The organism is Pseudomonas sp. LB3P58, from assembly GCF_054897895.1.
Window position 1 is genome coordinate 6,589,207 of record NZ_JBUBVE010000001.1, and the last position, 57,671, is coordinate 6,646,877.

Annotated in this window: 48 protein-coding genes and 2 tRNA genes (2 of these 50 only partly in view); 31 read left to right on the forward strand and 19 right to left on the reverse strand. The window is 59.5% G+C overall.

Translation table 11 applies throughout. The annotated features are described in order from the left end of the window. A protein-coding gene (locus tag ACYZTZ_RS30625; RefSeq protein WP_462000592.1) for a molecular chaperone crosses the window boundary here: on the reverse strand, window positions 1-1,748 show its 5' portion. It extends 40 nt beyond the left edge of the window; only the first 1,748 of its 1,788 coding nucleotides appear in the window; its start codon is at window positions 1,746-1,748; the stop codon falls past the left edge of the window. A 199-nt stretch (window positions 1,749-1,947) separates the two neighbouring features. On the opposite strand from ACYZTZ_RS30625, the gene ACYZTZ_RS30630 reads away from it, so the two are divergent. Further along, window positions 1,948-2,349, forward strand: a complete 402-nt coding sequence (locus ACYZTZ_RS30630; RefSeq protein WP_462000593.1) for a lectin OAA family protein — start codon at window positions 1,948-1,950, stop codon at window positions 2,347-2,349. 56 nt (window positions 2,350-2,405) lie between these two features. On the opposite strand, the gene asd is transcribed toward ACYZTZ_RS30630, so the two are convergent. Genes asd through ACYZTZ_RS30645 form a run of 3 tightly spaced genes read right to left on the reverse strand, consistent with a single transcriptional unit; the run spans window position 2,406 to window position 5,681 of the window. Beyond that, window positions 2,406-3,266 (reverse strand): archaetidylserine decarboxylase, encoded by an 861-nt coding sequence (gene asd, locus ACYZTZ_RS30635; protein WP_462000594.1) that lies wholly within the window; start codon window positions 3,264-3,266, stop codon window positions 2,406-2,408. 18 nt (window positions 3,267-3,284) lie between these two features. After that, window positions 3,285-4,100 (reverse strand): rhodanese-like domain-containing protein, encoded by an 816-nt coding sequence (locus ACYZTZ_RS30640; protein WP_462000595.1) that lies wholly within the window; start codon window positions 4,098-4,100, stop codon window positions 3,285-3,287. 42 nt (window positions 4,101-4,142) lie between these two features. Beyond that, entirely contained in the window at window positions 4,143-5,681 is a 1,539-nt protein-coding gene (locus tag ACYZTZ_RS30645) for an HDOD domain-containing protein (protein ID WP_462000596.1), read from the reverse strand. Between the two features lie 166 nt (window positions 5,682-5,847). Here ACYZTZ_RS30645 and motA point away from each other — a divergent pair, with 166 nt between their 5' ends. From motA to ACYZTZ_RS30660, 3 genes are all read left to right on the forward strand, one after another. Further along, window positions 5,848-6,699, forward strand: coding sequence for a flagellar motor stator protein MotA (motA, locus tag ACYZTZ_RS30650; RefSeq protein ID WP_123369056.1), 852 nt, complete (start codon window positions 5,848-5,850; stop codon window positions 6,697-6,699). A gap of 3 nt (window positions 6,700-6,702) precedes the next feature. Further along, the gene (gene motB / locus ACYZTZ_RS30655) at window positions 6,703-7,737 is read left to right on the forward strand and encodes a flagellar motor protein MotB (protein WP_462000597.1); all 1,035 of its coding nucleotides are present in this window, start codon (window positions 6,703-6,705) and stop codon (window positions 7,735-7,737) included. A 409-nt stretch (window positions 7,738-8,146) separates the two neighbouring features. Next, window positions 8,147-8,416, forward strand: coding sequence for a hypothetical protein (locus tag ACYZTZ_RS30660; RefSeq protein ID WP_462000598.1), 270 nt, complete (start codon window positions 8,147-8,149; stop codon window positions 8,414-8,416). Window positions 8,417-8,457: 41 nt separating this feature from the next. On the opposite strand, the gene ACYZTZ_RS30665 is transcribed toward ACYZTZ_RS30660, so the two are convergent. From ACYZTZ_RS30665 to rsgA, 4 genes are all read right to left on the reverse strand, one after another. Continuing rightward, window positions 8,458-8,943, reverse strand: a complete 486-nt coding sequence (locus tag ACYZTZ_RS30665) for a toll/interleukin-1 receptor domain-containing protein (protein ID WP_462000599.1) — start codon at window positions 8,941-8,943, stop codon at window positions 8,458-8,460. Beyond that, window positions 8,943-9,902 (reverse strand): caspase family protein, encoded by a 960-nt coding sequence (locus ACYZTZ_RS30670; protein WP_462000600.1) that lies wholly within the window; start codon window positions 9,900-9,902, stop codon window positions 8,943-8,945. Before ACYZTZ_RS30670 ends, ACYZTZ_RS30665 begins: the two co-directional genes overlap by 1 nt. A 3-nt stretch (window positions 9,903-9,905) precedes the next feature. Continuing rightward, the gene (locus tag ACYZTZ_RS30675) at window positions 9,906-10,313 is read right to left on the reverse strand and encodes a TIR domain-containing protein (protein ID WP_123369060.1); all 408 of its coding nucleotides are present in this window, start codon (window positions 10,311-10,313) and stop codon (window positions 9,906-9,908) included. 212 nt (window positions 10,314-10,525) lie between these two features. Further along, window positions 10,526-11,557: a small ribosomal subunit biogenesis GTPase RsgA gene (rsgA, locus tag ACYZTZ_RS30680; RefSeq protein ID WP_008153263.1), complete on the reverse strand. Its 1,032-nt coding sequence runs from the start codon at window positions 11,555-11,557 to the stop codon at window positions 10,526-10,528. A 107-nt stretch (window positions 11,558-11,664) separates the two neighbouring features. On the opposite strand from rsgA, the gene orn reads away from it, so the two are divergent. Together orn and ACYZTZ_RS30690 are read left to right on the forward strand one after the other, a co-directional pair. Continuing rightward, window positions 11,665-12,207 carry an oligoribonuclease gene (gene orn / locus ACYZTZ_RS30685; protein ID WP_056746367.1) on the forward strand — a complete coding sequence of 181 codons (543 nt, stop codon included), beginning with the start codon at window positions 11,665-11,667 and terminating at the stop codon, window positions 12,205-12,207. A 92-nt stretch (window positions 12,208-12,299) separates the two neighbouring features. Further along, on the forward strand, window positions 12,300-12,911 hold the full coding sequence (locus ACYZTZ_RS30690; RefSeq protein ID WP_008153267.1) for a trimeric intracellular cation channel family protein: 612 nt from the start codon (window positions 12,300-12,302) through the stop codon (window positions 12,909-12,911). 107 nt (window positions 12,912-13,018) lie between these two features. Here the strand turns inward: ACYZTZ_RS30690 and queG are convergent, their stop codons facing one another. Then, on the reverse strand, window positions 13,019-14,083 hold the full coding sequence (queG, locus tag ACYZTZ_RS30695; RefSeq protein ID WP_461961574.1) for a tRNA epoxyqueuosine(34) reductase QueG: 1,065 nt from the start codon (window positions 14,081-14,083) through the stop codon (window positions 13,019-13,021). A gap of 63 nt (window positions 14,084-14,146) precedes the next feature. On the opposite strand from queG, the gene ACYZTZ_RS30700 reads away from it, so the two are divergent. From ACYZTZ_RS30700 to ACYZTZ_RS30755, 12 genes are all read left to right on the forward strand, one after another. Next, window positions 14,147-15,646 carry an NAD(P)H-hydrate dehydratase gene (locus tag ACYZTZ_RS30700; protein ID WP_462000601.1) on the forward strand — a complete coding sequence of 500 codons (1,500 nt, stop codon included), beginning with the start codon at window positions 14,147-14,149 and terminating at the stop codon, window positions 15,644-15,646. After that, window positions 15,634-16,104: a tRNA (adenosine(37)-N6)-threonylcarbamoyltransferase complex ATPase subunit type 1 TsaE gene (gene tsaE, locus ACYZTZ_RS30705; protein ID WP_462000602.1), complete on the forward strand. Its 471-nt coding sequence runs from the start codon at window positions 15,634-15,636 to the stop codon at window positions 16,102-16,104. The genes ACYZTZ_RS30700 and tsaE overlap by 13 nt, the downstream gene beginning before the upstream one ends. After that, window positions 16,105-17,532, forward strand: coding sequence for an N-acetylmuramoyl-L-alanine amidase (locus tag ACYZTZ_RS30710; protein WP_462000603.1), 1,428 nt, complete (start codon window positions 16,105-16,107; stop codon window positions 17,530-17,532). Further along, entirely contained in the window at window positions 17,529-19,439 is a 1,911-nt protein-coding gene (mutL, locus tag ACYZTZ_RS30715) for a DNA mismatch repair endonuclease MutL (protein ID WP_056746359.1), read from the forward strand. The genes ACYZTZ_RS30710 and mutL overlap by 4 nt, the downstream gene beginning before the upstream one ends. Continuing rightward, window positions 19,439-20,410, forward strand: a complete 972-nt coding sequence (gene miaA / locus ACYZTZ_RS30720) for a tRNA (adenosine(37)-N6)-dimethylallyltransferase MiaA (RefSeq protein WP_056746357.1) — start codon at window positions 19,439-19,441, stop codon at window positions 20,408-20,410. The genes mutL and miaA overlap by 1 nt, the downstream gene beginning before the upstream one ends. 94 nt (window positions 20,411-20,504) lie before the next feature. Then, entirely contained in the window at window positions 20,505-20,765 is a 261-nt protein-coding gene (gene hfq, locus ACYZTZ_RS30725; RefSeq protein ID WP_007902656.1) for an RNA chaperone Hfq, read from the forward strand. 12 nt (window positions 20,766-20,777) lie between these two features. Then, the gene (gene hflX, locus ACYZTZ_RS30730; RefSeq protein WP_010464197.1) at window positions 20,778-22,079 is read left to right on the forward strand and encodes a ribosome rescue GTPase HflX; all 1,302 of its coding nucleotides are present in this window, start codon (window positions 20,778-20,780) and stop codon (window positions 22,077-22,079) included. Window positions 22,080-22,175: 96 nt separating this feature from the next. After that, window positions 22,176-23,345 carry an FtsH protease activity modulator HflK gene (gene hflK, locus ACYZTZ_RS30735; RefSeq protein ID WP_056746354.1) on the forward strand — a complete coding sequence of 390 codons (1,170 nt, stop codon included), beginning with the start codon at window positions 22,176-22,178 and terminating at the stop codon, window positions 23,343-23,345. Next, window positions 23,345-24,214 (forward strand): protease modulator HflC, encoded by an 870-nt coding sequence (gene hflC / locus ACYZTZ_RS30740; protein ID WP_056746351.1) that lies wholly within the window; start codon window positions 23,345-23,347, stop codon window positions 24,212-24,214. Before hflK ends, hflC begins: the two co-directional genes overlap by 1 nt. Before the next feature lie 318 nt (window positions 24,215-24,532). Beyond that, window positions 24,533-25,720, forward strand: coding sequence for an ATP phosphoribosyltransferase regulatory subunit (locus tag ACYZTZ_RS30745; RefSeq protein WP_007939588.1), 1,188 nt, complete (start codon window positions 24,533-24,535; stop codon window positions 25,718-25,720). A gap of 54 nt (window positions 25,721-25,774) precedes the next feature. Further along, window positions 25,775-27,067, forward strand: a complete 1,293-nt coding sequence (locus ACYZTZ_RS30750; protein ID WP_010464193.1) for an adenylosuccinate synthase — start codon at window positions 25,775-25,777, stop codon at window positions 27,065-27,067. Between the two features lie 150 nt (window positions 27,068-27,217). Further along, window positions 27,218-29,152, forward strand: coding sequence for a methyl-accepting chemotaxis protein (locus ACYZTZ_RS30755; RefSeq protein WP_462000604.1), 1,935 nt, complete (start codon window positions 27,218-27,220; stop codon window positions 29,150-29,152). A gap of 125 nt (window positions 29,153-29,277) precedes the next feature. On the opposite strand, the gene ACYZTZ_RS30760 is transcribed toward ACYZTZ_RS30755, so the two are convergent. Next, a complete protein-coding gene (locus tag ACYZTZ_RS30760) occupies window positions 29,278-30,843 on the reverse strand; it encodes an ABC transporter permease (RefSeq protein ID WP_462000606.1) in 1,566 nt (521 codons plus the stop codon). Then, window positions 30,843-31,853: an extracellular solute-binding protein gene (locus ACYZTZ_RS30765; protein WP_462000607.1), complete on the reverse strand. Its 1,011-nt coding sequence runs from the start codon at window positions 31,851-31,853 to the stop codon at window positions 30,843-30,845. The genes ACYZTZ_RS30760 and ACYZTZ_RS30765 overlap by 1 nt, the downstream gene beginning before the upstream one ends. 41 nt (window positions 31,854-31,894) lie before the next feature. On the opposite strand from ACYZTZ_RS30765, the gene ACYZTZ_RS30770 reads away from it, so the two are divergent. Then, on the forward strand, window positions 31,895-32,086 hold the full coding sequence (locus tag ACYZTZ_RS30770) for a hypothetical protein (protein ID WP_462000608.1): 192 nt from the start codon (window positions 31,895-31,897) through the stop codon (window positions 32,084-32,086). A gap of 29 nt (window positions 32,087-32,115) precedes the next feature. Here ACYZTZ_RS30770 and ACYZTZ_RS30775 read toward each other — a convergent pair. After that, a tRNA-Leu gene (locus ACYZTZ_RS30775) sits at window positions 32,116-32,202 on the reverse strand. Window positions 32,203-32,368: 166 nt separating this feature from the next. After that, window positions 32,369-32,455, reverse strand: a tRNA-Leu gene (locus ACYZTZ_RS30780). Window positions 32,456-32,681: 226 nt separating this feature from the next. Between ACYZTZ_RS30780 and rnr the strand changes: the two genes are divergently transcribed. The 7 genes from rnr (at window position 32,682) to dnaB (ending at window position 39,988) form a co-directional block, all read left to right on the forward strand. Continuing rightward, complete coding sequence (gene rnr, locus ACYZTZ_RS30785; protein WP_056746341.1) at window positions 32,682-35,312, forward strand: ribonuclease R; 2,631 nt, start codon at window positions 32,682-32,684, stop codon at window positions 35,310-35,312. Beyond that, entirely contained in the window at window positions 35,309-36,076 is a 768-nt protein-coding gene (gene rlmB, locus ACYZTZ_RS30790; RefSeq protein ID WP_462000609.1) for a 23S rRNA (guanosine(2251)-2'-O)-methyltransferase RlmB, read from the forward strand. Before rnr ends, rlmB begins: the two co-directional genes overlap by 4 nt. Before the next feature lie 317 nt (window positions 36,077-36,393). Continuing rightward, on the forward strand, window positions 36,394-36,816 hold the full coding sequence (gene rpsF, locus ACYZTZ_RS30795; RefSeq protein ID WP_003217491.1) for a 30S ribosomal protein S6: 423 nt from the start codon (window positions 36,394-36,396) through the stop codon (window positions 36,814-36,816). 28 nt (window positions 36,817-36,844) lie between these two features. Beyond that, window positions 36,845-37,075 carry a 30S ribosomal protein S18 gene (gene rpsR, locus ACYZTZ_RS30800; protein ID WP_002551829.1) on the forward strand — a complete coding sequence of 77 codons (231 nt, stop codon included), beginning with the start codon at window positions 36,845-36,847 and terminating at the stop codon, window positions 37,073-37,075. A 36-nt stretch (window positions 37,076-37,111) separates the two neighbouring features. Continuing rightward, window positions 37,112-38,005, forward strand: a complete 894-nt coding sequence (locus ACYZTZ_RS30805) for a hypothetical protein (protein WP_462000610.1) — start codon at window positions 37,112-37,114, stop codon at window positions 38,003-38,005. A gap of 19 nt (window positions 38,006-38,024) precedes the next feature. Next, a complete protein-coding gene (gene rplI / locus ACYZTZ_RS30810) occupies window positions 38,025-38,471 on the forward strand; it encodes a 50S ribosomal protein L9 (protein WP_003197251.1) in 447 nt (148 codons plus the stop codon). A gap of 122 nt (window positions 38,472-38,593) precedes the next feature. Continuing rightward, the gene (dnaB, locus tag ACYZTZ_RS30815; RefSeq protein ID WP_046044831.1) at window positions 38,594-39,988 is read left to right on the forward strand and encodes a replicative DNA helicase; all 1,395 of its coding nucleotides are present in this window, start codon (window positions 38,594-38,596) and stop codon (window positions 39,986-39,988) included. A gap of 31 nt (window positions 39,989-40,019) precedes the next feature. Here dnaB and ACYZTZ_RS30820 read toward each other — a convergent pair whose 3' ends face one another. Together ACYZTZ_RS30820 and ACYZTZ_RS30825 are read right to left on the reverse strand one after the other, a co-directional pair. Further along, the gene (locus tag ACYZTZ_RS30820; protein ID WP_462000611.1) at window positions 40,020-41,621 is read right to left on the reverse strand and encodes a hypothetical protein; all 1,602 of its coding nucleotides are present in this window, start codon (window positions 41,619-41,621) and stop codon (window positions 40,020-40,022) included. Next, entirely contained in the window at window positions 41,557-44,001 is a 2,445-nt protein-coding gene (locus tag ACYZTZ_RS30825; protein WP_462000612.1) for a dermonecrotic toxin domain-containing protein, read from the reverse strand. Before ACYZTZ_RS30825 ends, ACYZTZ_RS30820 begins: the two co-directional genes overlap by 65 nt. A gap of 225 nt (window positions 44,002-44,226) precedes the next feature. Between ACYZTZ_RS30825 and ACYZTZ_RS30830 the strand changes: the two genes are divergently transcribed. The 4 genes from ACYZTZ_RS30830 (at window position 44,227) to ACYZTZ_RS30845 (ending at window position 53,741) form a co-directional block, all read left to right on the forward strand. Beyond that, a complete protein-coding gene (locus ACYZTZ_RS30830; RefSeq protein ID WP_462000613.1) occupies window positions 44,227-46,530 on the forward strand; it encodes a YgiQ family radical SAM protein in 2,304 nt (767 codons plus the stop codon). A 470-nt stretch (window positions 46,531-47,000) separates the two neighbouring features. After that, window positions 47,001-50,276, forward strand: a complete 3,276-nt coding sequence (locus tag ACYZTZ_RS30835) for a transglutaminase family protein (protein WP_462000614.1) — start codon at window positions 47,001-47,003, stop codon at window positions 50,274-50,276. Window positions 50,277-50,364: 88 nt separating this feature from the next. Then, the gene (locus ACYZTZ_RS30840; RefSeq protein WP_462000615.1) at window positions 50,365-52,851 is read left to right on the forward strand and encodes a circularly permuted type 2 ATP-grasp protein; all 2,487 of its coding nucleotides are present in this window, start codon (window positions 50,365-50,367) and stop codon (window positions 52,849-52,851) included. After that, window positions 52,851-53,741, forward strand: coding sequence for a transglutaminase family protein (locus ACYZTZ_RS30845; protein WP_462000616.1), 891 nt, complete (start codon window positions 52,851-52,853; stop codon window positions 53,739-53,741). Before ACYZTZ_RS30840 ends, ACYZTZ_RS30845 begins: the two co-directional genes overlap by 1 nt. Window positions 53,742-53,963: 222 nt before the next feature. Here ACYZTZ_RS30845 and ACYZTZ_RS30850 read toward each other — a convergent pair whose 3' ends face one another. Next, the gene (locus ACYZTZ_RS30850) at window positions 53,964-54,155 is read right to left on the reverse strand and encodes a hypothetical protein (RefSeq protein ID WP_008157021.1); all 192 of its coding nucleotides are present in this window, start codon (window positions 54,153-54,155) and stop codon (window positions 53,964-53,966) included. Between the two features lie 68 nt (window positions 54,156-54,223). Further along, on the reverse strand, window positions 54,224-54,811 hold the full coding sequence (locus tag ACYZTZ_RS30855; protein WP_046044816.1) for an LOG family protein: 588 nt from the start codon (window positions 54,809-54,811) through the stop codon (window positions 54,224-54,226). 342 nt (window positions 54,812-55,153) lie between these two features. Between ACYZTZ_RS30855 and azu the strand changes: the two genes are divergently transcribed. Next, complete coding sequence (azu, locus tag ACYZTZ_RS30860; RefSeq protein WP_056746322.1) at window positions 55,154-55,600, forward strand: azurin; 447 nt, start codon at window positions 55,154-55,156, stop codon at window positions 55,598-55,600. 65 nt (window positions 55,601-55,665) lie between these two features. Here azu and nadE read toward each other — a convergent pair whose 3' ends face one another. Then, complete coding sequence (gene nadE / locus ACYZTZ_RS30865) at window positions 55,666-56,493, reverse strand: ammonia-dependent NAD(+) synthetase (RefSeq protein WP_462000617.1); 828 nt, start codon at window positions 56,491-56,493, stop codon at window positions 55,666-55,668. Between the two features lie 4 nt (window positions 56,494-56,497). Continuing rightward, on the reverse strand, window positions 56,498-57,671 hold the 3' portion of the coding sequence (gene pncB, locus ACYZTZ_RS30870) for a nicotinate phosphoribosyltransferase (protein ID WP_150656616.1). Its footprint extends 62 nt past the window's final position; 1,174 of the gene's 1,236 nt are visible here — the last part of the coding sequence; its start codon lies off the right edge, out of view; the stop codon is at window positions 56,498-56,500.

Genomic DNA, 57,671 nt, shown 5'->3' on the forward strand with positions numbered 1-57,671 from the left:
CTGACCACGCCGCTCACCGCGGCGTTGTCGTTTCTGGCGGTCTCCAGCGAGCGATAAGCAAACTGATTAAAGCTGTTGGTACTCGCCACTCGCCGATCCAGCCCGGCTCGGCGTTCCTGGCCGTTGGTGTTGATCAGCACTTTGCTGCCTTCCTGAAAGGGCAGGCGCGGGGCAAGCAGCGTGGCGGGCAGGTCGATGGCGCTGATCTCCGGTAGCAAAAGACCGCGTAAATATTGGCTGTGGTCATCACGGGTGCGCACCAGTTGCAGGCCGCAAGGCTCGGCGAAGGGCGCAACCTGCTCGACGCCCATCTGCGTGCCACCGCCGCGCACCTGGCGGATCCAGCGCACCACCGCGATGCTCCAGCCCTGCCCGGTAGAATCCTCGATACCGACCATCTCACCCGCCTGTAACTCGGCCGGCACAGCGCCGGGCCAGGCCAGGCAGTAACCGCCGGGGCTGTGATTGACCACTGACAGGACATGGGTCGGGAAGTGCTGATTGCGGTCGGATGCCTCGTGGCTGTCGTCATTCTGAAGCTGCGGGTATTCGATCTCTTCGTAGGGCAATAAAGCGTCTGCATTGCCTTGGGGAGCGGCGTCGAAGGCCTGGTGCCATTGGTCCTTTTCCCGGCCGGCCACTGACGTTACCGAAAACTGTGCAGGCCGGGCGCCGGGGTTTTTCAGGATGTCGCTGAATGAGCGTTGCCCACCTAGATAAAAGTGCAGTGCGCTCATGCCTATGCACAGGGTCAGCGTGCCTTGGCCGACGGTGCGCTGGAAACTGCGCTCGGCAGTCTGGCCCCAGGCGGCATGAAGGTGTTGCAACGTATCCAGGCTTAATTCTGCTGGCACGGGCAGCGGTGATGGACTGTCGTTTTTTTGCAAATGAGCTTCAATCGCCGCGACCAACGGCTGCGGATCGATCCCCAATAAGCGCTCTTGCTGCTCGGCCCGGAACTTGGTGCGGTAACGCGGTCCGGTGTCGAGGTCTGGCGCGACGGCAAACAGCCCGGTGGCCGGTTTGTCGGGTTGCAGCTTGATCCATTGGCTCCAGGGCTCCAGCACCTCGGCCACCCGGGCAATCTGGTGCTGGCGCAGTTGGTTGCAGCGTGAGGCGCCCAGCAGCAAGGCGACCACGTAAGTCTGTTCGATGCTCAGGTTTTGCGTCTGGCTGGCCAGCTCATCGCGCAGGCTCGTGTGCTGGAGCCGGTGCGCACAGGCGATCCGGTATAGCTCATGCAGCTCCAGCCACAGGCCCTCCGGCACCGGGCAATAGAGTTTGGTGGCGCGAATCAGCGGCCCGTTCAGGCAATGGATCGCCCGTTGCAGCGCCTGGGTCAGTAGCGGCGCATGGTCCTTGCTGAGCTTTGGTGTGATGTGCACGACGATCTGTTTATAGCCAACGGCCAAGTGACTTTGCAGTGCCTGGCAAAGGTTGGCGATCTTGCGCGAACGCTCGTCGAGCACAATCGACTGATGCAGGAAATGCTGCTCAAGGTGTTTGCAGACGTAATACACCTCGGGCCGCAGCAGTTCGAGCAATTGCAGGCGATTGTCGCTGGGCGTGAGCAGCTGGTTGAGTTCGCTCAGGCCTTGATACAGCTGGCGAGCGGTTTCGCCGATGTTGGCTTTGGGTAGATTGGCGATCCAGCGCTTGAGATCACGCGGGGTGGCTTCACAGAACGACAGGCGCAACTGCGTCGGGATCGGCGCGCGTAGCAGGAGGTGGGGGCTGGTCTCATCCATGCCGTGGAAAAACTCCAAGCGGTAAATGGGCAGTGAATGATCTGACTGTAGCAGCTATGGATTTATACCGTTTGTCTGTCAGTCGAGTGCCCTCCGGGCGTACTACTAATCTGACAGTCGTGCGACTGGATACGCACAGTCGTACGGCCTGCTGCCTACGCAGGGCAGGTCTCTTTGTAACTTCAAGGAGATGAAGTTTATGTCTAGATATGTAGTGGCAAATCAATGGGGCGGTAGTTCGGCACCCTGGCATCCGGGCGGAGACTGGACGCTAGGCGCGCGGGACAACCAGAACGTTGTCGCGATCGAGATCAAATCGGGCGATGGCGGGAAGAGTTTCACCGGCACCATGACGTATGCGGGTGAAGGTCCCATTGGCTTCAAGGCTCAGCGCACGGGCCAGAACCAGTACAACGTTGAAAATCAGTGGGGCGGCAACGATGCCCCGTGGCATCCGGGTGGCAAATGGGTCATCGGAGGCCGGGATAATCAGAACGTTGTGGCGTTGAGCGTGACCTCCGGCGATGGAGGGAAAAACCTCAGTGGCACCAATACCTACGCCAACGAAGGGCCGATCGGCTTCCGAGGACAGATAGAGTAACGGCACCACCGAAATGTCCGACCCCGCGAAGACGTTCGCGGGGTCGGATCAGGGGATCAGGCTTTTGCCAGACCCATGCCCTGGCCCATCTGCACCGGCGAACCGGCCGACAGCTCTTCAGCCCACTTCACTTGATCAGGCCCGAACAGCACGACAGCGGTCGAACCCAGTTTGAACCGACCCAGTTCTGCACCTTTCTCCAAATGGATCGGCGCACGGGCAGCTTCGTCGTAGCGGAAGGTTTTCAGCTCGCGTTTTGGCGGCGTGACCAGCCCGGCCCAAACGGTTTCGATCGACGCAACGATCATCGCGCCCACCAACACCACGGCCATCGGACCGCGCTCGGTGTCGAAAATGCATGCCACACGCTCATTGCGGGCGAACAGTTCCGGAACGTTTTCGGCAGTGGTCTGGTTGACCGAGAAGATCCGGCCCGGGATGTAGACCATCTCGCGCAGGGTGCCAGCCAGCGGCATGTGCACGCGGTGGTAGTCCTTCGGCGACAGATAAATCGTCGCGAAATCACCGCCCATGAACGGCGCTGCGTTGGCAGCGTCGCCGCCCAGCAATTCCAGCACGCTGAAGCTGTGGCCCTTGGCCTGGAACACGCGACCGTGTTCGATCGGGCCAAGTTGGCTGACCGCGCCGTCGGCCGGGCTGAGAATCGCGCCTGGCGTCTGGTCCAGCGGGCGAGCGCCGTCCTTCAAGGCGCGAGTGAAGAACGCATTGAAGTGCTCGTAGGCCGTCAGGTCTTCGACCAGTGCCTGCGACATGTCCACTTGATAACGCTTGGCGAACCAGGCGGTAAACGCGTTTTTGAACCAGCGCACGCGGCATTCGGCAATGCAGCCGGCCAGTCGCGACAGCAGGTGATGGGGCAGCAGGTATTGGCTGAGGATAAACAAACGCTTATTCATTAACTGTCCTTAAAAACCTTAAATCTCTACGGGGGTATCGGGGTGGTTGCCCCATTCGCCCCAGGAACCGGCGTAGCCTTTGACCCGCGGATAACCGAGGGATTTGGCCACCAGATAGGTGAAGCCAGAACGATGGTGAGTCTGGCAGTGGGTAATCACTTCTTTGTCTTTGCTGATCCCGAGCTTTTCCAGGATCTGCGGCATGTCGGTGCGGATGCGCAGGTTGCGCGTCTGATCCATGCCCGCGGTCCATTCGAAATTGACCGCGCCGGGAATGTGCCCGGCCTTGGCCGCCAGGACTTTCTCGCCGGAGTACTCCAGCGGCCCACGCGCGTCCCAGATTGCCAGGTCGGCGGCACCGAGACGGCTTTGCAGGTACTCGCGGGTGGCAGTGGGTTCGTCGTGCAAGGTCAACGCAACCGGGCCGCCGACCGGAGCCGGGATCTGGATCGACATGGGCAAGCCCTCTGCCAGCCAGGCCTTCAGGCCGCCGTCGACATAGTGGTACTTGCTGTGGCCGATGACATCCAGCAGCCAGATAAAGCGCCCGGCCCAACCGCCGCCTTCGTCGTCATAGACCACGTAGACCGCGTCCTTGTTGTGTCCCAGCTCACCGAACAACGCTTCGAGTGCCGCTTGCGGCGGCATCAGTCCCGGCGCAGGTGCCTGACCGAGTTGCGTGCGTTTCGGATCGACAAAACGCGCACCAGGGATATGCCCTTCGGCATAGCGGGCGCTGCTGGTCAGGTCCACCAGAATCAGTTCGCGGGAGTCGAGACGGGCGAGCAAGTCGCTCGGCTCGATGACCAGCGGCAAGCCAGAGAAGTCAGACATGTGAGGTCTCCAGAACACAAAGGGGAGGATTGTATAGCAGCGTCATTGGCCGCGGTGACTAAAGCTGTGCAGTGCCTTTTCGATGCACTGTCCGGTTTTGCCGAAGGCTTGCACGGTGATTTCCGAGAACGGCCCGCCGCCCTGATCCGCCACCACAATCATGATCACCCGACCATTATTGACCAGTGAGCGCAGCAGCAAGTGTTCGCCGCCGAACTGTGAGCGCAGGCTGGCCGGTAACAGGGCTGAGAATTGTGCGTTGTTGGCGGGTGTCAGGCGCACTTGGGCTTGTTGCGAGAGCAGACGTTGCAGCACGGTGCTCTGGCTGACGGCGAAGTTCAGACCGGCCACTTCTTTTGGCAGCCCGGCCGTCTGGTGCACTCGCAGATTGTCATGGGTGCGGTCGGCCATCAGGATCATCACCCGACGCATGCCGCACGCAACCAAAGCGTCCCGGGCAGACGTGGTCAAGTGCATGGCATTGGTGAAGCGACTCGGCTCGACCAGCAACTCGGCACACTGTTTGCGCCATTTCGCCAGGTCTTCGGCAGTCGGTGCCGGGGCCGGCAGCAAGCCTGCGTGAACGCGGTTCATGCCCCACGGCCAGATCAGCGACACGGCCGGGTGCCAAAGGTCTGGCATCGCATGATGGCGGGCGCTGTTGGCGGCCTGTTGGTGCAACTGCTGCTGCACGTCGTCCATCGGCATTTGCAGGTAAAGGCTGGTCAGGTACTGCCAGCGCTCACTGTGCGGACTGTCCCAGGCCTGTTGTGCCGACAGCGCCAGTCCGTTGGCCAGCAGCACCGTGTTGGCCGGCTGATTGAGCCAGCGGCGCAGGGTCGGATCGTCATCGAGGCGGTTCTGCTGGCGCAATGGATGATCGCTGTCGCGCGCGATGCGCAGCACTTTCACCAGCTCACGCTGCTCGTTGAGCAGCAGCCGATAACCCTGCTGCACCCAGATCGGCAGGCGCCAGATGTCCACGAGCGCCAGGCAGATATCCAGCAGGCGAGCGCCGAACAATTGCTTTTCAACTTTGCGCGCCGACTCGCCTTTATGGATGACCCGCAGCTCCCATTCTTCGAGCAGCTGCGGATGGGTCAACGCCATCGGCCAGAGCGGCGAGAGAAACAGCAGGCTGCCCCAGTGGATGTCCTGCCACAGCCGCGCCAGGCGACTGGCGAAAAAACCGTTGGCCTGTTGGGTCGCGTGCTGGCTGATCAGCTGCAGCTGACGCAGGCCAACCGGGATTTCGGATTGAGGTTCGGCAGGCAGGCGGGCAAGCAGTTCTTCGGTGCGCTTCAAACCGAGGCGATTGATCGCCACCTCAAGGTTTTCCGCAGGCTCGGTCATGCTGCCATGGGTGTGGCGATTGGCTTCGCGAATCACGCACAAGGCCAGCGCGGGGCTGTCCTGTATCAGTTCGGCGATATCGCGCAGGGAGCTGCGGCTGTTGGCGATGGCCTTGCAGACACGGTCATGACTGGCTTGCGGAACCGGCAGGCGCACGCCATCGAGAAGCTTGACCCAGCCTTCGAGAGTGGTTGGTTTTGGAGTTGGAACGTTCGTTTCGTTAGCCATGGTTGGACGCGATCATCGTCTGCATTACCTATGCCCGGAGCGGGCCAAATTGGCTTTTCGCCTGAACTGGCTATAGTCTGGCGCAGTTTTGCCGATAAGTAGAAGAAGAGATTTTTTAACTTCCGAATATGACCTTGAACCCGACTCAGTAAGTGCTCTCCTACCTATGGCTAAATTAATCGGCATCATCGTCGTATTCGCGAGCGTGCTCGGCGGATACGTGCTCTCCCACGGCAAAATTGCCGCCCTGATTCAGCCCTTCGAGGTGATGATTATTGGTGGTGCGGCACTCGGTGCATTTCTGCAGGCCAACCCCGGATACATGACCATGCACGTGCTCAAGAAATCCTTGGGCATGTTCAGTTCGCGTTTCAACCACACGTTCTATCTGGAAGTGCTGGGCCTGATCTACGAGATCCTCAACAAGAGCCGCCGCGAAGGCATGATGGCTATCGAAGGCGATATCGAAGATGCCGCTGCGAGCCCGATTTTCGCCAAGTACCCGGCTGTGCTCAAAGACGAACGCATGACCGCGTTCATCTGCGATTACCTGCGCATCATGTCCTCCGGCAACATGGCTCCCCATGAGCTTGAAGGCCTGTTCGACATGGAGCTTTACAGCCTCAAGGAAGACCTCGAGCATCCATCCCACGCGGTGAACGGTATTGCCGACGCCATGCCTGGTTTCGGTATCGTCGCGGCGGTACTCGGTATCGTGGTGACCATGGCTTCCCTGGGTGAAGGCGATCAGAAATCCATCGGCCTGCACGTCGGTGCGGCACTCGTCGGTACCTTTTTCGGTATTCTCGCGGCGTACGGTTTCTTCGGTCCGCTGGCCCATTCCCTGGCCCACGATGCCAAGGAAGAACTGAACGTCTACGAAGCCATCAAGGCCTCGCTGGTGGCTTCCGCTTCCGGCATGCCGCCATCGCTGGCGGTAGAGTTCGGTCGTAAGGTTCTGTACCCGGCGCACCGTCCTAGCTTCGCTGAGCTGGAACAAGCGGTTCGCGGTCGCTAAGTCATGGAAAATAACCAGCCGATAATCATCAAGCGCGTCAAGCGCATCGCCGGCGGGCATCACGGGGGCGCCTGGAAAATCGCCTTCGCGGACTTCGCGACGGCGATGATGGCGTTCTTCCTGGTGCTGTGGCTGCTGTCCACCGCAACGCCTGAACAGAAGATCGCCATCGCCGGTTACTTCAAGGACCCGGTCGGCTTTTCCGAAAGCGGCACGCCGTACATCATCGACCTGGGCGGCACGCCGACCCTGGCGCCGGAGAACACCCTCAACCCCGAGGTGAAATCCCAGCCGCAGCCAGACAAGGTGACCATCGACGCCGAGCAGGTTGAAGGCATGGCCGAGCAGGTCGAGAAGGAACGTCTCGAGCTGTTGCTGCAAGAGCTGCAGACCAAGGTTGAAGAGAACCCGCAGCTGAAGAAATTCAAAGACCAGATCAGTTTCGAAATCACGCCGGACGGTTTGCGCATCCAGATCGTGGACGCCGAAAACCGGCCGATGTTCGACTCCGGCAGTGCTCGTCTGAAGCCGTACTTCGAAGACATCCTGCTGGCCATGGCCGACACCATTAAAGCGGTGCCGAACAAGATCAGCATCAGCGGCCACACCGATGCCAAGCCGTACACGGGCACCGGTGACTTTGGTAACTGGGAGCTCTCGGCCAACCGTGCCAACGCTGCACGTCGTGCGCTGGTCGCGGGTAGTTATCCGGATACTCAGGTGGCGCGGGTCGTCGGTTATGCCTCGTCGGCGTTGTTCGATCGCGAGCACCCGTTCAATCCGATCAATCGCCGTATCGACATCGTGGTGCTGACCAAGAAAGCCCAACGTGCCATCGAAGGTTCGCAAGGTGCGGAACCTGCGCCGGAGCAAACACCAACGCAAGGGCAGGGCGGCCCGGGCGAAGTGCCCGCCACGCCAGCCGATCCGAATGCGTTGCCGGCGGATAAGGAACCGTTGCCGGCGCATGAGCTTCGTGAGCGGTTGAACCTGTTCGATAACCCGGCGCCGAAGCCGGCGGAACCGCCGAAGCAGTGACCCACAAAAAAGCCGACAGCGATGTCGGCTTTTTTGTGCCTGCAAGAATGAATTTAAGTCCGACCGATTGCGGTAAAAATCAAGGAATGAGGGCATGTCCGAGAAAGGTGTAGGAAGTCTCCGAGACGTATAAACCGGGTTTTTCTTCGCTTAAGGCTCGCCTATAGTTTGTCCGTCGCCGACGAATCGGTGACGGACCTTAGCCGGTCGTTTGAGAGGAATGCACGAGCGCCCGTATAATCGCGGCGCTATTTGCTGCCTGACATATCTGTCTATGGTGGCTGTGCGTGGGACACCTTCGGGTGTGCCGGGTTCCTCTGACCGGTCGGCTAACCCACGTACAGCTGCCACTCCATTCGATTAGCCGCGAAAAGGGTGGGAGTTTCATCTTTCAGAAGGAATTCATACCGTGCCCAAATACCACCCGCTCCAAGGCAATTTCAGCGTCGGCCCGACGCTGTACATCGACACCGAAGCCCGGGCTTCCGATCTTCTTGAAACCGCCGTCCACCGACTCAACGCCGCGCGAAATCTGCTTAACAGCGTCACCTGCCTGTGCGTCAAAGACGCCGAAGGACACGACCTGGAGCATTTCGCCAATGCTGCGCACATGTTGATTCAGGATGGCTGTGACGCCTTGGATGCCCTGGGCTGGAAGTTGGAAAAAGCCGTACGCTGAAAATGAAAAAGCCGCGATCATCGCGGCTTTTTTGCACCTGGTCAGAAACCGCGTCGGATGCGGTTCTTGAGTTGGTCGTGGAACAGATCTGCATTTCCTTTGTAAATACCGCGAACCGACTCACTGATCGATTCCAGTCCTATCGAGCGTTTGGTTATCACCTCCTCACGATAAGCATCAATGAAAAAATTGATGTCCGTATCGCCGCTCAGTTTCGGCCATTTGTCGAGGTACAACGGTAAAGCGCTGGGGCCAACCTGGTACGAGCAGATGCGGCGATTGCTGATGGTCGCTTCGCCGATCTCGAACGGCACCCACCAGGACTGTGCGGTGTTCTCCGAAATCACGGCGAGCAAGTGCGTGCATGCGGTGATGTTGCGGGTGATGACCCCGGTGATGTCGTCAGTGGTTTGTGATTCCGGATCCAGCACGTCGAAATAGGTCTTGATGTTGGCTTGAATAAGACGGGTGTTAATGGCGATGGCGTGGGGCCGATCGCTATGGCGGTAGCTGATGAATACGGGCATCAGAAATGTCCTTTGATCGCGAGTTCGCGGTAATAGGCGCCGAGGGCGGTCAGGCGGCAGCCGGTGGAGTAGATGGCGGCGTAGTACATGTGTTCGGCGTCTACCGGTTCGATCAGGCTGTGGCGGTTGCACTTTTGCAGTTGGGAGAAGACTTCGCCGTGCTCTGGGTTGAACGTGGCTTCGGTAGGTTCGTAGCTTGGATCGAGGGCGAATATTGATTCCGCCTCTTTGAACCAGTCGGGCAGTTTGCGCAGAATCTCTTTGGGGATCAGCGGCGAGACTTCTCGCAATGAAATGAACTGCGACACATTGGTCTTGAACACCGGGCGCTGTTCCCATGCGTCGAGAGCGTTGTCGACAAATGAATAGAGGCTGCCGGGGGTAATCTTTCCCAATATGTTCGCGGCGCCGCCGTGCAGTGCTTGCAGCAACAGCCCAGTGAAGACGCCATGGTTGGCGCCTTCCATCGCCGGCTCTTCCTTTTTGCAAGCGGTGAGGATGGTCATGCCTTCGCACACCATGCTGCTTTCGCTGCGTAGCGCCCGCACTTCGCCCGCCGAGCCCGCCTGGCAGCAGTCGAGAATAATTACTTTGTTTTTGATTTTTACGGCTTTGGTCGCCCAGTTCAGGATGTCGCTGATGCGAATTCCATCCTTGGCGGATTTGTAGTCCTGGGGGATCAGCATGCCTTCGTCCGTATCGACGTCGAAGTTGCCGTGACCGGCGAAGTACAGCAGTGCAACGCTGCAATCGCCTGAAAACAATTCCTGGATATGCCCTTCGAGCTTTTCACGGCTCAGATAATCTTCGGCGGAGGTCAGGACCAGGTTCTTGAAATTCGGATCGCCATTGGCGTCGGTTTTCAGCACCGAAGCCATGGCCATCGCGTCGTTGTTGCAACCACTCAATTGCGAAACATGGCTGTAGTTATTAATGCCGATGAACAATCCTTTGCGCATGGTTCAGCCCGCCGCGTGAGTGCGAATGGCACTGATGATGCTGTTGGTGTTCCACGCACACTCCGCGTGTGCTGCCCGGCGCACCACGGTAGAAATCCGCTCCGCACCAAACGGCTTCACCGCAATGATCACCTTGCCCATTCGCCTGGCGATCTCGATTTCCTTGTTGATCCACTTGCTGTAGGTCGAATACATCCCCGCCATGATCAGCACTGCCGAGCAGGGGCGGATTTTGTTTTCGATGGCTTCTTCCAGCTGTTTGTCGGTTTTCGCGCCGATGATCGGGTTGTCCGGCGGCACCGAAAAATTTTTGAAGGTGAAGCCGGGTTTAGCGTTGAGCAGCCGCACGAGGTTGTCGTGGGCGTGGGGGTAATTCCACGAATGGCTGATGAACAAATGATAGGTTTGCATGGGTATCCCTCGGTATCGCCAAAATGCGAAGAGGGCTCGAATGTATGCACTTGAGTGGTCGCAACAAGACCTGCATTGATAAAGAGAATTCCCCTACAAACAGGCGCGCAAGAGCCTTACAGAAGTCTCTGACGTTTAAAGGGTGAGGATATTTGTAGGATGCTACAAGCGGCGCGCCGCCCCGTCAGTGTCGAGGCAGCGGGCGCGTCTGTTTAGTAGCTGGTTTCGGGCAGGCTGGCGATGATCGAGCGGTAGCTGTTCATCCGTTGCTGCTGCACGCGGCCTTCTTCAAGAGCCTTGAGCAAGGCGCAACCCGGCTCGCGGTCGTGCTTGCAGTCGCGAAAGCGGCAGGTGCCGATCAGGTCGTTGAACTCGATGAAACCGGCTTCGACGTCGGCACGGCTGACGTGGCCCAGGCCGAATTCGCGGATACCCGGGGAGTCGATCAACTCACCGCCACCGGGGAAGTGGAACAACCGCGCGGTAGTGGTGGTGTGAGTGCCCTGGCCGGACAACTCGGACAGCGGGCCGACACGGGCTTCGACTTCCGGCAGCAGGCTGTTGACCAACGAAGATTTGCCGACGCCGGACTGGCCGACGAATACGCTGATGCGTCCGTCCAGCTGTTCTTGCAGTTGCTCCATACCATTGCCGTGGTGCGCCGAGACTTCCAGCACCGGGTAACCCAGCGTGCGGTAAACCGCCAGCAAGGCATTCAACGCCGGGGCGTTCTGCTCGTCGATCAGGTCGAACTTGTTGAGCAACAGCAGCGGACGAATCCCTGCGTGCTCAGCAGCGACCAGATAGCGGTCGATCAAGTTGGCATGGGGCTCGGGCAGTGGCGCGAAGACGATGACGATCATGTCGACGTTGGCGGCTACAGGTTTGAGCTGACCACGGCTGTCCGGACGGCAGAGTTCGGTTTTACGCGGCAGTTGCGCCACGATTACACCGATGCCCTGGTTGCCGGCACGCCAGACCACCTGATCGCCGGTCACCAGCGCCGGCAGGTTGGCGCGCAAGTGACAGCGGAACACCTGGCCGGCCAAATCGCCATCGAGGGCTTCGACTTCGACCTGCACACCGAAGTGCGCGATCACCAGGCCCGTCTGTTCCGGACCCAGATCGCCACCCTCAAGTGCCTCGACAGCCGAGGACTCGCGTTTGGCGGCGCGGGCAGCGCGTTCGCCCTGAATCTTTTCGATGCGCCAGTTTTGACGACGATTGAGTTGGCGTTTGGCCATGGGTGTTCCGTATCAAGAATGCAGCGATTAGGTAAAACGGCCGCGAGTTTAGCACGCCCCGCCGGTTGCCTAGGCTAAACTGCGCAGCATTGCCTAGGAGCCGACACATGCAAAACCCGCAGAATCTGATCTGGATCGACCTGGAAATGACCGGTCTGAACCCTGATACCGACGTCATCATCGAAATGGCCACCATCGTCACCGACAGTGACCTGAACACCTTGGCCGAAGGTCCGGTGATCGCCATCCATCACAGCGACGAAATTCTCGCTGGCATGGACGAGTGGAACACCCGTCAACACGGCGGCTCCGGGCTGACCCAACGCGTTCGCGACAGCCGTATCAGCATGGCCGAAGCCGAAGCCGAGACCATCGCCTTCCTGGAACAATGGGTGCCGAAGGGCAAGTCGCCGATCTGCGGCAACAGCATCTGCCAGGATCGTCGCTTCCTTTATACCCACATGAAATCGCTGGAAAGCTTCTTCCACTACCGCAACCTCGACGTCTCGACCCTTAAAGAGTTGGCCGCACGCTGGGCACCGGACGTGCGCGACAGCTTCAAAAAGGGCAGCACTCACCTGGCCCTGGACGACATCCGCGAATCGATCGCCGAGCTGCAGCATTACCGCAAGCATTTCATCAAGTTCTGATGGAATTGAGGGCTGCACGGAATGTGCAATGCCCTCTTTTGGTGCCGTCCCTAAATGGCTAGACTGCGCGCCTTCCTGCAAGGACCGCCGCCATGTTGCTGATGCTTTACCTGATCGCCATTACCGCCGAAGCCATGACCGGTGCCCTGTCTGCCGGTCGTCGCGGGATGGACTGGTTTGGTGTGGTGCTGATTGCCTGCGTCACGGCTTTGGGTGGGGGTTCGGTGCGTGACGTGCTGCTCGGCCACTACCCGCTGACGTGGGTCAAACACCCGGAATACCTGGTGCTGACCTCGGTGGCGGCGATGTTCACGGTCTTCGCTGCACGCTGGATGCGGCACCTGCGCTCGCTGTTTCTGGTGCTCGACGCCGTGGGCCTGGTGGCGTTCACCCTCATCGGCTGCATGACCGCGCTGGAAATGGGCCACGGCATGCTGGTGGCTTCGGTCAGTGGCGTGATCACCGGGGTTTTCGGCGGCATCCTGCGCGATATCTTCTGCAACGACATCCCGCTGATTTTCCGCCGCGAACTCTACGCCAGCGTCTCGTTCGCTGCGGCGTGGTGCTACATGCTCTGCATTTACCTGCAATTACCGGGTGAACAGGCGATTTTGATCACGCTGTTTGGCGGCTTCCTGCTGCGTTTGCTGGCGATCCGGTTTCATTGGGAAATGCCGAAGTTCGTTTATAACGACGAAGCCTGACATCGCGCGGCCTCTGGTAGCAGCTGCCGAAGGCTGCGTCCGGCTGCGAAGCAGTCGTAATCTTGCAAAGCGAGTCCTTCGGCCTCGAACGCAGCCTTCGGCAGCTGCTACAGGAGTCCGTGTTGTTTCAACGCCCACTCCACATGCTCTCGCACCAACTCCGACGGGTAATCCCTGCGGGCCTTCAACGCTTCCAGCACCGGAATGCTAGACGGCGCGTTCCCCAGGCCTACCGCCAGGTTTCGCAACCAACGCTCATAACCCGCCCGGCGTAACGGCGAACCTTCGGTACTACTAAGAAACTTCTCCTCATCCCACATGAACAGCTCTGCCAACTCCGCGTTGTCCAGGTTGTGCCGTGGCTTGAAGTCGCTTTCGCCGGACGGACGGGCGAAGCGGTTCCACGGGCAAACGATCTGGCAGTCATCACAGCCAAATACCCGATTGCCGATCAGTGGCCGCAAATCTTCCGGGATCGCGCTTTTCAGTTCGATGGTCAGGTAGGAAATGCAGCGTCGGGCGTCGAGTACATAAGGGCCGACGAAGGCGTTGGTCGGGCAGATGTCGAGGCATGCGGTGCAACGGCCGCAATGTTCGGTGCTGTGTGGCGGATCGACGGGCAGCGGCAGGTCGACGAACAGTTCGCTGAGGAAGAAGTAACTGCCGGCCTTGCGATTCAAGACCAGGGTATTTTTACCGATCCAGCCAAGACCGGCCTGTTCCGCGATGGCTTTTTCCAGCACCGGCGCGCTGTCGACGAAAGCGCGGAAACCAAACGGGCCGATCTCGGCCTGAATTTTATCGGCCAGTTGTTGCACGCGTTTACGGATTAATTTGTGGTAATCACGGCCCAAGGCATAACGCGAGACGTAGGCTTTTTCCGGTTGTGCCAGGCGCTTGGCCATTTCAGTGTCGCCCGGCAGGTAGTCCATGCGTAGGGAAACCACCCGAAGTGTGCCGGGCACCAGCTCTTCCGGGTGTGAGCGTTTGCTGCCGTGGGCGCCCATGTAGTCCATTTCGCCGTGGTAGCCGGCCGCGAGCCAGCGCTCCAGGTGCTGCTCATGCTCGGCCAGGTCGAGGCCGCTGATGCCGACTTGCTGAAAGCCCAGCTCGCGGCCCCAGTCCTTGATGGATTGGGCGAGGGCGGGCAGGTCTGTGGTAATTGCGGGCATGAGGCGAGAGAAACCGGAGCTGAGGTGCGTATAATTCTGCCAGACATCGGAGCCCGAAGACGCATGCCGCACACTAAAGTTGATTTACCCGACGCGCTGTATAGCGCCGCGCAAGTGCGAGCACTCGATGCGAGCCTGATCGCGGCCGGCACACCGGGCTTCGAATTGATGCAGCGCGCGGCGCGGGCGACCTGGCGTGCGCTGGTCCGTCATTGGCCGACGGCGAACGAATTGAGTGTTGTGGCCGGCCACGGCAATAACGCCGGCGACGGTTATCTGGTGGCCGTGCTGGCCCGACGTGCGGGCTGGCATGTGCGGGTGCTGGCGGCCGGTGATCCCAAGCGTTTGCAGGGTGATGCGGCATTAGCCCATGCCGAGGCCGTGTCCGAAGGTGTCGCGGTTCAAGCCTGGAGCGCACAGTCCGAGTTGCGCGGTATCGTGCTGGATGCCTTGCTCGGTACCGGTCTGACGGGAGAGGTGCGAGAACCCTACGCGGGCGTCATCGCAGCGATCAATGGCAGCGGGCTGCCGGTTGCGGCAGTGGATATCCCTTCGGGGTTGTGTGCTGATACCGGCCGAATACTCGGCGCTGCGGTGCGGGCTGACCTGACCGTGACGTTCATCGGCCTGAAACTGGGCCTGTTCACCGGCGATGCTGCAGACGTGGTCGGCGAGTGGGTGTTCAACGATCTGCAGGCCTCCGCCGAGTCGTTTAACGGAGTCGCCATCAGTGCACGTCGCCTGACGGCCAGTTCCTTGCCGCGTCTGGCGGGCCGGGCTCCAACCTCCCATAAAGGCAAATTCGGCCATGTATTGCTGATCGGCGGTGATCGCGGCTTTGGCGGCGCCATCCTGCTGAGCGCGCAAAGTGCGCTGCGTAGTGGTGCGGGCATGGTGTCGGTGGCGACGCGCAGTGAGCATGTTCCGGCCGCGCTGGCGAGAATCCCCGAAGCCATGGTGCTGGGCACTTCGTCGGCCAATCAGCTGATGGAACTGCTGCAAAAGGTTTCCGTGCTGGTTGTCGGCCCAGGCTTAGGTCAGGCTTCCTGGGGGCGCAGCCTTTTGTCGGCGGCTGCCAATGCGCCGCTGCCGCAAGTCTGGGACGCCGACGCATTGAATCTGCTGGCCACAGAGCACGTGAGTTTGCCCAAGGATTGTGTGATCACTCCGCATCCGGGCGAAGCGGCGCGCTTGTTGGGGATCAGCACTGCCGAAGTGCAGGCCGATCGTCCTGCGGCGGCTCACGCATTGAGCAAAAAATACACAGCTGTCGTGGTGCTGAAAGGCGCCGGCAGCCTGATCGCCAGTCCCGATGGGCGCCTGGCATTGTGTCATCAGGGGCACCCGGCCATGGCCACCGCCGGTTTGGGTGATGTGCTGGCCGGTCTGGTCGGCGCGTTGCTGGCGCAAGGCATGGAGGCGTTCGACGCCGCTTGCCTGGCCGTCTGGCTGCACGCCAATGCTGGCGCGCAAGAAGGTAAATCGGGCCGTGGGCTGGCGGCCAGTGATCTGATTCCAGCCATTCGTCAGTTGTTGGAGGAGCAAGCACCGTGTCTGAAGTAACCCTGTACCTGGCTGATGAAGAGGCGATGACCGCGTTTGGCGCACGCATCGCACAAACCACCGAAGGGCACGGTCTGGTTTTTCTCGAGGGAGATCTGGGCGCGGGGAAAACCACGCTGTCCCGGGGCATCATCAGGGGGCTGGGGCATCAAGGGTCGGTAAAAAGCCCTACGTTTACCTTGGTCGAACCCTACGAGATTGGCGACATCCGGGCCTTCCATTTCGACCTCTATCGCCTGGTCGATCCTGAAGAGCTGGAGTACCTCGGCATCCGCGACTACTTCGAAGACGATGCGTTGTGCCTGATCGAGTGGCCCGAAAAGGGTGCAGGCTTTTTGCCAAAGCCCGACCTGACCATTACCATTAGCCCGCAAGATGGCGGGCGTTCGCTGAAAATTTTGTCCCAGGGCTCGCGTGGCGAGTCGTGGTGTGCCGCTTTGGCATTGGAAACCAATTAAATGATGGGGTTAGGTATGCGCTTTCGCGCGATGGTAGCTGCCGTAGGATTGTTGTTTTTGGCGGTGACCGTCGACGCTGTGGCCGAGACGAAGGTCAACAGCGTTCGCCTGTGGCGGGCTCCGGACAACACACGACTGGTGTTCGACCTGAGTGGTCCTGTCCAGCACAGTGTCTTTACCTTGACCGCCCCGGATCGGCTGGTCATCGACATCAATGGCGCGACTCTGGGGGCGCCGCTGAACGTCAACAGCTCGAACACTCCGATCACCGCCATGCGCTCGGCTCAACGTACGCCGACCGACCTGCGAGTGGTCATCGACCTGAAAAAAGCCGTGACGCCGAAAAGTTTTACCCTGGCGCCAAACGCCCAGTACGGCAATCGCCTGGTGGTCGACTTGTTCGACAACGCCGCCGACGCCGCGCCAATTCCGGCGCCGACCAACGTCGCGACGGTCGCCCCGGTACCGGTCACGCCGGTGGAGCCTGCGGTGAAGCTGCCGCCAGCCCCGGCCGGCAAGCGCGACATCATTGTGGTCATCGATGCCGGTCACGGCGGCGAAGACCCGGGTGCCTCCGGCTCTAGCGGTCAGCGTGAAAAAGACGTGGTGCTGGCCATCGCCCGCGAACTGCAGCGTCAGGTCAACGGCATGAAAGGCTTCCGCGCCGAACTGACCCGCACCGGCGACTACTTCATCCCGTTGCGTGGCCGTACTGAAATCGCCCGCAAGAAGGGCGCCGACCTGTTCGTTTCGATTCACGCCGACGCCGCGCCTTCGGCCGCAGCCTTCGGTGCCTCGGTGTTCGCCCTGTCTGATCGCGGTGCGACCTCGGAAACGGCCCGTTGGCTGGCCGACAGCGAAAACCGTTCCGACTTGATCGGCGGTGCCGGCAACGTCAGCCTCGACGACAAGGACCGCATGCTGGCAGGCGTGCTGCTCGACCTGTCGATGACGGCTTCCCTGACCTCCAGCCTGAACGTCGGTCAGAAAGTCTTGAGCAACATCGGTCGCGTCACGCCACTGCACAAACAGCGCGTGGAACAGGCCGGGTTCATGGTGCTGAAGTCGCCGGACATTCCATCGATCCTGGTGGAAACCGGGTTCATCTCCAACGCCAACGAAGCGTCCAAGCTTGCCGCAGCGAACCACCAGCAAGCGCTGGCGCGTTCGATCAGCAGCGGCGTGCGCCAGTTCTTCCAGCAGAATCCGCCACCGGGCACTTACATCGCCTGGCTGCGCGACTCCGGCGGGATCGCCCAAGGCCCGCGTGACCATCGAGTGAGCCCCGGCGAGACGCTGGCGATGATTGCCGTGCGATATCAGGTGTCTCCGGCCACGCTGCGCAGCGCCAACAACCTGTCGAGTGATGAGCTCAAGATCGGTCAGCACTTGACCATCCCCGGCACTGAACTGGCGGCCAAAGAATGAACCAGGTGCTGACCAACACGGCTCGCATCGAGCTGCTCAGCCCGCGACTGGCGAACCAGATTGCCGCCGGTGAGGTGGTTGAACGCCCGGCCTCGGTGATCAAGGAGCTGCTGGAAAACAGCCTCGACTCCGGCGCCAGGCGTATCGATGTCGATGTGGAGCAGGGCGGCGTCAAGCTGCTGCGGGTGCGCGACGATGGCAGCGGCATTTCGGCCGATGACCTGCCGCTGGCCCTGGCGCGACACGCCACCAGCAAAATCCGCAATCTGGAGGACCTCGAGCAGGTCATGAGCCTCGGGTTTCGTGGTGAAGCACTTGCCTCGATCAGCTCGGTGGCGCGTCTGACCCTCACCTCTCGCACTAAAGATGCCGATCAGGCCTGGCAGGTGGAGACCGAAGGCCGGGACATGGCGCCTCGCGTGCAGCCGGCGGCCCATCCGGTGGGCACATCGGTGGAAGTGCGCGACCTGTTCTTCAACACCCCGGCGCGACGCAAATTCCTCAAAACCGAAAAAACCGAATTCGATCACCTGCAAGAAGTGATCAAGCGTCTGGCGTTGGCGCGCTTCGACGTGGCGTTCCATCTGCGCCACAACGGCAAGACCATCCTCAGCCTGCACGAAGCCCATGACGACGCGGCCCGTGCCCGGCGTGTGGCGGCGATTTGCGGTTCGGGTTTCCTCGAGCAGGCGCTGCCGATCGAGATCGAGCGCAATGGCCTGCATTTGTGGGGTTGGGTCGGTTTGCCGACGTTCAACCGCAGCCAGGCAGACTTGCAGTATTTCTTTGTGAACGGCCGTGCCGTACGCGACAAACTGGTGGCCCACGCGGTGCGCCAGGCCTATCGCGACGTGCTGTTCAATGGTCGGCACCCGACATTCGTGCTGTTTTTCGAAGTCGATCCGGCAGGCGTGGACGTCAACGTGCACCCGACCAAGCACGAAGTGCGCTTCCGTGACGGGCGCATGGTTCACGATTTCCTCTACGGCACCCTGCACCGCGCCTTGGGCGATGTGCGGCCGGAAGACCATCTGGCCGCGCCGGTCGCGACGGCCATCGTTCGACCGACCGGCATTGATGCTGGCGAGTTCGGTCCACAGGGCGAAATGCGTCTGGCGGCCAATGCCTTGCTGGAGCAGCCTCAGGCTCAGCCGTCGTTCAATACGCCGGCAGGCTCGGGCGCTGGTGCCGGTTATCAATATCAGTACTCGCCGCGGCCTCAATCGGGTGTGCCTGTGGCTGAAGCTCAGGCCGCCTACCGTGAGTTTTTTGCGCCGCTGCCAGAAGCGAACGCGGTCGCGCTGCCGGCCGGGCAGGACGACATTCCGCCGCTGGGTTATGCACTGGCGCAGCTCAAAGGCATCTACATTCTTTCGGAAAACGCCCAGGGGCTGGTGCTGGTGGACATGCATGCCGCTCACGAGCGGATCATGTACGAACGCCTGAAAATCGCCATGGCCAGCGAAGGCCTGAGCGGTCAGCCGCTGCTGGTGCCGGAGTCCCTGGCGGTTAGTCAGCGTGAGGCCGATTGCGCTGAAGAGCACGTCGCGTGGTTCCAGCGCCTGGGCTTTGAATTGCAGCGTCTGGGCCCGGAATCCCTGGCCATCCGGCAGATTCCGGCCTTGCTCAAGCAAGCTGAAGCCAATCGATTGGTCAGTGACGTTCTGGCGGATCTGATGGAGTACGGCACCAGTGACCGGATTCAGGCGCACTTGAACGAATTGCTCGGCACCATGGCCTGCCATGGCGCGATTCGTGCGAATCGGCGCCTGGCCCTGCCGGAAATGAACGGTCTGCTGCGCGACATGGAAAATACCGAACGCAGCGGTCAATGCAACCATGGCCGACCGACCTGGACCCAATTGGGCCTGGACGATCTGGACAAACTGTTCTTGCGCGGTCGTTGATGAACCAGCTCCCTCCTGCGATTTTCCTGATGGGGCCGACCGCCGCCGGCAAGACCGACCTGGCCATCGAACTCACCAAAGTCTTGCCTTGCGAGTTGATCAGCGTCGATTCGGCGCTCGTCTACCGTGGCATGGACATCGGCACCGCCAAGCCCTCCAAAGAGCTTTTGGCTGAATTTCCACACCGATTGATCGACATTCTCGACCCGGCAGAGAGCTATTCGGCCGCCGATTTCCGTCGTGATGCCCTCGAAGCCATGGCCGAGATCACCGCGCGGGGCAAAATTCCGCTGCTGGTGGGCGGCACAATGCTCTATTACAAGGCTTTGGTTGAAGGTCTGGCAGACATGCCGGCGGCCGATCCGGACGTTCGCGCACAGATCGAAGAAGAAGCTGCACGCCTTGGCTGGCAAGCCTTGCACGAACAATTGGCCGTCATCGATCCGGAATCTGCGGCGCGTATACATCCGAACGATCCGCAGCGACTCAGTCGAGCGCTGGAAGTTTATCGCGTCAGTGGTCAGAGCATGACTGCACTCAGGTTGCGACAATCTGCGCAAAGTACTGAAGCAGCCGCCTCGGGACTGCAACAATTGCCCTATACTGTCGCGAACTTGGCCATTGCTCCGGCAAATCGCCAGGTATTGCACGAGCGAATTAAACAAAGATTCACGAATATGTTGGAACAGGGATTCATTGACGAGGTCGTAGCCCTGCGTAAGCGAAGTGACCTGCATGCCGGGTTGCCGTCTATACGTGCAGTAGGCTACCGACAAGTCTGGGACTACCTGGATGGCAAGCTGACGCAAGCCGAGATGCAGGAGCGTGGAATCATTGCCACGCGCCAATTGGCGAAGCGCCAGTTCACCTGGCTGCGCAGTTGGGCTGATTTACACTGGTTGGACAGCCTCGATTGCGACAATCTGCCGCGCGCCTTGAAATACCTTGGGACCATCTCCATATTGAGCTGAGTCCTTGCATTTGCCGTCTATCCTTGGGGGTGTGACGGCCACAAGCCATTTGTTTACCTATTTTTTATATTGAATCCTTAAAGGAGTGCGGCACATGTCAAAAGGGCATTCGCTACAAGACCCTTACTTGAATACTTTACGTAAAGAGAAAGTGGGGGTTTCCATCTACCTGGTCAACGGGATCAAGCTGCAAGGCACGATCGAGTCTTTCGACCAGTTCGTTATCCTGCTGAAAAACACCGTCAGCCAGATGGTTTACAAACACGCTATCTCTACAGTGGTGCCGGTTCGTCCAATTCGTCTGCCTAGCGCAACCGAATCCGAAGCAGGTGACGCTGAGCCAGGTAACGCCTGATAGGAGTCTCCTTTGTTCTTTGAGCGCCACGGTGGTGGTGAGCGAGTAATCCTCGTTCACTTGGATGGACAGGACCCTGAGGCGCGCGAAGATCCGCAGGAGTTTCAGGAATTGGCTAATTCGGCCGGCGCCGAGACCGTTGCGTTTTTTAACGTGCCGCGTCATCGGCCAACCGCCAAATTCCTGATTGGCAGCGGCAAGGTCGAGGAGCTGCGCGATCTGGTCCATGCCGAAAAGGCAGATCTGGTCATCTTCAATCACATCCTCACGCCCAGTCAGGAACGTAACCTCGAACGTGTTTTCGAGTGTCGCGTGATCGACCGTACCGGTCTGATTCTCGATATTTTCGCCCAACGCGCCCGTACCCATGAGGGCAAGCTCCAGGTAGAACTGGCCCAGCTTGACCACATGAGCACCCGGCTGGTTCGTGGCTGGACTCACCTTGAGCGTCAGGGTGGCGGTATCGGTATGCGTGGCCCGGGTGAAACCCAGCTGGAAACCGACCGCCGTTTGCTGCGGGTTCGCCTGCGACAGATCAAGGGCCGACTGGAAAAAGTGCGCAGTCAGCGCGAACAGTCGCGACGCGGCCGTTCACGTGCGGATATTCCTACCGTGTCCCTGGTGGGGTATACCAACGCCGGCAAATCCACGCTCTTCAATAACGTGACGAAATCCGACGTGTACGCGGCTGACCAGTTGTTTGCCACGCTGGACCCGACCTTGCGCCGTCTGGAACTCGACGATCTGGGGCCGATTGTCCTGGCCGACACGGTGGGTTTCATACGCCACTTGCCCCACAAACTGGTCGAGGCGTTTCGGTCTACGCTCGAAGAGTCGAGCAACTCGGACCTGCTGTTGCACGTGATCGATGCGGCCGAACCGGATCGCATGTTGCAGATCGAGCAGGTGATGGTGGTGCTGGGCGAGATCGGTGCCCAGGACTTGCCGATCCTCGAGGTCTATAACAAACTCGATTTACTTGAAGGCGTTGAGCCACAAATCCAGCGCGACGAAAACGGCAAGCCCCAACGGGTCTGGCTGTCGGCGCGTGATGGCAGTGGTCTGGAATTGCTTGAGCAAGCCATTGCCGAGTTGCTGGGCGGTGATTTGTTTGTTGGCACCTTGCGCTTGCCGCAACGTTTTGCTCGACTGCGTGCGCAGTTTTTCGAACTCGGTGCGGTGCAGAAAGAAGAACACGACGAAGAAGGCATCAGCCTGCTGGCCGTTCGCTTGCCGCGGGTCGAGTTGAATCGACTGGTGAGCCGCGAAGGTCTGCAGCCGATGGAATTCATCGAGCAACACACTTTGCAATAAAAGCCTGGTAAAGCGGTTGTGCCGCGGTGACAGGCATTCTGTAGCATTGGTCGGCGCGCCGTGGGTGCGTCTTTGCTTTATCAGATGGAGAGCGCTATGGCTTGGAATGAGCCGGGTGGCAACTCGAATAATCAGGATCCTTGGGGTGGCAAACGCCGCAATAACGGCGACCGCAAGGGACCACCGGATCTCGACGAGGCCTTCCGAAAGCTGCAGGAAAGCCTGAACGGGTTGTTCGGTGGTGGTAAGAAACGCGGTGATGACGGTGGCGGTTCGGGCAGGAGTAGCGGCTTCGGCGGTCTGCTCGGTATCGGCCTGGTCGTGTTGGCGGCCGTGTGGCTGTACAGCGCGGTCTATGTAGTCGACGAGCAGGAGCAAGCCGTGGTGCTGCGCTTCGGCAAGTACTACGAAACCGTTGGCCCGGGCCTGAACATCTATTTCCCGCCGATCGATCGCAAGTACCTGGAAAACGTCACGCGTGAGCGTGCCTATACCAAGCAAGGTCAAATGCTGACTGAAGACGAGAACATCGTCGAAGTGCCGCTGACCGTGCAGTACAAGATCAGCAATCTGCAGGACTTCGTGCTGAGCGTTGATCAGCCGGAAATCAGCCTGCAGCACGCGACCGAAAGTGCCTTGCGCCACGTGGTGGGTTCCACCGCGATGGACCAGGTGCTGACTGAAGGTCGTGAATTGATGGCCAGCGAGATCAAGGAGCGTCTGCAACGCTTCATGGATACCTATCGCACCGGTATCACCGTCACTCAGGTCAACGTACAGAGCGCAGCCGCACCGCGTGAAGTGCAGGAAGCCTTCGATGACGTGATCCGCGCCCGTGAAGACGAGCAGCGTTCGCGTAACCAGGCTGAAACCTACGCCAACGGTGTCGTGCCGGAAGCCCGTGGTCAGGCCCAGCGCATCATCGAAGATGCCAATGGTTACCGTGACGAAACCGTCTCGCGCGCCAAGGGTGAGGCTGATCGCTTCACCAAGCTGGTGAGCGAGTATCGCAAGGCACCTGAAGTGACCCGTCAGCGTCTGTATCTGGACACCATGCAGGAAGTCTTCAGCAATACCAGCAAGGTTCTCGTGACCGGCAACAAGAATGGCCAGAGCAATCTGCTGTACTTGCCGCTGGACAAGATGGTCGAAAGCGGTCGCAACACCAGCACTCCGGTGACCGGCGCGGCAGCCTCCAGCAATGAAGCGAATGTGCGTGCAGCCGATCTGCAGCAACAGCAAGCACGTACCAGGGAGAGTCGCTGATGAGCAATAAATCGCTGATCGCCCTTATTGTCGGCGTCGTCGTGGCGATCGCTGCCTGGAACTGCTTCTACATCGTGGCTCAGACCGAGCGTGCGGTGCTGCTGCAGTTCGGTCGTGTGGTCCAGGCAGATGTTCAGCCGGGCCTGCATGTGAAAGTGCCTTACGTTAACCAGGTGCGCAAATTCGACGCACGCCTGATGACGCTGGATGCACCGACACAACGCTTCCTGACGCTGGAAAAGAAAGCCGTCATGGTTGATGCCTACGCCAAGTGGCGCGTGAAAGATGCCGAGCGCTTCTACACCGCGACTTCCGGCCTCAAGCAGATTGCTGACGAACGTCTTTCCCGTCGTCTGGAATCGGGCCTGCGTGACCAGTTTGGTAAGCGCACGCTGCACGAAGTGGTTTCCGGTGAGCGCGATGCGCTGATGACCGATATCACGGCTTCGCTGAACAAGATGGCGGAAAAAGAGCTGGGCATCGAAGTTGTCGATGTTCGGGTCAAGGCCATCGATCTGCCGAAAGAAGTGAACCGCAGCGTGTTCGAGCGCATGAGTTCCGAGCGTGAGCGTGAAGCTCGCGAGCACCGCGCCAAGGGTAACGAACTGTCAGAAGGCATTCGTGCCGACGCTGATCGTCAACGCCGCGTGTTGCTGGCTGAAGCCTATCGTGAATCCGAAGAGGTTCGTGGTGATGGTGACGCCCAGGCGGCTGCGATCTACTCCAAGGCCTACGGCCAGGATCAGGAGTTCTACGGTTTCTACCGTAGCCTGCGTGCCTACCGTGAAAGCTTCGCGAACAAATCCGACGTCATGGTCCTGGACCCAAGCAGCGACTTCTTCCGTTACCTGGAAAAAGCCAAGCCTTGATACGACGTTGACCTGAATCATCCCCCGCCTGACGGCTAACACCTCGGGCGGGGTGATCCTTTGGGAAAACGTGTGTATGATGCGGCAGCCGGGAAATTCCCGGCTTTTTTGCGTCTGCACGTTTGATTGCTGTTTTTTATGCAGGCGTCCGAGTTGAATGACTCGACAGGTTTTTCGAGGAAAGTGGTTGGTGAAGCCGATTTCAGGCTTTTCGCCTCGTTGTTCATGCGCGTGGTTTGTGCGCATGAGCCGATCATTTTCTGCTTCACTCAAGGCTCGCCCAAAGGCTTGCCGCCCGGATCATAGGGGAATGGCGTAATGGCAACGGTAGACCGCTGGCTGCTGCCAGATGGCATCGAAGAAGTACTGCCACCAGAAGCGGCGCGCATTGAAGTCGCGCGTCGTCAGGTGTTGGATCTGTTCCAGAGCTGGGGTTACGAGTTTGTCGTGACTCCCCATATCGAGTACCTGGAATCCCTGCTGACCGGCGCGGGCCAGGACCTCGATCTGCGTACCTTCAAGGTCATCGACCCGCAATCGGGCCGGCAGATGGGTTTCCGTGCTGACATCACGCCGCAAGTGGCGCGCATCGATGCGCACACCTTGCGTCGCGAAGGCCCGAGCCGTCTGTGCTATGCCGGTAGCGTGCTGCACGCTCAACCGCGCGCCTTGTCGTCCTCGCGCAGCCCGATCCAGCTGGGTGCCGAGTTGTACGGCGATGCCAGCCCGAGCAGCGACGTGGAAGTCATCAGCCTGATGTTGGCTATGCTGCAACTGGCGGATGTGCCGGATGTGCACATGGACCTCGGTCATGTGGGTATCTACCGTGGCCTGGCTCGCGCCGCCGGTTTGTCCGGTGAAGTCGAGCAACAGCTGTTCGATGCATTGCAACGTAAAGCCATCGACGAGGTCATTACCTTGACCGAAGGCTTGCCTGCCGATCTGTCGGGCATGTTGCGGGCGCTGGTCGACCTGTGTGGCGGCCGTGAAGTATTGAGCGCTGCCCGTGAGCGTCTGGCGAATGCGCCAGCGCCGGTATTGGCCGCTCTGGACGACTTGCTGGCGATTGCCGAGCGTCTGTCCACGCGTTTCCCTGAGTTGCCGTTGTATTTCGACCTGGGCGAGTTGCGCGGCTACCACTACCACACCGGTGTGGTGTTTGCGGTGTTCGTACCGGGTGTTGGCCAGTCCATTGCTCAGGGCGGTCGTTACGACGACATCGGTGCCGACTTCGGTCGTGCTCGTCCGGCAACCGGCTTTTCTACCGATTTGAAAACCCTGGTGACCCTGGGGCGTGCTGAGATCGAGTTACCGTCTGGCGGTATCTGGATGCCTGACAGTACGGATGCGGCACTCTGGCAGCAGGTTTGCCAGTTGCGCAGTGAGGGTCAGCGTGTCGTTCAGGCGTTGCCTGGGCAACCTTTGGCCGCCGCCCGTGAAGCGGACTGCGACCGGCAATTGATTCAGCAGAACGGGCTTTGGCAAGTATCGCCACTGGCTTCTTGAGTTTTCCTGTCGGCCGCGGCCGGCACCAAGTTTGCGCGAATGAGGACAAGTGTTATGGGTAAGAATGTCGTAGTCCTGGGCACCCAATGGGGTGATGAGGGCAAAGGCAAGATCGTTGATCTGCTGACCGAACATGCTGCCGCCGTAGTGCGCTACCAGGGTGGCCACAACGCTGGTCACACCCTGGTGATCGATGGCGAAAAAACCGTCTTGCACCTGATCCCGTCGGGCGTGCTGCGCGAAGGCGTGCAGTGCCTGATCGGCAACGGCGTGGTGGTTGCACCCGACGCTCTGCTGCGGGAAATCATCAAGCTGGAAGAGAAAGGCGTACCGGTGCGCGAGCGCCTGCGTATCAGCCCGTCCTGCCCGCTGATCCTGTCCTATCACGTAGCGCTGGACCAGGCGCGTGAAAAGGCCCGTGGCGAGCTGAAGATCGGTACGACCGGTCGCGGCATCGGCCCGGCGTACGAAGACAAGGTTGCACGTCGTGGCCTGCGCATCGGTGACCTGTTCCACCGCGAGCGTTTCGCCGCCAAGCTGGGCGAGTTGCTGGATTACCACAACTTCGTTCTGGTCAATTACTACAAAGAGCCTGCGATCGACTTCCAGAAAACACTCGACGAGTGCATGGAATACGCTGAGCTGCTGAAGCCGATGATGCTCGACGTCACCGCTGAGCTGCACGAGCTGCGTCGCGCTGGCAAAGACATCATGTTCGAAGGCGCCCAAGGCTCCCTGCTGGACATCGACCACGGTACCTACCCGTACGTCACCAGCTCCAACACCACCGCGGGCGGCATCGCCACCGGTTCGGGTTTTGGTCCGATGTACCTGGATTACATCCTCGGCATCACCAAGGCCTACACCACTCGCGTCGGTTCGGGTCCGTTCCCGACTGAGCTGTTTGATGATGTGGGTGCTTTCCTGGCCAAGCGTGGCCACGAGTTCGGCGCTACCACTGGCCGTGCCCGTCGTTGCGGCTGGTTCGATGCCGTCATCCTGCGTCGCGCTATCGACGTCAACAGCATCTCGGGCCTGTGCCTGACCAAGCTGGACGTGCTGGACGGTCTGGAAACCATCAACATCTGCGTTGGCTACAAGAACCAGGATGGTGCAGTGATCGACGCACCGACTGACGCCGACAGCTACATCGGCCTGGAGCCAGTGTACGAAGAGATGCCAGGCTGGACCGAATCCACCGTCGGTGCCAAGACCCTGGAAGAGCTGCCACAGGCTGCACGCAACTACATCAAACGCGTTGAAGAGTTGGTCGGTGCGCCGATTGACATTATTTCGACGGGCCCGGACCGCAACGAAACCATCGTTCTGCGTCACCCGTTCGCTTAATAAGTCGTTGATGTAAAACACAAAGGCCCCTCATTTGGGGCCTTTGTCGTATCTGTCTGCCGGACGGCACGACCCTTGCTGTGAACTTCATTAAGTGCATCGCTTTTAGCGTGCCATCAATTTAATGGCGTTAAAGCAGAGGGATTCTAAGTGTCAGCCGTTCTCTCACTGTTACAAAGCCGTCTATTACGGCCTGTGTTCGTTACCCTTGGTATCGCCCTTTTGGTGCAGGTGCTGGTGGCTGTTGCCTTGACTCGGAGCACAGTGACCGCGCTGGAAGCCGATCTGGGTGTGCGCCTGGGTGCCGACAGTCAAAAACTCTCCGGGGAACTTGAGCAGGCAGGGCGTGAAGTCACGTCGAGCCTCGACAGCCTCTCTACCAGCACGCGTCAGCGCCTTACGGCGGGCTTGTCCTCGCGATTGAAAGACGAGCAGGCACAACTGCGTGCGACGCTGGAGACGGATCTGAAGGACTCCGCCAATGATATGGCGCAGCTTTTGGCTTCGGTCGCACCCCGCGCCATGTGGGACAGCGACGTTCCAACCCTGTCCGAATTCGCCCGCCGGGCTCAGCGTAATCCCAACGTGCTATTCGTGGTCTACGACGACGCCACGGGGCAGCACCTGACGCGATACCTCAACCGCGAGAACCCGATCAACAAGGCGCTGCTAGAGAAAGGCCAGGGCGAACGGGCGCTGGACAAGGTGCTGGATGCGGCGAAGAACGATCCATCGGTCTATTACCTCGAAGCCTCGATCAATCCTAACGGCGTGGAAATCGGCAAGGTCTTGATGGGCGTCTCGACCGCCTCGGTGGAAACCGATCTGGCGGCCCTGGACAAACGCTTCTCGGCGCTGATCGCCAGCAGTGATCAATTGGTGGGCGACAGCCTCAAGGGCGCCGCAGCTGATAGCGCAGCCGCGATGGGCGCGCGCTTGCAGTCGGCGCAATCCACGGCCTCTGAAATGCAAGCCAACACCACCAGCACTGTTCAGGAAGCGGCGGGCACTTTGCGCTGGCGCATCGGCATGGGCCTGGCGCTGGTCGGTTGTGGTGTGCTGCTGTTGCTCGCGGTGGTACTGGGTCGTCGGGTGGTCAATCGCTTGAAATTGCTCATCGCTGCCATGGACGACCTGGCGGCGGGCGAGGGCGATCTGACCAAGCGCGTGCAGATCAACAGTAAGGACGAAATCGGCGACATGGCCTCGGCGGTCAATCGCTTTGTGGATAAGTTGCAGCCGATCGTGCGCGAAGCGGGCGATGTAGCTCAGCGTACCGGCGTGGAAATCGGCGCGATGACTTTGCGCAATGCCGGGGCCGATAAAGCGGCGGGCATGCAGCGCGATGAAGTGGCCGAGAGCCTGCGTGCGTTGTCGCAAATGGCTGACGAAGCCCAGTCTGAAAGTCATGCCATGCAGGCAGCCTTGCAGCAGGTGGTGGATATTCGTTCGGCCACGGATGAAAACACGCGGACGTCGGCGAAAGTCGGCAGCCTGATCGAGGCGTTGGCCGGGCAGGTAGACACCGGGGCGAAAGTCATCGAGCGGCTGGCGCAGCAGAGTGAGCAGATTGAAGTGGTGCTGACGGTGATTCACGGGATCGCCGAGCAAACCAACCTGCTGGCGCTCAACGCGGCCATCGAAGCCGCGCGTGCGGGCGAGACCGGTCGCGGGTTTGCCGTGGTGGCCGATGAAGTGCGGGCGCTGGCGAGCAAGACTCAGAGCTCCACCGGCGACATTCAGGCGCACATCGTTGCCTTGCAGCAAGGAGCGCGTGAGGCGGTGGCCGCGATCGGTCAGGCCGGGCGTCAGGCCAGTGAAGGTTTGCTGGTGCTGCGTGACAGTGCGCGGTTGCAGCAATCGGTGCAGGCGTCGGTCGAGCAAGTGCATGCGGCAATAGGTCTGGCAACGCAGGCAGCGGCGCATCAGGCGCAAGGCGCGCAAGCGGTGCGCGGTCGGGTTGAGACCATTCATGCGCAGGCTGAGAAAGCGGCTCAAGCGGTGGTGGAAACCACGGCCAGCGGCAAGGTGCTGGATGGCTTGGCGGCGCAGTTGAAGGCGAGCCTGGGGCAGTTCAGGGCTTAAGATTTGTGTTGGTTGGTCTGGCGTCATCGCGAGCAAGCTCGCTCCCACAGTGATTGTGAGTGGACACAAAATTTGTGAACACCTCCAATCAAAATGTGGGAGCGAGCTTGCTCGCGATGGCGATATCAGCGGCTCAGATACATCCGAGTCGTAAGCAAATAGACCGGCAACCCCGACACCAATATCAACAACGCCGCATAAGGCGCCGCCGCCGCAAACTCCACATTCGCGGTATGCGCCCAGACTTCCGTCGCCAGCGTATTGAGCCCGGTCGGACTCAGCAGCAAAGTCGCCGTCAGCTCCTTCATCGCATCCAGAAACACCAGCGCAAACGCCGCGCCTAGCGCCGGGAAGATAATCGGCAACGTCACCCGACAAAACGCACTGAAGGACGACGCTCCCAGCGTGCGTGCAGCCTCTTCCAGTTGCGGCGCAGCCTTGTTCAGCGCCGTGCGAATCGGTGCCTGTGCCAGCGGCAGAAACAACAGCGCATAAGCAATCAGCAGCAGCGCAGAAGTCTGGTACAGCGCCGGCACATAGTGCAGGGCGAAATACACCAGCGTCAGCGCGATCACCAGTCCTGGCAGCGCATGCAGCAGATACGGCACGCGCTCGGCCCAGATTGCCAATTGGCCTTTGTAGCGCACCACCAGCAACCCCACCGGCACTGCCAGCACCAGGCACAGCGCCGCGCCGCCCAGCGACAGCGCCAAAGACGACAACAGCGCCTCGCTGATCGCCGCCACCGGAAATGCCGCCGACGAGCCCACTGCCAGCCAGTACGCCAGCATCCCCAGCGGAATACCGCTGCCGATGATCGCCAATGACAGGCAATAAAGTTGTCCGGCAGCAGCCCAGGGCCCCAGCCGAACCTGTTCCGCATGCCGAGCCGCGCCCTGGCCGGTACGCACGTGTCGGCCCTTGCCGCGTACGCGCAGCTCCAGCCACAGCAGCATCAGACACAGCGCTAGCAACACGGCGGAAAGCATCGCAGCATTTGCGTTGCTGAATTCCAATTCGAACTGCTGATAGATTGCGGTGGTAAAAGTTTGCAGTCCGATGATCGACAGCGCACCGAACTCCACCAGCATGTGCAGGGCGATCAGCAGTGAGCCGGCGAGCAGTGACGGCCAGAGCAGCGGCAGGGTAATTCTGAAAAACACGCCCCAGCGATTCTGCCCCAGTGTGCGGGCGGATTCTTCGAGGGAGGGATCGAGATTGCGCAGGGTCGCCGCGACCGGCAGAAAGATCAGCGGGTACTTGGACAGGGTCATCACCAGGATCGCCCCGCCCAAGCCTTCGAAATGAGCGCTCAGCGATACCCAGGTAAAGCTGCTGACAAATGCCGGTACCGCGAACGGCAGGCACAGAATCACGCCCCACAAGCGCCGCCCCGGCAAGTTGCTGCGCTCAAGCAGCCAAGCCAGCGACAGGCCGATCACGCCACAGGCGAGCGTCACACCGACCATCAGCGCCAGGGTGTTGCGCAGCAGGCCAAACACATAAGGGCGCCACAACAAATGCAGCGCCTCGGCCCAGCCGGCCTGCCAGGTTTTGAGTCCGACATACGCCAGCGGCAACAGGCTGAGCACCACCAGCAACAAAACCGGTAGCAACAGCCAGATCGATGGCCGCTTGCGCCGTGGCACGTAACCCCCGCGCGCGACGGGGGCGGATAACGATGTGCTCATCAGTTCAAGCCAACGTCACGTTCCAGGTCCAGGGCTTCTTCGGCATTGCCGAGATCGGCTGGCGTGACCTTCGGTGCCTCAAGTTCGCTGAACGGCTTGAGCCCGCGATCCGATTCCATGCCTTTGTGCAGCGGGTATTCGGCGGTGGTCTGAGTGATCACGCGCTGACCTTCTTCACTGGCCATGTAGGCGAGAAATTGCTGGGCTTCTTTTGGATGCTTGCTGGATTTCAGTACGGCCGCACTGGAAACAGTGATCAGCCCGCCGACGTCGCCGCCGGTGAAGTAATGCAGTTTCGAATCGAGCTGGCCTTTTTCACGCTGCAAGGCAAACCAGTAATAGTTGTTCACCAGCACGGTAGCGACTTCGCCGTTTTCCACCGCCTTCAGTGCAACCATGTTGTTGCTGTAAGTCTTGCCGAAAGCACGCAAACCGGTCAGCCATTCTTCGGCCGCGTCCATGCCGTGCACTTTGATGATTGCCACGGCCTGTTCCTGGAAGGCGCCGCTGGTGGGTACGAAGCCGACTTTGCTTTGCCATTTCGGATCGGAGAACTCCATGACCGATTTGGGCAGGTCTTTTTCGTCAATTAGCTTGGGGTTGTAGGCGACCACGCGGACTCGGGCGGTGATGCCGATCCAGGTGCCGTTGCCGGCGACGTAGTCTTTCGGCAGAACGGCAAGGGTGGCGGCATCGGTCTGTGCCAGCAGGCCTTGTTCGCCGAGTTTGTTCAGTGGTGGCGATTCTTCGGTGTAGATCACGTCGGCAGGGGAGCGATCGCCTTCTTCGACGACCTGGCTGGCGAGCTGGTTGCTGCTGCCTTTGCGCACATTGACGTGAATCCCGGTCTTGGCTTCGAAGGCTTTGGCGATAGCGTCGCCGACTTCTTTGTGTTGACCGTTATAGAGTGTCAGGGAAACCGGTTCGGCGGCTTGGGTGAGGGGAGTGGCGAGTGCCAGGCCGAGCAGGGTGATGGTCAGGCCGCGGCGCAGGGTATTTCGAAACATCATTCGCAAGGTTCCTCACTGTCGCATTGCAAAAACTTGCAACAATGATAAACGATATTGTTTCTCAAGTGCGCCTTGCAGCGGGTGAGGGGTTGGTAGGAGCTGCCGAAGGTTGCGATCTTTTGATCTTGATTGTTGGCGGAGTTGAAATTGCTGAAGATCAAAAGATCGCAGCCTTCGGCAGCTCCTACACAAACCCCGGAAACGCAAAAACCCGCTTTCGCGGGTTTCTGTGAAATTCAAGATCGTGACCTTGAATTTGAATTGGTGCCCAGAAGAAGACTCGAACTTCCACGACCTTGCGGTCACCAGCACCTGAAGCTGGCGTGTCTACCAATTTCACCATCTGGGCATTATCTTCAGCGTTGCCGCTGTTGATGTGGCGCACTATACGGAGAGCTTTTTGATCTGTAAACCCCTGATTTAGTTTTAATAAATCAGAGGCTTAGAATGCAAAAAACCCGCTTTCGCGGGTTTTTGTGTGAGCCTTGAAATTGAACTAATCTCAAGCTCGAAATTGGTGCCCAGAAGAAGACTCGAACTTCCACGACCTTGCGGTCACCAGCACCTGAAGCTGGCGTGTCTACCAATTTCACCATCTGGGCATTATCGGCAATGCGTCTGCGTCGTCGATGGCGCGCACTATACGGAGCGTCTTTTTAACTGTAAACCCCTGAGGTCGAAAAAACCTGGAAAATTTTACCAATGGCATTTAATTCAGCTTCGCGCTGTCGATAAAGGGCTTTAGATGGGCTGTCATAGCCTGAAATTTCCCGTTTCATTACGCCTATGCCAAACTAACCCGCATATAGACAAGGTGAAAACTCTCTAATGGCCGATTGGCAGTCCCTCGATCCCGAGGCCGCTCGTGAAGCGGAAAAATATGAAAACCCTATTCCTAGCCGCGAACTGATCCTTCAGCACCTTGCTGATCGGGGTTCGCCTGCTAACCGTGAGCAACTGGTCGAAGAGTTTGGTCTGACCACAGAAGACCAGATCGAAGCCCTGCGCCGCCGCCTGCGCGCCATGGAGCGCGACGCTCAACTCATCTATACCCGTCGCGGTACTTATGCGCCGGTGGACAAGCTCGACCTGATCCTGGGTCGCATCAGCGGTCACCGTGACGGCTTCGGCTTCCTGGTCCCGGACGACGGCAGTGACGACCTGTTCATGAGCCCGGCGCAAATGCGTCTGGTGTTCGATGGCGACCGTGCCCTGGCCCGTGTTTCCGGCCTTGACCGTCGCGGTCGCCGCGAAGGCATGATCGTCGAAGTGGTCTCCCGTGCCCACGAGACCATCGTTGGCCGTTACTTCGAAGAGGGCGGCATTGGTTTCGTCGTTGCGGACAATCCGAAGATCCAGCAAGAAGTGCTGGTCACACCGGGTCGTAACGCCAACGCCCAGATCGGTCAGTTCGTCGAAGTGAAGATCACTCACTGGCCGACGCCACGCTTCCAGCCGCAAGGCGACGTGGTCGAAGTCGTGGGTAACTACATGGCGCCGGGCATGGAAATCGACGTTGCCCTGCGCACCTACGATATTCCTCACGTCTGGCCTGAGGCTGTGCTGAAAGAAGCCGCCAAGCTCAAGCCGGAAGTCGAAGAGAAAGACAAAGAGAAGCGCATCGACCTGCGCCATCTGCCGTTCGTGACCATCGACGGCGAAGATGCGCGCGACTTCGATGATGCGGTTTACTGCGAAGCCAAGCCGGGCAAGCTGCGCCTGTTCTCCGGAGGCTGGAAGTTGTACGTGGCGATTGCCGACGTTTCCAGCTACGTGAAAATCGGTTCGGCGCTGGACAACGAGTCCCAGGTTCGTGGCAACTCGGTGTACTTCCCCGAGCGCGTCGTGCCGATGCTGCCTGAGCAGTTGTCCAACGGCCTGTGCTCGCTGAACCCGCACGTCGATCGTCTGGCCATGGTTTGCGAGATGACCATCTCCAAATCCGGCGAAATGACCGACTACTGCTTCTACGAAGCGGTGATTCACTCCCACGCTCGCCTGACCTACAACAAAGTCAGCTCGATGCTGGAAACGCCGAAACTCACCGAGGCGCGTCAGCTTCGTGGTGAGTACAACGACGTTCTGCCGCACCTCAAGCAGCTTTACGCATTGTACAAAGTGCTGCTGGCCGCTCGTCACGTGCGTGGCGCGATCGATTTCGAAACACAGGAAACCCGGATCATCTTCGGGACCGAGCGCAAGATTGCCGAAATCCGTCCGACCGTTCGTAACGACGCCCACAAGCTGATCGAGGAATGCATGCTGGCGGCCAACGTGGCCACCGCCGAATTCCTGAAAAAACACGAAATCCCTGCGCTGTATCGCGTCCACGATGGCCCGCCACCGGAGCGTCTGGAAAAACTGCGCGCCTTCCTTGGCGAGCTCGGCCTGTCCCTGCACAAAGGCAAGGACGGCCCGTCGCCGAAGGATTACCAGGCATTGCTGGCGAGCATCAAGGACCGTCCGGATTTCCATCTGATCCAGACCGTCATGCTGCGTTCGTTGAGTCAGGCGGTGTATAGCGCCGATAACCAGGGCCACTTCGGCCTGAATTACGAAGCCTATACCCACTTCACTTCGCCGATCCGCCGCTACCCGGACTTGCTGACACACCGGGCGATTCGCAGCGTCATCCATTCGAAAATGGACACCCCGCACGTTCGCCGTGCTGGCGCGATGACCATTCCGAAGGCGCGCATCTATCCGTATGACGAAGCGATCCTGGAGCAGCTCGGCGAGCAGTGCTCGATGAGCGAGCGCCGTGCCGACGAAGCGACCCGCGACGTCGTGAACTGGCTCAAGTGCGAGTTCATGAAAGACCGTGTGGGTGAGTCGTTCCCGGGTGTGATCACTGCCGTGACTGGTTTTGGTCTGTTCGTCGAGCTGACCGATATTTACGTCGAAGGCTTGGTGCACGTCACCGCGCTGCCGGGTGATTACTACCACTTCGATCCTGTGCACCACCGCCTGGCCGGTGAGCGTACCGGTCGCAGCTTCCGTCTTGGCGATACCGTTGAAGTGCGCGTCATGCGCGTAGACCTCGACGAGCGCAAGATCGACTTCGAGATGGCTGAAAAAACCATCAGCGCGCCGATTGGTCGCAAGAAGCGCGGGACTGAAACCGCTGCACCCGCTTCCAAAACGGCTGCAGAGCCGGCCCCGGCGAAAACCGGTCGTCGTCCTGCCAAGGAAAAGGCTGTCGAGGCCTATCGCCCGAGCGATGCGGCGGCGAAAAATGCCGAACTGCGCAAAAGCCGTGAGATGAAGCAGGCGTTGCTGTCTGAAGCGAAAAGCGGCGGTAAAGCGGCGTCTGGGGGAAAGACCGGACGGTCGGCGCCTGACAAGGCTCCCGGCGGCAAGCCAGCCAAACCGAGCAAACACCGTAAAGGCCCGCCAAAAGCGGGTTCTGCTCCAGCCGCCAAAAGCGGCGGGGCGCGTAAACCGAAGGCCAAGTCATGAGTCAGTTGGAAAAGATCTACGGCGTGCACGCTGTAGAAGCGTTGCTGCGTCACCACCCGAAACGCGTCAAGCAGATCTGGTTGGCCGAAGGCCGCAGTGATCCGCGCTTTCAGACGCTGATCGAGCTGGCTAACGAAAATCGCGTGGCCGTCGGCAACGCCGAACGCCGTGAGCTGGATGCCTGGGTTGAAGGCGTGCACCAGGGCGTGGTGGCGGACGTGAGTCCGAGCCAGGTCTGGGGCGAGGCGATGCTCGACGAGCTGCTCGATCGCACCGAAGGCGCGCCGCTGTTGCTGGTGCTCGACGGCGTGACCGATCCGCACAACCTCGGCGCTTGCCTGCGTTCGGCTGATGCGGCCGGTGCGCTGGCTGTGATCATTCCGAAGGACAAGTCAGCCACGCTGACCCCAACGGTACGTAAAGTTGCCTGCGGCGCGGCGGAAGTGATTCCGTTGGTCGCCGTGACCAACCTGGCGCGCACCCTGGAAAAACTCAAGCAGCGCGGCTTGTGGGTCGTGGGTACGGCAGGTGAGGCTGAGGTCAATATTTATGACCAGGACATGACCGGGCCGACCATCCTGATCATGGGCGCCGAAGGCAGCGGCATGCGCCGCCTGACTCGCGATCTTTGCGACTACCTGGTGCACCTGCCGATGGCCGGTAGCGTCAGCAGCCTCAACGTGTCTGTGGCGACTGGCGTTTGCCTGTTCGAGGCTCAGCGTCAGCGCAGTGTCAAGGCTGCGGCGACTACCAAAAAGCCTTAAGTCGCACGCGATCCAAATGTGGGAGCGGGCTTGCTCGCGAAGAGGGAGTGTCAGTCGACATCAATGTTGACTGATGTACCGCATTCGCGAGCAAGCCCGCTCCCACAGTGGTTTGTGTCAGGGCAAAGATCGGTGGTGTGAGCGAGCTGTTCAAATAATCACCAATTGCCTTGCACCTCTTCTGTCCCTTCTCTACAATTGCGCCCCTTGCTGTGACGGCAGGCACGCATGTGTCTATCGCAAGCAAGTCCATAAGTGTCATTCACTCCTTGTCTGACCGCTTTTGAGCGGCAGGCTACAACCCGTAAGGAGCATTCATGCGTCATTACGAAATCATCTTTTTGGTCCACCCGGATCAAAGCGAGCAAGTCGGCGGCATGGTAGAGCGTTACACCAAGCTGATCGAAGAAGACGGCGGCAAAATCCACCGTCTGGAAGATTGGGGCCGTCGTCAACTGGCCTATGCAATCAACAATGTTCACAAGGCTCACTACGTGATGCTGAACGTTGAATGCACTGGCAAGGCCCTGGCCGAGCTGGAAGACAACTTCCGCTACAACGATGCAGTGATCCGTAACCTGGTCATCCGTCGCGAAGAAGCCGTTACCGGCCAATCCGAGATGCTCAAGGCTGAAGAAAACCGCAGTGAGCGCCGTGAGCGTCGCGACCGTCCTGAGCACGAAGGCGCTGAAAGCGCTGATAGTGATGACAGCGACAACAGCGATAACGCTGACGAGTAATCCACGGACCTTTTAAGGAGCCTATCAAATGGCACGTTTCTTCCGTCGTCGTAAATTCTGCCGCTTCACCGCTGAAGACGTGAAAGAGATCGATTACAAAGATCTCAACACTCTGAAAGCTTATGTATCCGAGACCGGCAAAATCGTTCCAAGCCGCATCACCGGTACCAAAGCACGTTATCAGCGTCAGCTGGCCACCGCTATCAAGCGCGCCCGCTTCCTGGCCCTGCTGGCCTACACCGACAGCCACGGCCGCTGAGACCGGGCAGTCGACACGTAGCAAAGGATTGAAAGCATGCGTGCCATAGCTGAGTTCATCATGCGCGGCCGTATGCAGGCCACTCTGGTAGTGGCTGGATGCGCAACATTGCCGTTGTTGTATTGGTTGGGTGCTGCCGCTGGTTGCCTTGTGCTCCTGCGGCGCGGATTGAAGGACGCCCTGGGCGTTCTTGCTCTGGGACTGCTGCCGGCGTTGATCTGGTGGTTTTACTCCGATGACCCACGGGCACTTCTGGTGCTGCTGGGGTCTTGGGGCCTTGCGTTGGTTTTGCGCGCAAGCGAGTCCTGGAACCGCGTGCTGCTGGTCAGCATAGCGATGGGAGTGGTGTTTTCAGTGGTGCTGGGGACGGCTTTTGGTCCCCAAATCGAGATGCTGGCGCAGGCTTTGATAAAAGTCATGCCGTCGCTACTCGGTGATGTCTACCAGAAGTTGTCGGTAGACGAGCAAGCGCATTTTGCGTCCCTGATCGCACCGGTCCTGACCGGCCTGATTGCGGCCTTGTTGCAAATCGTCAGTGTGCTGAGCCTGCTTGTCGGGCGCTACTGGCAGGCGTTGTTGTACAACCCGGGTGGTTTTGGTCGTGAGTTTCGCGCCATCCGATTCCCGCTGGGGCTGGCGATGTTACTGCTGGCGTTCATGCTTCTGGGACCGAACATCGGTCCACAGATGGCCATGTTGACGCCGTTGTGCAGTGTACCGCTGGTGTTCGCCGGGCTGGCCCTGATTCACGGGCTGGTGGCGCAAAAGCGACTGGCCAGATTCTGGCTGGTGGGGTTGTACGTCACGCTGTTGCTGTTCATGCAGCTGATCTATCCGTTGCTGGTGGTCTTGGCCATCGTCGACAGCCTGATTGATTTTCGCGGTCGTTCGACGCCGAAAGACGTCGATAGCGCGAACGGTGAAGGTTAAAAGTTAAGAGGATTTTCACATGCAACTGATCCTTCTGGAAAAAGTCACCAACCTGGGCAACCTGGGTGACAAAGTGAACGTTAAGGCTGGTTACGGTCGTAACTACCTGCTGCCTTACGGCAAAGCTACCGCTGCGACCGCTGCCAACCTGGCTGCGTTCGAAGAGCGTCGCGCTGAGCTGGAAAAAGCCGCAGCAGATCGTAAAACTTCGGCTGAAAGCCGCGCTGCCCAACTGGCTGAGCTGGAAGTGACTATCACTGCCACCGCTGGCGACGAAGGCAAGCTGTTCGGTTCGATCGGTACTCACGACATCGCTGATGCACTGACCGCCTCTGGCGTTGAAGTTGCAAAAAGCGAAGTTCGTCTGCCGAACGGCACTATCCGCAACGTAGGCGAATTCGACGTAGCCGTGCACCTGCACGCCGAAGTTGAAGCCACCGTACGCGTTGTCGTGGTAGCAGCTTAAGCAGCACTTGTCGGCTGGCACCCTCGGGTGCTTGCCGGTAACATCGGGCACGATCCTGTTTACAGGTCGTGCCCTTTGTCTTTCTGCAGTTCCTGATTTTCACAAAACTAATTCAAGTGGCCATGAACGATATCTCCGCTCCCGAGCAATACGATCTGCAAACCGCTGCCCTGAAGGTGCCGCCGCATTCCATCGAGGCCGAACAGGCCGTACTCGGTGGTTTGATGCTGGACAACAACGCCTGGGAGCGCGTGCTTGATCAGGTGTCGGACGGCGATTTTTATCGACATGACCACCGCCTGATCTTCCGTGCGATCGCCAAGCTCGCCGACCAGAATTCGCCGATCGACGTCGTGACCCTTGCCGAGCAATTGGACAAGGAAGGTCAGACTTCGCAAGTCGGCGGCCTCGGATACCTTGGCGAACTGGCAAAAAACACGCCGTCCGTCGCCAACATCAAGGCCTATGCGCAGATCGTTCGTGCACGAGCGACCTTGCGCCAACTGATCGGCATCGCCACCGAGATCGCTGACAGCGCCTTCAATCCGGAAGGTCGCTCCGCGGAAGAGATCCTCGACGAAGCTGAACGGCAGATCTTCCAGATCGCTGAGGCCCGGCCAAAAACCGGCGGCCCGGTGAGCGTGAATGACCTGTTGACCAAGGCCATCGACCGCATCGACACCTTGTTCAACACTGACAACGCCATTACCGGCCTGTCCACCGGTTACACCGATCTCGACGGTATGACCAGCGGCCTGCAACCGTCTGACCTGATCATCGTCGCCGGCCGTCCATCCATGGGTAAAACCACCTTTGCGATGAACCTGGTGGAAAACGCCGTGCTGCGCAGCGACAAATGCGTATTGGTTTACTCGCTGGAGATGCCAGGCGAATCGCTGATCATGCGTATGTTGTCGTCCCTCGGCCGGATCGATCAGACCAAGGTTCGTGCCGGTCGTCTGGAAGACGACGATTGGCCGCGCCTGACATCGGCGGTCAACTTGCTCAACGATCGCAAGCTGTTCATTGACGATACGGCCGGTATCAGCCCCTCGGAAATGCGCGCACGGACCCGCCGATTGGTGCGTGAGCACGGTGACGTCGCCCTGATCATGATCGACTACCTGCAATTGATGCAGATTCCAGGTTCCAGCGGTGACAACCGGACCAACGAGATTTCCGAGATCTCCCGTTCCTTGAAAGCCCTGGCCAAGGAATTCAACTGCCCGGTGGTGGCGTTGTCCCAGCTCAACCGCTCCCTGGAGCAACGACCGAACAAGCGCCCGATCAACTCTGACCTCCGGGAATCCGGAGCGATCGAGCAGGATGCCGACGTGATCATGTTCGTGTACCGGGACGAGGTGTATCACCCGGAAACCGAGCACAAAGGCATCGCCGAGATCATCATCGGCAAGCAGCGGAACGGCCCGATCGGTACGTCGCGACTGGCGTTCATCGGTAAGTACACCCGCTTCGAAAACCTCGCGCCGGGCAGCTATAACTTCGACGACGAATAACACTGGTGTGCCGACGGTTGATGACCTTGTTTCAGGGGAACAGGGCTCTGATCGCTGGCTCGGTGTAGCCATAGTTCCAGCGCAGTTCGTTGTCGACGGGAATGTCGTCGATGGCAAAGAACACATACAGCAGGTAGTTTTCTTTGCGCCCGCCTTGGGCTTGAACCTCCACGTCAAACGGCACGGCTTCGACGTTGTAACCCGCTGCCGCCTGTCGTGCCGGTTTGCCCTGCTTGTATTCAAAGATGGTATTCATTCGGGACAGTACGTTGTCTCCCGACAACAGAACGTTATGGCGCTTGGTGTGGGTGAACAGCTTTCTAGGTAGTACGTCGATGAGGAACGGGTCCTTTCTGGCAACTCCGACATAACCGGGTATCAATCCTCCGCCATAGACCCCAAGAATCTCCCCTTTCGCCAGCGGCTTTTTGCTGCTCACCATGTCTTGCCCGATCAAGGTTCTTTCTTCGGGCGCCTTGCAGTCGGCGGCGGTGAATGTGCGTAGCGCCAATTTTTCTTCGTACAGGTTGGCAACGCCTTCGAAGCTTTCCCATTGAATGTAAGGTTTGACTGCTGCGGCCCCATAGCGGGTGCCGCCATAAGCAGATGTGACCTGTTGCTGAATTTTTTTGATACGCAACGGCTGCCCTTGCAGGTCCCTGATAGGGTAGCGGCCGTTGTTGGCGCGATCATAGCCACCGAGAGTGTTGGGGGCCTGTTGAAAGGATCTGATGCTGGACATGTGGTCACGTTCGGCGGCAGTGAATGGCACAGGCATGATGTATTCGGTGGTGCTGTAATAGCTGCCGCTTGTCTCCTCCGGGATATCAAGGTGTCTTGACGAGCCAACGCCCGGTGTACCGCCCGGTAGTCCCATATCGGAATCGATCTCCCAGCCGCCCCCAACCTTTTGTCGTACGTAGGGCTTGTACGCTCGATAGGGGCTGCGCGCATCAATGACTTGCCAACCCGGTTTGGCGTACTGCACCTGATAGTACTGGCGGTTTTCCAGCACGTAGTATTTGTACATGCCACCTTGTAGGGGGGGCTGTTCATAGACTCCGTCTGCGCGTAGCGACAGGTTCGTCGGTGTTTCTTGTCGGGCAAAATGGGTGTCAAGGGGGAAGCCCGGGTTTACGGGCTCGGTAGCCCATGACGCAGTACCTTCCCGAATAGCCAGGGGTTGTTTGTGCAGACGCTCTATGACGTTGTTGAGCACGCTCTTCACACGGTCAGACCACCGGTTGTCATCTCTGCTCAAGGCAAGGCGTTCAGTTTCGGGTAGGACCGCTTTGATCGAGTTGTAGAGGTCGGCCGGTCCATCAAGCGGATTTCCCGCAGCATCGTAAGCCCTGTACAGCACGCCCTCTCGAACCAGAACTCCGCGATGAACGGCTGTGACACTGCCGACACTGCTCAGCAATGTGCCGTTGAGGGTTCCATCGCGCATTTCGATACGCACTGAGTCGGCCCAGTTGGGCAATTGCTCAAGGCTCGTGAGGATGAGTTGGTCGGTGTTAAGAGGGCGAGCGGAATCAAGATAAAGCCCCTCATAAATACGTACTGTTTCAATTTCTCTGGAGTACTCGGCTGCTTCCTTTTCCATGAGTGGCAGCAACTGTTTTTCCCGCACGATTTGCTGTTCTTCCTGTGGGCTGATGCTGAGCGTCAACTGCTGCAGATAGCTTTTTGGAAGCGTTGGGTTCTTCGTGCGAATGTGTTCCTGTCTTACGGTTTACGGTTTCCGGTTGTTCGGTCAGCGCATAAATCTGTGGGAACAGCAGGTCTTTTGTTGCCGCAAGATGGGTCTCGAGACGCTGCGCCAGGCGCTCTGCGTTAGTGGCAGTGGACGGCGCCAGCCCGTTGAGCAGTTCATTGAACTCATCCGTTCTCAGCTTCTCGACAACGGTGTCTATTAGTTCTCCATTTCTGAGTTGAGCGTAGGTCAATCTAAGTTCGGGCTGTGTTGTATTGGCGGAGTCACCAAAAGAAAAGAGCGTTTCAGCCCCATCGACGACGGTCAGGCGTCGAGTGGTTGACCAGCCGCTCAGTGTGGTGAGCAGGTGCAGCAAGATGTACGGTGAATAAGGGCCGGTTTTATTTCCTTTGCTACGTTCTATCTTGAAATCTTTTATTTCCTGCCTCAAATCAAAGCGCTTCAATACATCGGTCAGCAGGGCCGGCGGACGTTGGGTGCTTAGATGAAGTTCAATGAGAGCCAATCTGTCTAATCCGCTGACCAGCAGAATGGGCTCGACGGCTTCTTGGCGGATATTGCGTGCGACAGTGCCAAGACGCCTGATCAGTTTCAACCCATCCCAAGTGCTTGGGTCCTCGTGCAGATGGCGCCATCCGGCGGCATCGTTTTGTAACATCTGTGGGGCATACCCGTTTGGGTCAGAAGGGTGTTGCAGCTCCCACTGCTGGGTGGCGATGTCGACCTTTACTTCATAGAAATGGTCTTCCAGTGCTACATAGGTTTTTGCGTTGTGGTTATAAAGCCCTTGAGCGTCGGGGTGGATGTTCTCGGGTAGTTGAAGTGCCTGACGATAGGGCGTCAGATCGGGGTGCCAGAGTTGTTCGCTATTGTTGCGCAACCTGATTCTTACCAAGTTGGTGGCGAGCCCGGTGGTTTTGATTGCGCCGGCCGTGAGGATGCCCAGGGCAGCGGCGTCTGCGACATCCAGCAGATCATTCAGTGCTTCGTCGGTATCGCCACGACTCCAGGCGGCAACGCCGTGATAGACCGAGTTGAGTAACTGCAAGGCGGTTACCGCCAACATCACCTCACCGATGATCGGTATGAAGGACGCGGCGAAAAATAACAGCGACTCTCCTGCTGCTTCGAGCTCCTGACGTTTTTTCAAGCTGCCGGCGGTGTTGGCATCTGCCGTGGGGACCGACAGCACACGAGCGTCAGCTTTCAGGTGGGCAATGCGTTGCCTGAAGGCCGTTTCATAGAAGTCACCGGCAATATCCACACGCACCAAGGGTTTGGCAAAAGACGGATTACCAAGGCGGTTTGCGCCTGACCACAAAGTGCCTGTGGTCAGCGGCGTTCCCTGGCGCTCAAACGGAATGAAGCGATTGAAGAACTTCCGGTAGGAGGGAGCCTCCAGTTTGATTGCCAGGGCTGTTTGAAGATCGCCATACGAGTTGTATCGTTTGATCGCGTCATCGGGATCATCGGGAATGTAAAGGACGTGTTTGATCTGAGGCCATTTGTCCCGAAACATCAGGATGCCTGGCAGGGCTGTGCCGTCCAGGGTCAGGTGTGAACAGATCAAGTCCCTGTGGCTGCCGGCGTGGCTCAGTTCGAGTAATAGTGCGTAAAGATCTGTGCTGATGGATTTCTTCATCAGGGCGATGTGGATCGCCGCCTCAAAGGTATTTTGGTCGTCGCTCCTGATCAGGGCTTTTATCTGGTTTGCCGAGCGAGTGGCGGTTGTTCCCGCAGTCGCAGAAGGTTCCAGTATTTCGCTGATGTGTCTCTGGTACTGCATACCGATGTCCAGCTCGCGACACACCCTGGCGAAGTGCTCTGGGCTGACAGCGCTTTTTTTCTTTTCGTCGTACCCGGACACATAAATGGCCGATCCCGCTTCAAAACCACCGTTCAGAGCTTCGGAAGATTCGAAGTTCTGCAGGGCGGCGTCTACAAGCGTTTGTTCGGTGGTTTTATGGTGTGTTTTGATCAGCCCCAAGAGGTGGGAGTGCTTCCACTCGCGTAGCAGTGTGGATTTTTCAGCGTCCAGCGATCCCAGGTGTCCTGTGAGCTTTTCGCTCAACAAGGTTCGGGCAAAGTTCAAGGGGTTTTTCAGATCTTCGAAGACGGGGGCCAACGCCTGCCGGGCTGCATTGCTTTTGAGCAGGCAGGCGCGAAACGTTTTGCGCTGTTCAGGTGATCCATCGACTAGCCAGTCAGGCAGCTTGCTCTGGATGAAGCTTGCATGAGCAGATAGGGGCGGCGGGGTAGGTGCGGGGGCTGTATTGAGTAAAGTCGAATCGTTCAAGGGCGCTCCGTGGCTCTGGATAAGCCAGCCTGGTAGTTGAAGCGCCAGACTACCCGCGGGATTTTTTCTTGAGGAATACCTATGTAGTGACATGTGCTCAGCGAAATGTGATGTATCGGTCAGGGGCAGACCTGATGGTAAAAGCCGACCGCTATTGTCGGAATTGGTTATTTTTTGTGCTATATTCCGCCCCCGCGATTTTTCATCTCAACACCGGTCATCGTCATGCAAACAGCCAAGCCGTTATTTGACTATCCCAAGTACTGGGCCGAATGCTTCGGTCCAGCGCCATTCCTGCCGATGAGCAGGGAGGAGATGGATCAGCTTGGCTGGGATTCATGCGACATCATCATCGTCACCGGTGATGCGTACGTTGACCATCCGTCGTTCGGCATGGCAATCATCGGCCGGCTGCTGGAGTCGCAAGGCTTCCGCGTCGGGATCATTGCCCAGCCGGACTGGCAGTCCAAAGACGACTTCATGAAGCTCGGCGAGCCGAACCTGTTCTTCGGCGTCGCGGCCGGCAACATGGACTCGATGATCAACCGCTACACCGCCGACAAAAAAATCCGCTCCGATGACGCCTACACTCCCGGCGGCATGGCGGGCAAACGTCCGGACCGCGCGAGCCTGGTTTACAGCCAGCGTTGCAAGGAAGCCTACAAGAACGTGCCGATCGTTCTCGGTGGCATTGAAGCGTCCCTGCGTCGCATCGCCCACTACGATTACTGGCAGGACCGGGTTCGCAACTCGATCCTGATCGACGCCTGCGCCGACATCCTGCTCTACGGCAACGCCGAGCGTGCGATCGTCGAAGTCGCCCAGCGTCTGTCCTACGGTCACAAGATCGAAGACATCACCGATGTGCGCGGCACCGCGTTCATCCGTCGTGACACGCCGAAAGACTGGTACGAAGTCGATTCCACGCGCATCGACCGTCCGGGCAAGATCGACAAGATCATCAACCCGTACGTGAACACCCAGGACACCCAGGCCTGCGCGATCGAGCAGGAAAAAGGTCCGGCTGAAGACCCAAGCGAAGCCAAGGTCGTACAGATCCTGGCCAGTCCGAAGATGACTCGCGACAAGACCGTGATTCGTCTGCCTTCGGTTGAGAAAGTCCGCGGTGACGCGGTTCTTTATGCTCACGCCAACCGCGTGCTTCACCTGGAAACCAACCCGGGTAACGCCCGTGCGCTGGTGCAGAAGCACGGCGAAGTCGACGTCTGGTTCAACCCGCCTCCGATTCCGATGACCACCGAAGAAATGGACTACGTGTTCGGCATGCCCTATGCGCGCATTCCGCACCCGGCGTACGGCAAGGAAAAGATCCCTGCCTACGACATGATCCGCTTCTCGGTGAACATCATGCGTGGCTGCTTCGGCGGCTGCACCTTCTGCTCGATCACCGAGCACGAAGGCCGGATCATCCAGAACCGTTCCGAAGAGTCGATCATTCGCGAAATCGAAGAGATCCGCGACAAGGTTCCAGGCTTCACCGGCGTCATTTCCGACCTCGGCGGCCCGACCGCGAACATGTACCGTATCGCCTGCAAGACCCCGGAAATCGAATCCGCGTGCCGCAAGCCGTCGTGCGTGTTCCCGGGCATTTGCCCGAACCTGAACACCGATCACTCGTCGCTGATCCAGCTGTATCGCAGCGCCCGTGCCTTGCCGGGTGTGAAGAAGATCCTGATCGCTTCCGGCCTGCGCTACGACCTCGCGGTCGAGTCGCCGGAATACGTCAAAGAGCTGGTGACCCACCACGTTGGTGGTTACCTGAAGATCGCCCCGGAACACACCGAGGAAGGTCCGCTCAATCAGATGATGAAACCGGGCATCGGCAGCTATGACAAGTTCAAGCGCATGTTCGAGAAGTACTCCAAGGAAGCCGGGAAAGAGCAGTACCTGATTCCGTACTTCATCGCCGCTCACCCGGGCACGACTGACGAAGACATGATGAACCTGGCCCTGTGGCTCAAGGGTAACGGCTTCCGTGCCGACCAGGTGCAAGCGTTCTATCCGTCGCCGATGGCCACCGCCACCGCGATGTACCACTCGGGCAAGAACCCGCTGCGTAAGGTGACTTACAAGAGCGACGCCGTGACCATCGTCAAGAGCGAAGAGCAGCGTCGTCTGCACAAGGCGTTCTTGCGTTATCACGACCCGAAAGGCTGGCCGATGCTGCGTGAAGCGCTGACCCGCATGGGCCGCGCCGACCTGATCGGGCCGGGCAAGAACCAGTTGATCCCGCTGCACCAGCCTGCGACCGACAGCTACCAGAGCGCCCGTCGCAAGAACTCGACACCGGCCGGCAGCCATAAAGTGGCCGGGGAAAAGACCACCAAAATCCTGACCCAGCACACGGGCTTGCCACCGCGCGCCAGCGATGGCGGTAACCCGTGGGACAAGCGTGAACAGGCCAAGGCAGCGGCATTCGCCCGCAACCAGCAGGCGGCCAAGGATCGCAAGGACGCGGCCAAAGGCAAAGGACCGAAGCCTGCGCGCAAGCCGGTTGTACCGCGCTAAGCCACGTTTGAGCTGAACAGAACGCCAACCTTCGGGTTGGCGTTTTGCGTTGTGGATATCTGCTTTTGTAGTGTCAGGTAGAACCACCCCTCACCCCAACCCTCCCGAAACGTCGGACCGCCCCATAGGGGAGAGGGGAAAGGGGGCCGATCCCAAGCCTTTCAAAACCTGAGTTCGGCTCGATATCTCAGGTCGATGTAGCTCTAAGAACAACTCGGTCAGTTCCCTCTCCCTACGGGCGGTCCGACGTTTCGGGAGGGCTAGGGTGAGGGTTGGATCTCAAGCCGAATACAAAATCCGAACCCAGCTCTCCCTCCGCAACATTTCCGTGCAACTCCCCAAACCAATTTCCCGCATCGCCCGATTTTGGTGCTGTACTGCCTCAAGCAACCGGAGAAAGCGCCAGCGCTGCTGGATGGCATAAGTCTTGCGCGCTTTCCAATACGCTTAAGGCTCGCAGGAGGCACGCCGTGTCGATTCATGTCGCATTGCACCACGTCACGCATTACCGCTACGACCGCGCCGTCGAGCTCGGTCCGCAGATCGTTCGCCTGCGCCCGGCTGCCCACAGTCGCACGCGGATACTGTCCTACGCGCTGAAAGTGTCGCCCGAGCAGCACTTCATCAACTGGCAGCAGGATCCCCAGGGCAATTACCTGGCGCGGTTGGTGTTCCCGGAAAAAACCGATGAGCTGCGGATCGAAGTCGATCTGCTGGCGGAGATGGCGGTCTTCAATCCGTTCGACTTCTTCCTTGAGCCTTACGCGGAAAAGATTCCGTTCGCCTACGCCGCGGATGAGCGCAAGGAACTGGCGCCGTACCTGGAAACCTTGCCCCTGACGCCGAAGTTCAAGGCGTACCTGGATGGCATCGACCGCACGCCACTGCCCAGTGTGGATTTCCTCGTCGCACTCAATCAGCGCCTGAGCGAGGACATTGGCTACCTGATCCGCATGGAGCCAGGTGTGCAAACGCCTGAACACACCTTGGAACATGCCTCCGGTTCCTGCCGCGACTCTGCGTGGTTGCTGGTGCAGCTGCTGCGCAACCTCGGTCTGGCGGCGCGTTTCGTCTCCGGCTACCTGATTCAACTGACTGCCGACGTCAAAAGCCTCGACGGTCCGTCGGGCACTGACGTGGACTTCACCGACCTGCACGCCTGGTGTGAGGTCTATTTGCCCGGTGCCGGCTGGATCGGCCTGGACGCGACGTCAGGGCTGTTTGCCGGTGAAGGACACATTCCGTTGGCCTGTAGCCCCGATCCGGGCTCTGCGGCACCGATCAGTGGCTTGGTTGAACCGTGCGAGTGCGAATTCACCCACGAAATGTCGGTGGAGCGGATTTGGGAAGCGCCACGGGTAACGAAGCCCTACACCGAAGACCAATGGCTGGCAATCCAGGCATTGGGTCGGCAGATCGATGCCGACCTGCTGGAGGGTGACGTACGCCTGACCATGGGCGGCGAACCGACGTTTGTTTCCATCGATGACCCGGACGGTGCCGAGTGGAACACGGCGGCACTGGGGCCAGACAAGCGGCGTCTGTCCGCCGAACTGTTCCAGCGCATGCGCAAGCACTACGCGCCCCAAGGTCTGGTGCATTTCGGTCAAGGCAAATGGTACCCCGGCGAGCAATTGCCGCGCTGGTCGCTGAACTGCTACTGGCGCCGCGACGACGTACCGATCTGGCACAACAGCGCGCTGATTGCCGATGAGCAGCAAGACTACGGTGCCAATGGCGAGCTGGCCGGTCGTTTTCTGGCCAGCGTCGCCGAACGCCTGAAAATCCCCACACGTTTTGTGTTTCCGGCCTACGAAGACAATTTCTATTACCTCTGGCGCGAAGGTGCTTTGCCGCAGAACGTCAGCGCCGAAGACTCACGTCTTGAAGAACCGTTGGAACGTGCACGCCTGCGCAAAGTCTTCAGCCAGGGCCTGGACAAAGTCATCGGTCAGGTCCTGCCGCTGGCGCGCACCGCCAAGGGTGATCAATGGCAGAGCGGTCGCTGGTATCTGCGCGATGAGCATTGCCGACTGGTGCCGGGGGATTCGCCGCTGGGCTATCGCTTGCCGCTCGGCTCGCAGCCTTGGGTGAAAGCGGCGGAGTACCCGTTCATTCATCCGGTGGACCCGAATCAGGATTTCCCCGCACTGCCCGACACGGCACAACTTCAGAGCCAAGGTGCCGCTGCCGTTGCTGAGGAGCGTGAGCCGAAGATCGACGAATCCGCCGACTGGCTGACCCGCACGGCGTTCTGTGCGGAGGCGCGAGAAGGGCGGTTGTACCTGTTCATGCCGCCGCTGGAGCGGGTCGAGGATTATCTGGAACTGGTCAGCGCCATCGAAGCCACCGCCGAGGAATTGCATTGCCCGGTGTTGCTGGAAGGCTATGAGCCGCCGAGCGATCCGCGGCTGAGCAACTTCCGCATCACGCCCGATCCGGGGGTGATCGAGGTCAACGTGCAGCCGTCCGCCACGTGGGATGAACTGGTCGAACGCACCGAATTTCTTTACGAAGAGGCACGCCAGACCCGACTGACCACCGAGAAATTCATGATCGACGGCCGGCACACCGGCACCGGCGGCGGTAACCATTTCGTTCTGGGGGGCGCGACACCGGCTGACTCACCGTTTCTACGCCGCCCCGATCTGCTGCGCAGCCTGATCAGCTACTGGCATAACCACCCGTCCTTGTCCTACCTGTTTTCCGGATTGTTCATCGGCCCGACGTCTCAGGCGCCACGGGTCGATGAAGCACGCAACGATGCGTTGTATGAACTGGAAATCGCCTTCGCCCAGATGCCTGAGCCGGGCGAGGAGTGCGCGCCGTGGCTGGTGGATCGGCTGCTGCGCAACCTGCTGATCGACGTGACCGGCAACACCCATCGTGCCGAGTTTTGCATCGACAAACTGTATTCACCGGACGGTGCTACCGGTCGCCTTGGATTGCTCGAATTGCGCGCCTTTGAAATGCCGCCCCATGCGCGCATGAGCCTGGCGCAGCAATTGTTGTTGCGGGCGCTGGTCGCGCGGTTCTGGCGTGAGCCTTATGCACCGCCGAAACTGGCGCGCTGGGGCACCGAATTACACGACCGTTTCCTGTTGCCGCACTTTATCGAGCAAGACTTCGCCGACGTCATCGTTGACCTTAATGCCGCCGGTTATCCCGTGCGTGCGGAGTGGTTCGCGGCGCATCTGGAGTTCCGTTTCCCCAAGGTCGGCGATTACGCGGTCAGTGGCATCGAACTGGAATTGCGTCAGGCGCTGGAGCCCTGGCATGTGCTGGGCGAGGAGGGCGCAGTCGGCGGCACGGTGCGTTATGTGGATTCGTCGCTGGAGCGCTTGCAGGTCAAACTCACGGGCCTGCCGCCGCAGCGTTATCTTCTGACCTGCAATGGCATCCCGGTGCCATTGCAACCCACCGGGCGGGTCGGCGAATTTGTCGCTGGCGTGCGTTTCCGCGCCTGGCAACCGGCGAACTGCCTGCAGCCGACCATCCCGGTCCACGCGCCGTTGGTGTTCGACTTGCTCGACACCTGGATGCAGCGTTCGCTGGGTGGCTGTCAGTACCACGTCGCCCACCCGGGCGGGCGCAACTACGACAGCTTGCCGGTGAACGCCAATGAGGCCGAGAGCCGGCGGATGGCGCGTTTCTTCCGCATCGGACACAGCCCTGGGAAACTTCCTACACCGAATGTGGAAGTGAACGACGAGCTACCGATGACTCTCGATTTACGACGCTTCTAAACCGTACGCGACGCTCGGACTTTTCGTATATCCGAGCGTCATGAGCCTGCGTTAGTCTGACCGTTCTTTGCTGTCTGCCGAGCTTTCCATGCCTGACCTGCTTGACCGCTACCCGCTGACGGCGGGCACTTATCACGAACTGCTCGACGACAGCGGCGCGGTGCGCCCGCACTGGCGGAGGTTGTTCGACCAATTGCAACGCAGCACACCAACACAATTGGTGCAGCGTCAGGCGCTGCTGACCCGGCAGATCCAGGAAAACGGCGTGACTTACAACGTCTACGCCGACCCCAAGGGTGCCGATCGGCCGTGGGAACTCGATCTGCTACCGCACGTGATTGCGGCTGATGAATGGCAGCAGTTATCGGCCGGGATCGCCCAGCGGGCACGCTTGCTCAATGCTGTGCTGGCAGATCTGTACGGCCCGCAACGCTTGATCGCCGAAGGTCTGCTCCCGGCCGAGCTGGTATTCGGTCACAACAACTTCCTCTGGCCCTGTCAGGGCATCACGCCACCCGACGGGGCTTTTCTGCATCTGTACGCCGTAGATCTGGCACGTACGCCCGACGGTCGCTGGTGGGTCACGGCGGATCGGACGCAAGCCCCGTCCGGTGCCGGTTATGCGCTGGAAAACCGTACCATCGTGTCCCGGGCCTTTCCCGAGTTGTACCGCGATTTGAAAGTGCAACACCTGGCCGGATTCTTCCGCACGCTTCAGGAAACCCTGGCCCGTCAGGCGCCGAGTGATGACGAAGCGCCGCTGATCGTGCTGCTCACACCGGGACGTTTCAACGAAAGCTATTTCGAACATCTGTATCTGGCGCGCCAACTCGGTTATCCGCTGGTAGAGGGCGGCGACCTGACCGTCCGGGATGCCACGGTCTACCTGAAAACCTTGAGCGGACTGCGCCGGGTCCACGCGATCATGCGGCGGCTCGACGATGACTTCTGCGATCCGCTGGAGCTGCGCACTGACTCGGCCCTTGGCGTGCCGGGATTGCTGGAAGCGGTACGCCGAGGGCGGGTGCTGGTGGCCAACGCACTCGGCAGCGGCGTGCTGGAGTCGCCGGGGTTGTTGGGCTTCCTGCCGAAGATCAATCAATTCCTGTTCGGCGAAGAACTGATCCTGCCCTCCATCGCGACCTGGTGGTGCGGTGAAGCACCGGTGCTGGCTCAGGCCCTGGAAAAATTGCCGGAGTTGCTGATCAAACCGGCTTTCCCGTCACAGAGCTTCACTCCGGTATTTGGGCGCGATTTGAGTGAAAAACAGCGTCAGGAACTGGCCGAGCGCATGCAGGCCCGGCCTTACGCCTATGTCGCGCAAGAATTGGCTCAGCTCTCTCAAGCCCCGATCTGGCAGGCAGAAGACGGTCAACTGCAACCTCGGGCTATTGGCATGCGCGTGTACGCAGTGGCCAGCCGTCAGGGCTATCGGGTTCTGCCCGGCGGCCTCACTCGCGTTGCCGCCGAGGCTGACGCCGAAGTTGTGTCGATGCAGCGCGGTGGCGCGAGCAAAGACACTTGGGTGTTGGGCGATCGCCCGCCGAGCGGTGAGCAATGGAAAACCCAGCGCACGATCGGTGTGCACGACCTGGTAAGGCGCGATCCGTATCTGCCGTCGCGGGTGGTGGAAAACCTGTTCTGGTTCGGCCGTTATTGCGAGCGCTGCGATGACAGCGCGCGGCTGCTGCGGATCATGCTGGCGCGGTATGTCGATGGCGATGACCCGCAAGCCCTGGAGGCGGCGGTCGATCTGGGTGAGCGGTTGATGTTGTTGCCCGACGAAGGCGAGTTGCCGGAGCGTTTGCTGGCGGCATTGCTCGGCGACGACTGGTCGTTCAGCCTGCGCTCCAACCTGCAACGTTTGCAGTGGGCGGCCTCGCAGGTGCGCGGCAAGCTCTCGCGGGAAAACTGGCAAGCGCTGGTGGAGTTGCAGCGCGAAGCCATGGAGCTGGAAGCCGAAGAGCCGGATTTCGGCGAATTGCTGGATTTCCTCAACCGTTTGGTGATGTCCCTGGCGGCATTATCCGGTTTCGCCCTCGACGACATGACCCGGGACGAAGGCTGGCGCTTCCTGATGATCGGCCGCCGGATCGAACGTCTGCAATTTCTCAGCGCCAGCCTGGCGGCGTTTCTGCGCGGTGCCGGCGCTTTCGATCAGGCCGGCCTGGAATGGCTGCTGGAACTGGGCAACAGCAGCATCACTTACCGTTCGCGGTATCTGGCGGTGGCGCAACTGATCCCGGTGCTTGACCTGTTGTTGCTCGACGAGCAGAACCCCCACGCTGTGCTGTTTCAGTTGAAACTGGTGACGCGTACCTTGAAACGCTTGAATGACGACTTCGGCGTACCTCGCGAAGCGGGGTTGCCGCAGTTAGTGGAACGCTTGGCGCGGTTCGATCTGGGATGCCTGGAGAACTCGCTGTTCGGCGAAGCCAGCGTTCGGGCGGCCATTGAGGGGCTGGCCGACCTGTTGCAAGAGATCGCCGACGCCAGCGGGCAAGTGTCGGATCGTCTGGCCTTGCGCCATTTCGCCCACGTCGATGACGTCAGCCAGCGCACGGTGTCCGTCTGATGAGCGCCCATTACCAGATTCTCCACGACACCCATTATCACTACGACAGCCCGGTCTCTTTGGCTCAGCAGCTTGCGCACCTATGGCCGCGGTCGTGTGCCTGGCAGCGCTGCACCGAGCAGCAACTGCAGATCAGTCCCGCCCCGACGACCCGCCGCGATGAACTGGATGTGTTCGGTAATCCGCTGACCCGGTTGGCGTTCGAGCGGCCGCACGATGAATTGCTGGTCAATGCCCGGCTCACCGTCGAAGTGTTGGCCCGGCCTGCGCTGGATTTCAATCAATCCCCCGCTTGGGAAGAAACCCGCAACGCGCTGACCTACAGCAGTCAGCCGCTCTCCCGCGAGTTGCTGGAAGCGTGTCGTTACCGGTTCGAATCGCCCTACGTGCATTTGAAGCGCAACTTCGTCGAGTTTTCCGAAAGCTGTTTTCCATCGGGTCGGCCGCTGCTTTTGGGTGTTCAGGCGCTGATGGAGAAGATCTTCAGCGAATTCACCTTCGACGCTGAAGCGACCCAAGTTGCGACGCCACTGGTGGAAGTGCTGGAGCGCCGGCGCGGTGTTTGTCAGGACTTCGCTCACCTGATGCTCGCCTGCGTACGCTCCCGTGGGTTGGCGGCGCGGTACATCAGTGGCTACCTGCTGACCCAGCCACCACCGGGCCAGCCGCGACTGATCGGCGCCGATGCGTCACATGCCTGGGTTTCAGTGTTTTGCCCGATGCTCGGTTGGGTGGATTTCGACCCGACCAACAACGTGCAGCCGGCGCTGGAACACATCACCCTGGCCTGGGGCCGGGATTTTTCCGATGTCTCGCCGTTGCGTGGGGTGATTCTCGGGGGCGGCAGCCATGATCCGGAAGTCCGCGTCACCGTAATGCCACTGGATTAACAAAGATCCACTGTAGGAGTGAGCCTGCTCGCGATAGCGGTGTGTCAGAAAAATAAATGCTGAATGTGCCACCGCTATCGCGAGCAGGCTCACTCCTACAAGGGACTATGTGCGTTCTTTGGATAAGGGTATTTCAGATGGGACTGTGAGGGTCAGCAACATCGTTGCTGACCCTGGACACAGATCCGGTGGGCCTGATCAGATCATCGGGCCCTGAGGGTCTCAGGCGTCGGGCGCCTGATCTTTCGGTGCTTCAACAGCATCTTCTGCGGCCACTTCACCTTCTGCATCCGGGTTCAGTGCGGCGGCTTCTTCTTCAGCTGTAGCTTTCTTGCGCTGAAGCTTTTCCTCTTTCTTCTGCTCCTTGGCCAAGTCTCTCTGACGTTTGGCGAAGGAATAATTGGGTTTAGCCATGGGCGATCCTCTGGGGTCGAAGGTGAGGTTGAGCGGCGCGTATTCTGCCCTGTATCGATGCCCAGCCGTTAGCTGGGTTTTTGCTCGGCCCATTTTGGCAGTACCGAGGGTTGCCAGGCGTCCAGTGCATCGAGCAAGGTTTGCGGCGATTCGCTCACTTGCAGCATGTCACGGTGCGGTTCGCGAACGAAGCCTTCGCCGACGATATGATCGAGAAAAGACGTCAATTTGCTGTAGAAACCGTTCACTTCCAGCAGCCCCAGCGGTTTGCCGTGGTAGCCGAGCTGGCCCCAGGTCCAGACTTCGAACAGTTCTTCAAGTGTGCCCAGGCCGCCGGGCAGGGCGATAAAGGCGTCACTGAGCTCGGCCATCCGCGCCTTGCGCGCATGCATGCCGTCGACCACTTCCAGACGAGTCAGGCCGCTGTGACCGATTTCCTTGTCTTTGAGGCTTTGCGGGATGATCCCGATCACTTCACCGCCGGCCGCCAGCGCAGCATCGGCGACGATTCCCATCAGCCCGACGGCACCGCCGCCATAGACCAGAGTCAGCTTACGCTCGGCCAATGCTCGCCCCAAGGCGACAGCCGCTTCACGATAAGCCGGGTTGGTGCCAGTGCTGGCACCGCAAAATACACAAACGGACGCTAAAGACATGCCTTACTCCATGGTCAGGATGGCCACAGAGTAAAGGCAGGCACGCGGCGTTCCAAGGTCTACACTTCGCGTTCAGGTGTTTCACAGGTTCCGCTGGCGCCACAGGCGTAGGCGGCGAGCAAACTGCGCAACAGGCTGTTAAGGGACATGACTGTCGCTCCGATGAGTGATGACGGCTTGATGATAGGGCCGCCCCAGACGTCTGGCTGGTAGATTGTTTCGATAGGTGTCATAGCCCGAAAGTTGTATACAATTTTTGATTCAGGTCATAGGAACTTGCGAAGTTTTCAGGCAGTCTTCTGTCCATTCGCACTTTTGTTAACCCTGCCTTGGAGATTCACCATGTTTGCCAAACTTGTTGCAGTATCCCTGCTGACACTGGCCAGCAGCCAATTGATGGCTGCCGAGTGCAAGGTCACTGTCGACTCGACTGACCAGATGTCCTTCGATACCAAGGAAATCAGCATCGACAAGAGCTGCAAGACGTTCACCGTTGAGCTGACCCACTCCGGTAGCCTGCCGAAAAACGTCATGGGCCATAACTGGGTGCTGAGCAAAGACGCTGACATGCAGCCGATCGCCACCGCTGGCCTGGCCGCAGGCATCGAGAAGAACTACCTGCCGGAAGGTGACGCGCGCATCATCGCCCACACCAAAATCATCGGCGCCAAGGAAACCGACTCGGTGACCTTCGACGTGTCGAAGCTCGATGCTGGCGAGAAGTACGGTTTCTTCTGCTCGTTCCCGGGCCACATCTCGATGATGAAAGGCACTGTTGTCCTGAAGTAATCGAATCGAACGCATAAAAAAAGCGTCCACCTGGACGCTTTTTTTGTGCCTGTCTGTTCGCTCAATCAAGGCGCGAACGGCATCACTCGCTTGTGATGAGTCTTTTTATACGTGTCACAAATGATCTTGAACGCTTCCTCACGCACCGGTTCCCCGTGCAGGAACGCGTCGATCTCGGCATAGGTCACGCCGTGGGACGCTTCGTCCGGTTTGCCAGGCGACAGGTCTTCAAGGTCGGCCGTGGGGGTTTTTTCCACCAGCGACTCCGGCGCGCCGAAGCTGCGGGCGATATTCCGGACCTGGTTTTTCACCAGACCGCTCAGTGGCGCCAGGTCGCACGCGCCGTCACCGAACTTGGTGAAGAAACCCATCACCGCTTCCGCCGCGTGGTCGGTACCGATCACCAGGCCGTGGGCCGCGCCGGCGATGGTGTATTGGGCAACCATGCGCATCCGCGCCTTGGTGTTGCCGAGCACGAAATCCACCGAGACCGCGTGCTTGCCTTCGAAGGCCGCGACTTCACTGGCCAGGGCTTTGACCGCCGGGCCGATGTTCACGGTGTGGCGCTCGTCCGGGGCGATGAAATCCACCGAGGCCTGGGCGTCGTGTTCGTCGAACTGGGTTTCGTATGGCAGGCGTACGGCGATGAATTTGTAGCTGTTGTCGCCTGTACGTGTGCGCAGTTCGCGCATGGCACGCTGGGCCAGCAGTCCGGCGGTCAGGGAATCGACGCCGCCGCTGATGCCGAGCACCAGGCTCTTGAGCCCGGAATTGACCAGGCAGTCCTGGATGAAGGTGATCCGCCGGGTGACTTCAGCCTTGAGGGCGGCCTGGTCGGCGAACGGCGGCTGGACCTTGAGCTGTTCAGCAATCTCACGCTGTTCGGCTTGCATGAATTCACTCCTTGCTAGATGTGCTTGATGTGCTGGAAAGGGCGGCAGGTACTTTGAAAACGTGTCGCAAATAGGCGACGAAATTCGGGTCTTTGCAGTGAGTCTTGCCAGGCTCATCGGAAATTTTTGCCACGGGCTGGCCGTTGCAGGCGGCCATTTTAAGCACGATGCTCATCGGTTCAACACCCGGAATATCGCACGTCAGGTTGGTGCCGATGCCAAAGCTGACATTGATCCGACCGCGCAGCGCCCGAAAAATCTCCAGCGACTTGGGCAGCGTCAGGCTGTCGGAGAACACCAGCGTCTTGCTCATCGGGTCGATGCCGAGCTTGTGATAGTGGGCGATGGCCTTTTCCGCCCAGAGCACCGGATCGCCGGAATCATGGCGCAAGCCGTCAAACAGCTTGGCGAAATACAGATCGAAATCGCCGAGAAAGGCATCGGTGGTGATGCAGTCGGTGAGGGCAATCCCCAACAGGCCACGGTACTCGCGGACCCAGCAATCGAGGGCGGCAATCTGACTGTCGATCAGCCGTGGGCCGAGTTGTTGGTGGGCCATGATCCATTCGTGGGCCATGGTGCCCAACGGCTTCATGTCCAGCTCCCGTGAAAGGTGCACGTTGCTGGTGCCGACAAACCGACCGGGGAAATCGTGCTTGAGCACGTTCACCACTTCTTCCTGCACGCGGTACGAGAAGCGACGGCGAGTGCCGAAATCGGCGACCTGCAATTCGGACAATTCCTCCGCGCTGGCGTTGGCGGTCAGCCAGTCGAACTTGCGGTAGAGCTGCTCACGCGCCTGTTCCAGGACGACTTCACGGTAGCGATAGCGGTTGCGCACTTCGCTGACGATGGACAGCAGCGGCACCTCGAACAAGATCACGTGCAGCCATGGCCCGCGCAGGCGGATGAACAACTCGCCGTTTTCGATACCGGTGTGGACGTAGCGCAGATTGAAGCGGAACAACCCGAGAAAACGCAGGAAATCCGGTTTCATGAAGCTGATGCGCTCCATGAAGCTCAACTGGTCGGCGCTCAGGCTCAATTCGGCAAGGCGTTCGATCTGGAAGCGGATTTCCGCCAGGTACGGGCGCAAATCTTCACTGTTACGGCAACGAAACTCCCATTCGACTTCAACGTTCGGGTAGTTGTGCAGCACCGCCTGCATCATCGTCAGT

Bases quoted from the DNA above. Each gene is read 5' to 3' on its own strand.
- motB (WP_462000597.1), top strand. From the start codon at position 6,703: ATGGAAAATAACCAGCCGATAATCATCAAGCGCGTCAAGCGCATCGCC.
- queG (WP_461961574.1), bottom strand. From the start codon at position 14,083: ATGCCCGCAATTACCACAGACCTGCCCGCCCTCGCCCAATCCATCAAG.
- hflC (WP_056746351.1), top strand. From the start codon at position 23,345: ATGAGCAATAAATCGCTGATCGCCCTTATTGTCGGCGTCGTCGTGGCG.
- rnr (WP_056746341.1), top strand. From the start codon at position 32,682: ATGGCCGATTGGCAGTCCCTCGATCCCGAGGCCGCTCGTGAAGCGGAA.
- ACYZTZ_RS30675 (WP_123369060.1), bottom strand. From the start codon at position 10,313: ATGCAAACCTATCATTTGTTCATCAGCCATTCGTGGAATTACCCCCAC.
- ACYZTZ_RS30805 (WP_462000610.1), top strand. From the start codon at position 37,112: ATGCGTGCCATAGCTGAGTTCATCATGCGCGGCCGTATGCAGGCCACT.
- ACYZTZ_RS30830 (WP_462000613.1), top strand. From the start codon at position 44,227: ATGCAAACAGCCAAGCCGTTATTTGACTATCCCAAGTACTGGGCCGAA.
- hflK (WP_056746354.1), top strand. From the start codon at position 22,176: ATGGCTTGGAATGAGCCGGGTGGCAACTCGAATAATCAGGATCCTTGG.
- rplI (WP_003197251.1), top strand. From the start codon at position 38,025: ATGCAACTGATCCTTCTGGAAAAAGTCACCAACCTGGGCAACCTGGGT.
- ACYZTZ_RS30770 (WP_462000608.1), top strand. From the start codon at position 31,895: ATGATAAACGATATTGTTTCTCAAGTGCGCCTTGCAGCGGGTGAGGGG.
- ACYZTZ_RS30850 (WP_008157021.1), bottom strand. From the start codon at position 54,155: ATGGCTAAACCCAATTATTCCTTCGCCAAACGTCAGAGAGACTTGGCC.
- nadE (WP_462000617.1), bottom strand. From the start codon at position 56,493: ATGCAAGCCGAACAGCGTGAGATTGCTGAACAGCTCAAGGTCCAGCCG.
- rpsR (WP_002551829.1), top strand. From the start codon at position 36,845: ATGGCACGTTTCTTCCGTCGTCGTAAATTCTGCCGCTTCACCGCTGAA.
- ACYZTZ_RS30690 (WP_008153267.1), top strand. From the start codon at position 12,300: ATGTTGCTGATGCTTTACCTGATCGCCATTACCGCCGAAGCCATGACC.
- rpsF (WP_003217491.1), top strand. From the start codon at position 36,394: ATGCGTCATTACGAAATCATCTTTTTGGTCCACCCGGATCAAAGCGAG.
- ACYZTZ_RS30760 (WP_462000606.1), bottom strand. From the start codon at position 30,843: ATGAGCACATCGTTATCCGCCCCCGTCGCGCGCGGGGGTTACGTGCCA.
- ACYZTZ_RS30640 (WP_462000595.1), bottom strand. From the start codon at position 4,100: ATGTCTGACTTCTCTGGCTTGCCGCTGGTCATCGAGCCGAGCGACTTG.
- ACYZTZ_RS30765 (WP_462000607.1), bottom strand. From the start codon at position 31,853: ATGATGTTTCGAAATACCCTGCGCCGCGGCCTGACCATCACCCTGCTC.
- rlmB (WP_462000609.1), top strand. From the start codon at position 35,309: ATGAGTCAGTTGGAAAAGATCTACGGCGTGCACGCTGTAGAAGCGTTG.
- ACYZTZ_RS30710 (WP_462000603.1), top strand. From the start codon at position 16,105: ATGATGGGGTTAGGTATGCGCTTTCGCGCGATGGTAGCTGCCGTAGGA.
- ACYZTZ_RS30845 (WP_462000616.1), top strand. From the start codon at position 52,851: ATGAGCGCCCATTACCAGATTCTCCACGACACCCATTATCACTACGAC.
- ACYZTZ_RS30855 (WP_046044816.1), bottom strand. From the start codon at position 54,811: ATGTCTTTAGCGTCCGTTTGTGTATTTTGCGGTGCCAGCACTGGCACC.
- dnaB (WP_046044831.1), top strand. From the start codon at position 38,594: ATGAACGATATCTCCGCTCCCGAGCAATACGATCTGCAAACCGCTGCC.
- ACYZTZ_RS30630 (WP_462000593.1), top strand. From the start codon at position 1,948: ATGTCTAGATATGTAGTGGCAAATCAATGGGGCGGTAGTTCGGCACCC.
- orn (WP_056746367.1), top strand. From the start codon at position 11,665: ATGCAAAACCCGCAGAATCTGATCTGGATCGACCTGGAAATGACCGGT.
- ACYZTZ_RS30700 (WP_462000601.1), top strand. From the start codon at position 14,147: ATGCCGCACACTAAAGTTGATTTACCCGACGCGCTGTATAGCGCCGCG.
- ACYZTZ_RS30645 (WP_462000596.1), bottom strand. From the start codon at position 5,681: ATGGCTAACGAAACGAACGTTCCAACTCCAAAACCAACCACTCTCGAA.
- ACYZTZ_RS30745 (WP_007939588.1), top strand. From the start codon at position 24,533: ATGGCAACGGTAGACCGCTGGCTGCTGCCAGATGGCATCGAAGAAGTA.
- hfq (WP_007902656.1), top strand. From the start codon at position 20,505: ATGTCAAAAGGGCATTCGCTACAAGACCCTTACTTGAATACTTTACGT.
- ACYZTZ_RS30840 (WP_462000615.1), top strand. From the start codon at position 50,365: ATGCCTGACCTGCTTGACCGCTACCCGCTGACGGCGGGCACTTATCAC.
- ACYZTZ_RS30750 (WP_010464193.1), top strand. From the start codon at position 25,775: ATGGGTAAGAATGTCGTAGTCCTGGGCACCCAATGGGGTGATGAGGGC.
- motA (WP_123369056.1), top strand. From the start codon at position 5,848: ATGGCTAAATTAATCGGCATCATCGTCGTATTCGCGAGCGTGCTCGGC.
- ACYZTZ_RS30665 (WP_462000599.1), bottom strand. From the start codon at position 8,943: ATGCCCGTATTCATCAGCTACCGCCATAGCGATCGGCCCCACGCCATC.
- azu (WP_056746322.1), top strand. From the start codon at position 55,154: ATGTTTGCCAAACTTGTTGCAGTATCCCTGCTGACACTGGCCAGCAGC.
- mutL (WP_056746359.1), top strand. From the start codon at position 17,529: ATGAACCAGGTGCTGACCAACACGGCTCGCATCGAGCTGCTCAGCCCG.
- ACYZTZ_RS30670 (WP_462000600.1), bottom strand. From the start codon at position 9,902: ATGCGCAAAGGATTGTTCATCGGCATTAATAACTACAGCCATGTTTCG.
- asd (WP_462000594.1), bottom strand. From the start codon at position 3,266: ATGAATAAGCGTTTGTTTATCCTCAGCCAATACCTGCTGCCCCATCAC.
- miaA (WP_056746357.1), top strand. From the start codon at position 19,439: ATGAACCAGCTCCCTCCTGCGATTTTCCTGATGGGGCCGACCGCCGCC.
- rsgA (WP_008153263.1), bottom strand. From the start codon at position 11,557: ATGGCCAAACGCCAACTCAATCGTCGTCAAAACTGGCGCATCGAAAAG.